48 protein-coding genes and 1 pseudogene (1 of these 49 running past the window's edge) are annotated in these 57281 nt (G+C 65.5%); 20 read left to right on the forward strand and 29 right to left on the reverse strand.

The window, feature by feature from the left end:
* Nucleotides 1-266 precede the first annotated feature (266 nt).
* Genes Q2M23_RS19005 through Q2M23_RS19015 form a run of 3 tightly spaced genes read right to left on the reverse strand, consistent with a single transcriptional unit; the run spans nt 267 to nt 2148 of the window.
* Nucleotides 267-713, reverse strand: coding sequence for a DUF1801 domain-containing protein (locus Q2M23_RS19005; RefSeq protein ID WP_057019512.1), 447 nt, complete (start codon nt 711-713; stop codon nt 267-269).
* A 35-nt stretch (nt 714-748) separates the two neighbouring features.
* Nucleotides 749-1531 carry a sulfite exporter TauE/SafE family protein gene (locus Q2M23_RS19010; RefSeq protein WP_316396519.1) on the reverse strand — a complete coding sequence of 261 codons (783 nt, stop codon included), beginning with the start codon at nt 1529-1531 and terminating at the stop codon, nt 749-751.
* A gap of 11 nt (nt 1532-1542) precedes the next feature.
* Complete coding sequence (locus Q2M23_RS19015; RefSeq protein ID WP_316396521.1) at nt 1543-2148, reverse strand: TetR/AcrR family transcriptional regulator; 606 nt, start codon at nt 2146-2148, stop codon at nt 1543-1545.
* A 108-nt stretch (nt 2149-2256) separates the two neighbouring features.
* Here Q2M23_RS19015 and Q2M23_RS19020 point away from each other — a divergent pair, with 108 nt between their 5' ends.
* A complete protein-coding gene (locus Q2M23_RS19020; RefSeq protein WP_316396523.1) occupies nt 2257-3162 on the forward strand; it encodes a sterol desaturase family protein in 906 nt (301 codons plus the stop codon).
* Between the two features lie 27 nt (nt 3163-3189).
* Here Q2M23_RS19020 and Q2M23_RS19025 read toward each other — a convergent pair whose 3' ends face one another.
* From Q2M23_RS19025 to lepA, 6 genes are all read right to left on the reverse strand, one after another.
* Nucleotides 3190-5157 carry a methyl-accepting chemotaxis protein gene (locus tag Q2M23_RS19025; RefSeq protein ID WP_253588679.1) on the reverse strand — a complete coding sequence of 656 codons (1968 nt, stop codon included), beginning with the start codon at nt 5155-5157 and terminating at the stop codon, nt 3190-3192.
* A gap of 179 nt (nt 5158-5336) precedes the next feature.
* Nucleotides 5337-6254, reverse strand: coding sequence for an NADP-dependent oxidoreductase (locus Q2M23_RS19030; RefSeq protein ID WP_316396526.1), 918 nt, complete (start codon nt 6252-6254; stop codon nt 5337-5339).
* A gap of 459 nt (nt 6255-6713) precedes the next feature.
* A complete protein-coding gene (locus tag Q2M23_RS19035; protein ID WP_316396528.1) occupies nt 6714-7886 on the reverse strand; it encodes an acyl-CoA dehydrogenase family protein in 1173 nt (390 codons plus the stop codon).
* A gap of 161 nt (nt 7887-8047) precedes the next feature.
* The gene (locus Q2M23_RS19040; protein ID WP_076831136.1) at nt 8048-9274 is read right to left on the reverse strand and encodes an MFS transporter; all 1227 of its coding nucleotides are present in this window, start codon (nt 9272-9274) and stop codon (nt 8048-8050) included.
* 252 nt (nt 9275-9526) lie between these two features.
* The gene (locus Q2M23_RS19045) at nt 9527-9856 is read right to left on the reverse strand and encodes a hypothetical protein (RefSeq protein WP_057019507.1); all 330 of its coding nucleotides are present in this window, start codon (nt 9854-9856) and stop codon (nt 9527-9529) included.
* A gap of 100 nt (nt 9857-9956) precedes the next feature.
* Nucleotides 9957-11768 (reverse strand): translation elongation factor 4, encoded by a 1812-nt coding sequence (lepA, locus tag Q2M23_RS19050; protein ID WP_057019506.1) that lies wholly within the window; start codon nt 11766-11768, stop codon nt 9957-9959.
* Nucleotides 11769-11944: 176 nt separating this feature from the next.
* On the opposite strand from lepA, the gene Q2M23_RS19055 reads away from it, so the two are divergent.
* The 3 genes from Q2M23_RS19055 to Q2M23_RS44030 all read left to right on the forward strand — a co-directional run bounded on the left by Q2M23_RS19055 (nt 11945) and on the right by Q2M23_RS44030 (nt 13957).
* On the forward strand, nt 11945-12220 hold the full coding sequence (locus Q2M23_RS19055) for a M15 family metallopeptidase (RefSeq protein WP_316396532.1): 276 nt from the start codon (nt 11945-11947) through the stop codon (nt 12218-12220).
* Between the two features lie 109 nt (nt 12221-12329).
* Nucleotides 12330-12983 (forward strand): glycosyltransferase family 39 protein, encoded by a 654-nt coding sequence (locus Q2M23_RS44025; RefSeq protein WP_410469739.1) that lies wholly within the window; start codon nt 12330-12332, stop codon nt 12981-12983.
* On the forward strand, nt 12959-13957 hold the full coding sequence (locus tag Q2M23_RS44030; RefSeq protein ID WP_410469740.1) for a hypothetical protein: 999 nt from the start codon (nt 12959-12961) through the stop codon (nt 13955-13957). The genes Q2M23_RS44025 and Q2M23_RS44030 overlap by 25 nt, the downstream gene beginning before the upstream one ends.
* Before the next feature lie 184 nt (nt 13958-14141).
* Here the strand turns inward: Q2M23_RS44030 and Q2M23_RS19065 are convergent, their stop codons facing one another.
* From Q2M23_RS19065 to Q2M23_RS19085, 5 genes are all read right to left on the reverse strand, one after another.
* Nucleotides 14142-14468, reverse strand: coding sequence for an HPr family phosphocarrier protein (locus tag Q2M23_RS19065; protein WP_028335869.1), 327 nt, complete (start codon nt 14466-14468; stop codon nt 14142-14144).
* Nucleotides 14465-14866: a PTS sugar transporter subunit IIA gene (locus tag Q2M23_RS19070; RefSeq protein WP_021076632.1), complete on the reverse strand. Its 402-nt coding sequence runs from the start codon at nt 14864-14866 to the stop codon at nt 14465-14467. The genes Q2M23_RS19065 and Q2M23_RS19070 overlap by 4 nt, the downstream gene beginning before the upstream one ends.
* Before the next feature lie 214 nt (nt 14867-15080).
* The gene (locus tag Q2M23_RS19075) at nt 15081-15521 is read right to left on the reverse strand and encodes an HPr kinase/phosphatase C-terminal domain-containing protein (protein ID WP_316396540.1); all 441 of its coding nucleotides are present in this window, start codon (nt 15519-15521) and stop codon (nt 15081-15083) included.
* Nucleotides 15518-17326 carry a sensor histidine kinase gene (locus tag Q2M23_RS19080; RefSeq protein WP_057019534.1) on the reverse strand — a complete coding sequence of 603 codons (1809 nt, stop codon included), beginning with the start codon at nt 17324-17326 and terminating at the stop codon, nt 15518-15520. The genes Q2M23_RS19075 and Q2M23_RS19080 overlap by 4 nt, the downstream gene beginning before the upstream one ends.
* A gap of 110 nt (nt 17327-17436) precedes the next feature.
* Nucleotides 17437-18138 carry a response regulator transcription factor gene (locus tag Q2M23_RS19085; RefSeq protein ID WP_016843287.1) on the reverse strand — a complete coding sequence of 234 codons (702 nt, stop codon included), beginning with the start codon at nt 18136-18138 and terminating at the stop codon, nt 17437-17439.
* A gap of 241 nt (nt 18139-18379) precedes the next feature.
* Here Q2M23_RS19085 and Q2M23_RS19090 point away from each other — a divergent pair, with 241 nt between their 5' ends.
* Complete coding sequence (locus Q2M23_RS19090) at nt 18380-19114, forward strand: HugZ family protein (protein WP_316396544.1); 735 nt, start codon at nt 18380-18382, stop codon at nt 19112-19114.
* Nucleotides 19115-20026: 912 nt separating this feature from the next.
* Entirely contained in the window at nt 20027-21643 is a 1617-nt protein-coding gene (locus tag Q2M23_RS19095) for a phosphoenolpyruvate carboxykinase (RefSeq protein ID WP_316396546.1), read from the forward strand.
* Nucleotides 21644-21912: 269 nt separating this feature from the next.
* On the opposite strand, the gene rocF is transcribed toward Q2M23_RS19095, so the two are convergent.
* The 3 genes and pseudogenes from rocF to Q2M23_RS19110 form a co-directional block, all read right to left on the reverse strand.
* Nucleotides 21913-22890 (reverse strand): arginase, encoded by a 978-nt coding sequence (gene rocF / locus Q2M23_RS19100; RefSeq protein WP_076831116.1) that lies wholly within the window; start codon nt 22888-22890, stop codon nt 21913-21915.
* Nucleotides 22891-22992: 102 nt separating this feature from the next.
* On the reverse strand, nt 22993-23814 hold the full coding sequence (locus tag Q2M23_RS19105; protein ID WP_316396549.1) for a thioesterase family protein: 822 nt from the start codon (nt 23812-23814) through the stop codon (nt 22993-22995).
* A gap of 134 nt (nt 23815-23948) precedes the next feature.
* A pseudogene (locus tag Q2M23_RS19110) lies at nt 23949-26451 on the reverse strand (glycogen/starch/alpha-glucan phosphorylase).
* A gap of 292 nt (nt 26452-26743) precedes the next feature.
* Here Q2M23_RS19110 and Q2M23_RS19115 point away from each other — a divergent pair.
* Nucleotides 26744-26977, forward strand: coding sequence for a hypothetical protein (locus tag Q2M23_RS19115; protein WP_057019498.1), 234 nt, complete (start codon nt 26744-26746; stop codon nt 26975-26977).
* Nucleotides 26978-27257: 280 nt separating this feature from the next.
* Here Q2M23_RS19115 and Q2M23_RS19120 read toward each other — a convergent pair whose 3' ends face one another.
* The gene (locus Q2M23_RS19120; protein ID WP_168858359.1) at nt 27258-27548 is read right to left on the reverse strand and encodes a GIY-YIG nuclease family protein; all 291 of its coding nucleotides are present in this window, start codon (nt 27546-27548) and stop codon (nt 27258-27260) included.
* 186 nt (nt 27549-27734) lie between these two features.
* Between Q2M23_RS19120 and Q2M23_RS19125 the strand changes: the two genes are divergently transcribed.
* Nucleotides 27735-28166, forward strand: a complete 432-nt coding sequence (locus tag Q2M23_RS19125) for a hypothetical protein (protein WP_016843277.1) — start codon at nt 27735-27737, stop codon at nt 28164-28166.
* A 107-nt stretch (nt 28167-28273) separates the two neighbouring features.
* Here the strand turns inward: Q2M23_RS19125 and Q2M23_RS19130 are convergent, their stop codons facing one another.
* Nucleotides 28274-29071, reverse strand: coding sequence for a DUF2865 domain-containing protein (locus Q2M23_RS19130; protein WP_316396552.1), 798 nt, complete (start codon nt 29069-29071; stop codon nt 28274-28276).
* Between the two features lie 196 nt (nt 29072-29267).
* Entirely contained in the window at nt 29268-29831 is a 564-nt protein-coding gene (gene pyrE, locus Q2M23_RS19135) for an orotate phosphoribosyltransferase (protein WP_057019495.1), read from the reverse strand.
* Between the two features lie 214 nt (nt 29832-30045).
* Between pyrE and Q2M23_RS19140 the strand changes: the two genes are divergently transcribed.
* A complete protein-coding gene (locus Q2M23_RS19140; protein ID WP_057019494.1) occupies nt 30046-30672 on the forward strand; it encodes a glutathione S-transferase family protein in 627 nt (208 codons plus the stop codon).
* 148 nt (nt 30673-30820) lie between these two features.
* Here the strand turns inward: Q2M23_RS19140 and Q2M23_RS19145 are convergent, their stop codons facing one another.
* The 6 genes from Q2M23_RS19145 to Q2M23_RS19170 all read right to left on the reverse strand — a co-directional run bounded on the left by Q2M23_RS19145 (nt 30821) and on the right by Q2M23_RS19170 (nt 40564).
* Entirely contained in the window at nt 30821-31456 is a 636-nt protein-coding gene (locus tag Q2M23_RS19145) for a LysE family translocator (protein WP_316396554.1), read from the reverse strand.
* Nucleotides 31457-31759: 303 nt separating this feature from the next.
* Nucleotides 31760-34798: a DNA polymerase I gene (polA, locus tag Q2M23_RS19150; protein ID WP_316396555.1), complete on the reverse strand. Its 3039-nt coding sequence runs from the start codon at nt 34796-34798 to the stop codon at nt 31760-31762.
* Between the two features lie 256 nt (nt 34799-35054).
* Entirely contained in the window at nt 35055-35792 is a 738-nt protein-coding gene (locus Q2M23_RS19155) for a response regulator (RefSeq protein ID WP_076831064.1), read from the reverse strand.
* A complete protein-coding gene (locus Q2M23_RS19160; protein ID WP_057019490.1) occupies nt 35789-37537 on the reverse strand; it encodes a DUF3369 domain-containing protein in 1749 nt (582 codons plus the stop codon). Before Q2M23_RS19160 ends, Q2M23_RS19155 begins: the two co-directional genes overlap by 4 nt.
* Nucleotides 37507-39573, reverse strand: coding sequence for a sensor histidine kinase (locus tag Q2M23_RS19165; protein WP_176936741.1), 2067 nt, complete (start codon nt 39571-39573; stop codon nt 37507-37509). The genes Q2M23_RS19160 and Q2M23_RS19165 overlap by 31 nt, the downstream gene beginning before the upstream one ends.
* 34 nt (nt 39574-39607) lie before the next feature.
* Nucleotides 39608-40564, reverse strand: a complete 957-nt coding sequence (locus Q2M23_RS19170) for a TRAP transporter substrate-binding protein (RefSeq protein ID WP_316396556.1) — start codon at nt 40562-40564, stop codon at nt 39608-39610.
* Nucleotides 40565-40780: 216 nt separating this feature from the next.
* Between Q2M23_RS19170 and ugpB the strand changes: the two genes are divergently transcribed.
* The 10 genes from ugpB (at nt 40781) to Q2M23_RS19220 (ending at nt 51941) form a co-directional block, all read left to right on the forward strand.
* The gene (gene ugpB, locus Q2M23_RS19175; RefSeq protein ID WP_316396557.1) at nt 40781-42100 is read left to right on the forward strand and encodes a sn-glycerol-3-phosphate ABC transporter substrate-binding protein UgpB; all 1320 of its coding nucleotides are present in this window, start codon (nt 40781-40783) and stop codon (nt 42098-42100) included.
* Between the two features lie 162 nt (nt 42101-42262).
* Nucleotides 42263-43213, forward strand: coding sequence for an aminoglycoside 3'-phosphotransferase/choline kinase family protein (locus Q2M23_RS19180; protein WP_316396558.1), 951 nt, complete (start codon nt 42263-42265; stop codon nt 43211-43213).
* 247 nt (nt 43214-43460) lie between these two features.
* The gene (locus Q2M23_RS19185) at nt 43461-45083 is read left to right on the forward strand and encodes an ABC transporter substrate-binding protein (RefSeq protein WP_316396560.1); all 1623 of its coding nucleotides are present in this window, start codon (nt 43461-43463) and stop codon (nt 45081-45083) included.
* A 7-nt stretch (nt 45084-45090) separates the two neighbouring features.
* A complete protein-coding gene (locus Q2M23_RS19190; RefSeq protein ID WP_316396562.1) occupies nt 45091-46104 on the forward strand; it encodes an ABC transporter permease in 1014 nt (337 codons plus the stop codon).
* Nucleotides 46105-46107: 3 nt separating this feature from the next.
* Nucleotides 46108-47007: an ABC transporter permease gene (locus Q2M23_RS19195; RefSeq protein ID WP_253588692.1), complete on the forward strand. Its 900-nt coding sequence runs from the start codon at nt 46108-46110 to the stop codon at nt 47005-47007.
* Between the two features lie 300 nt (nt 47008-47307).
* Nucleotides 47308-49134 carry an ABC transporter ATP-binding protein gene (locus Q2M23_RS19200; RefSeq protein ID WP_316396564.1) on the forward strand — a complete coding sequence of 609 codons (1827 nt, stop codon included), beginning with the start codon at nt 47308-47310 and terminating at the stop codon, nt 49132-49134.
* Between the two features lie 95 nt (nt 49135-49229).
* Nucleotides 49230-49409 carry a DUF4089 domain-containing protein gene (locus Q2M23_RS19205; protein WP_229189674.1) on the forward strand — a complete coding sequence of 60 codons (180 nt, stop codon included), beginning with the start codon at nt 49230-49232 and terminating at the stop codon, nt 49407-49409.
* A 7-nt stretch (nt 49410-49416) separates the two neighbouring features.
* Entirely contained in the window at nt 49417-50814 is a 1398-nt protein-coding gene (locus Q2M23_RS19210; protein ID WP_316396566.1) for an AtzE family amidohydrolase, read from the forward strand.
* Nucleotide 50815: 1 nt separating this feature from the next.
* A complete protein-coding gene (hpxZ, locus tag Q2M23_RS19215) occupies nt 50816-51208 on the forward strand; it encodes an oxalurate catabolism protein HpxZ (protein ID WP_168859043.1) in 393 nt (130 codons plus the stop codon).
* Between the two features lie 13 nt (nt 51209-51221).
* Complete coding sequence (locus tag Q2M23_RS19220) at nt 51222-51941, forward strand: GntR family transcriptional regulator (protein ID WP_057019483.1); 720 nt, start codon at nt 51222-51224, stop codon at nt 51939-51941.
* Between the two features lie 56 nt (nt 51942-51997).
* Here Q2M23_RS19220 and atzF read toward each other — a convergent pair whose 3' ends face one another.
* Both atzF and Q2M23_RS19230 read right to left on the reverse strand, forming a co-directional pair.
* Nucleotides 51998-53827 (reverse strand): allophanate hydrolase, encoded by a 1830-nt coding sequence (atzF, locus tag Q2M23_RS19225; protein WP_316396645.1) that lies wholly within the window; start codon nt 53825-53827, stop codon nt 51998-52000.
* 195 nt (nt 53828-54022) lie between these two features.
* On the reverse strand, nt 54023-54553 hold the full coding sequence (locus tag Q2M23_RS19230) for a MarR family winged helix-turn-helix transcriptional regulator (RefSeq protein WP_316396568.1): 531 nt from the start codon (nt 54551-54553) through the stop codon (nt 54023-54025).
* Nucleotides 54554-54708: 155 nt separating this feature from the next.
* Here Q2M23_RS19230 and Q2M23_RS19235 point away from each other — a divergent pair, with 155 nt between their 5' ends.
* On the forward strand, nt 54709-56574 hold the full coding sequence (locus Q2M23_RS19235) for a feruloyl-CoA synthase (protein ID WP_410469741.1): 1866 nt from the start codon (nt 54709-54711) through the stop codon (nt 56572-56574).
* 437 nt (nt 56575-57011) lie between these two features.
* Here Q2M23_RS19235 and Q2M23_RS19240 read toward each other — a convergent pair whose 3' ends face one another.
* Nucleotides 57012-57281 carry the 3' portion of a MarR family winged helix-turn-helix transcriptional regulator gene (locus Q2M23_RS19240; RefSeq protein ID WP_076831045.1) on the reverse strand. 255 nt of this gene lie beyond the right edge of the window, so only the last 270 of its 525 coding nucleotides appear in the window; the start codon falls outside the window, past its right edge — the gene reads right to left on this strand; its stop codon occupies nt 57012-57014.

Here is a 57281-nt window from a genome sequence, read left to right on the forward strand (position 1 = left end):
CGCTGCCATCGACAAACCTCCGCCCATCAACCCCAGCCGTCGGAAATCAACCATCTCACCTGACCAGATGGAGCTCCGCTATGCCTGAATTTCCCCGGACACCCCTGCGCGTGCGGGGAGAGGTCGGAACGCATCGTTAGATGCGTTCCGGGTGAGGGGATTCTCCGCGAACGCAGCTATTACCGAATGTGCGGAGACGGCCCCTCACCCCAACCCTCTCCCCGTAAGAACGGGGAGAGGGAGCGCACCGCCGTCGCCTTCACGCCCTACGATTCTTTCTTGTTGAGATGATAAGTCAGCGCCAGCGCCACGCAGTGGCGCAGCGCGGGCTCCGGCAGCTTGCCCGCGACATCGAGCAGGATGGCGCGGTTGCCGCTGTAGCTGAGCTCGGGATAGAGTTCGCGGAAGGTCTCGACCAGATTGGTCTGGCAGTGGAAGTAGACCGCGACCTGGTCGGCAGCCGGCTTCACCTGATCAATCCGGACCGTGCTGCCGCTGCCGGTCTCCGGCGTGAGGTAGCTCGGCTGGCCCCACTTCAATGTCTCTTCCAGCGCGCCGACGCCCTTGGTTGCCTTCGCGGTCTCGAAGATCAGCCGCCGCAGCGCCAGCAGCTTGGCTCTGACCGGGGCAGGGTACGTGTCGAACAGCGCAGCTGCCGGTTTGGCGTGCGGCCGTCGCGCCGCCTTGCTGGTCGATGCTGCCGGCTTGCGCATAATGGGCTCCGTGAGGAGGACGTACCTATATCTATCTACCACAGCGCCTTGAAGGTCATATAGACCGCCATCAGCGAGACGAAGACGATCATCGTGCTGCGTAACCGCGCGCGGTCGATGCGGTTGGCGGCGCGGGCGCCGAGATCGGTGCCGGCCAGCAGGCCGACGATCACGCCCGCCAGCACCGGCCAGGACGCCAGCGAGCCCTCGCTCCAATAGATCCAGGCCGAGGGGATCGTGGTCGGGATCAGCGACATCACGAGGCTTGCCATCTGCGCCTGATGCTGCGGCACCCCGAGCACGGCGCTTAAGCCCACCACGGTCGCCAGTCCGCCGCCGATGCCGAGAAAGCCCGACGACAGGCCTGCCAGCAGCCCGACAATGAGCAGCGCCGGGCAGGATATTTCGCGCGCGGTGACTTTGTCGTCGTGCTTCGCCTCGTCGCGTCCGCCGCGCAGGATCAGCATCGCGTCGAGCACGACGAGATAGGCCACATAGGTCCAGCGCAGCGCGGGCTCGGCGACATGGTTGGCGGCGAGTGCGCCGGCCGCGCCGCCGGCGACAAAGCCGACTGTCAGCAGCGCGATCCAGCGCAATGGGGTGCGGTTGCCGCTCTGCCAATAGCGCCGGATCCCCGTGAGGCTGGTCGGCGGCACCTGCGCGACCAGCGAGATGCCTTGCGCGACATGTTGGCCGGCGCCGAGCAGTAGCACCGAGAACACGACCAGTCCGCCGCCGGGGCTGACGCCGAGCAGCCCGGCGGTCAGACCGCCGGCGAGGCCCGTGCCGATGCCGGCGAGGAGGTCGTGGACGATCACCGCATCCCCCGTCAGCGTCTGGCGGCAAGGCCGGCAAGGAAGATGTCGAAGGCGTGCATCGCCTCCGCGGTCGTGACGGTTTCGCCCCACAGCCGTTGCAGCACGATGCCCTGGAACATCGCGACCATTGCCCGCGCCGCGCCGCGCGGCTGCACGCCGCGGTCGATCGCGCCGCTCTTCTGGCCGCGCCGCAGCAGGTCCACGATCAGGGCGATCGGCTGGCGGATTCCGCTCAGCACCTGGTCGCGGACCACGTCGTCGCGCAGCGCCTCCGCCCAGAGCTGCAACGCGACGCGGCGGGCACGCAGGCCTTCTTCCTTCTGCAGGTCGCCGAGAAAGCCGCGGGCGATCGACCGCAGGCTCTGCAACACATCGTCCGATGGATCCTTGAGCGCCAGCAGCGCGCTGTCGCGGCCATGGCGGCTTTCGCCGATCGCCTGGATCAGTTCCTCCTTGCCCGTGAAATGCCCGTAGATGCAGCCGGCGCTGAGCCCGGACTGCTTGATCACGTCCTGGATCGTAGTCTGGTGAAATCCCTGGCGGGCAAAGCAGATCTCCGCGGCCTGCAGAATCTCCTCGCGACGGATCGCGAGCGTCTCGGGTTTCACCTTCGGCATAGTCGGGTCCTTGTCAGGTCGCGGCCGGCCGATGCGGCGGGCTTGACGATCATTCGTTGCCATTATAAAGAACGAATATTCGTTTTGTAAAGAGGGGAGGCTGACGGCATGATCGGCTTTGCAAAGCTTCTGTGGCATCCGGGCGCGGCTGAGATGGCTCATGTCGAGCTGCCGTCGACCGGCGCGCGGATCGCGTTCCTGCTCGCGTCGTTCGCGATCGTGCTGCTGTTCGAGGCCGCGTTTCCGCTGTTCAGCTACGGCCGCAGCGACCGGATGCGCAATATCGGCCGCAACGCCGCCATCACCGTGATCTTCGTCGGCGTGAACCTGCTGCTCAGCCCACTGTCGCCGCTGGCCGCGCAATGGACGCTGGATGCGAAATTCGGCCTGTCGCACTGGCTCGGCCTGTCACCCCCGAACCAGCTCCTGCTCGGCATCATCGGGCTCGACCTGTTCGCCTATTTCGCCCACGTCTCCATGCACAAGCTCGGCTGGATGTGGCGCTTCCATCGCATGCACCACGCCGATCGCTTCGTCGACGTCACCACGACGTTCCGCGAGCATCCCGGCGAGACGCTGTGGCGGATCGGCTGGCACATCGCCGGCGTCTTCGTGTTCGGAACGCCGGCCTGGGTGCTGGTTACCTATCTGACGCTGTCGGCGCTGAACGCCCAATTCGAGCACGCCAATATCCGCCTGCCCGAGCGGCTCGACCGCTGGCTGCGGCTCGTCTTCGTGACGCCGAACATGCACAAGATGCATCATTCGCGTCATCAGCCGGAGACCGACAGCAATTATTCGAACCTGCTCTCGATCTGGGACCGGCTCGGCGGCACCTATAATCGTGGTCCACGCTTCGCGGAGCTGCGCTATGGCCTCGACGGCTTCGATGATCCCGAGAAGCAGTCGCTGCGCGGCCTGCTGCAGATGCCGTTCATGCGCGATTGGGGGCGGGTCGACGCTCGGCCGGACGACAAGTCCGACCGGTCCGCTCCGCCGCCCGTGCTGCCCTGACCATGACTTGAAGCCCGGCGCCGCCGCTCAGGCGGCGTTGCGCAGTCCGGCGAGGAAGGTGTCGACGCTGTGCGACAGCGCAGCGGCGTGATCGCCGAGCTGGCCGGACGTATCCAGCACATTGCCGGTGAGGGCGCGGGATTGGCTGGCGGCCTCGCTCGCGCCCGCGATATTGGCGGAGACCTCGACGGTCCCGGTGGACGCCTGCTGCACGCTGCGGGCGATCTCCCGCGTCGCCGAGTCCTGCTGCTCGACGGCGGCTGCGATCGCGGTGGCGATACCCGAGATCTCGCGGATGGTGCCGCTGATGTCGCCGATCGCGCTGACGCAGTTGCCGGTGGCGGACTGGATCGCGCCGACCTGGCCGGCGATCTCCTCGGTCGCCTTCGCGGTCTGGCTCGCCAGGTCCTTCACCTCGGCAGCGACCACGGCAAAGCCGCGGCCGGCCTCGCCGGCGCGTGCGGCCTCGATGGTGGCGTTGAGGGCCAGCAGATTGGTTTGGCTCGCGATCGCGCTGATCAGGCGCAGCACGTCGCCGATCTTCTCTGCCGATGCGGCGAGGCTCGTCACCATCTCGGTGGTCTCCATGGCCTTGGTCACGGCGCTGTCGGCGACACGGCTGGAATGGGTGACCTGGCGGCCGATCTCGGTGATCGACGACGCCAGCTCCTCGGTTGCGGCTGCGACCGCATTGACGCTGGCGGATGCTTCCTCGGACGCGGCGGCTGCCGCCGAGGTCCGTTCGGAGGCGCCGTTGACGCTGGCGGTGATCTCGCCCGCGACGCGCTGCATGTCGCCCGAGGACCGCGCGACGGCGGCGACCATGCCCTTGACGTCGGCTTCGAAACGATCGGCCATCTGCCGCTGCAAGGCCTGCTTGTCGGCCTCCGCCTTCACCTTGTCGGCCTCCTGCGCCTCGCGCAGCGAGGAGGTTTCGACCATGCTGCGGCGGAACACGTCGACCGCCTTCGCCATCGTGCCGAGCTCGTCGCGGCGCTCGCTGCCGGGTATCGTGACGCTGGTGTCGCCGCTGGACAGGCGGTTCATGACCGCGGTGATCGCGGTGAGCGGCCGCGACAGGCCGCGGCCGAGCAGGAACGCGAGCAGCACGGCGGCGGCCATGATCGCGACCACGCCAAGGATCAGATTGCGCTGCGCGCTTGCCGCGGCGGCTTCATAGTCGCTGGTGTCCTTGACGATCTCGAGCACGGCGACCGGCTCGCCGGCGTAGTTCTTGATCTGGCCGAGATAGAGCTCCACCGCATGGCCGTCGAGAACAGCGTCGCGCAGCAGGGCCGCACCGTTCATCACACGCTTGAGCTCGTCCTGGGTCGCGACCACGGTATCGCCGAAGGTCGAGGACAGCCGCTTGAAGCTCTGGCCGTCGAAGGAATGCACCGCAAGGTCGATGCCGAAGCGCTTTTTGGCGCGGTCGACGAATTCCTTGCCGAAGGCGGCGCCGACGTCGACATTGGCCAGCGTCTTGCCGTCGCGCATGATCGGGGTCATGCCGAAGATCGAAAGCGCTTCGCGGCCGGGCTCGACGCCGACGATCGGCTTGCCGGTCCTGTTCGATTCCACCACCGTGGTGCGCCGCGTCGAGGCGTCGTCGCCGAAAGTCTTCGGCGCATGGACCCGGTAGAAGCTGGTCGCCGGGGGCTGCCAGAACGAGATCAGCGGGATGCCCTGCGCCTTCATCGACGCCCAGGAGGCGCCGAGCAGCTTTCCGAGGCCGTCGCGGTCGCCCTTGGCGATGGCGTCCTCGACCGGCGGCAAGGCGGCGATGACCGCCGAGACCGCGAGCGCCGCGCGCCCCTCGTAGTCGATCGCTGCAATCACGCTGTCATATTGCAGCTTGAGCTGCTGATCGAGCGCGAGCCGCGTCAGCGCCCGCTGCTGGCTGATGGAGAAGCCGCCGAGGATGGCGCAGGCGACTGCGACAGTCAGCGAAATAGCCAGAATCAGGCGGGCGGCAATCGATCGAAGCGTGAACATGGGACCAGCGAAACTCCAGGCATTAGCGCCGTCCGCAAAGTCGCAGAAAAAGCTTAACAACCGGATGTTGCGCCGCCGGTATTCGTGCCGCGACCATGGCCGCCGGTGCTACTTTCGTACTGTTCAACGTCTGGCCTGACAGGGCCGGCCGGCTGCGCGCATCAATAGGCATGTGTCACTCAGGGGCGAACGCGGATGATCGTACTCCCTTTGCGTCGACCGGTCGGATTCAAGGCAGCGACGGCCTCGTCGAGAGTCGTGACGTTGCCGATGTTTGTCCGCAGGCGTCCGTCCCGCACCCGCCGGACGATCTCACTCAGTTGGGAACGATCGGACTCGACGACGAAGTCGACCGCCAGGCCGTCGGAAGGTCGCGCCTCGGCCGGCCCAACGACCGTCACCAGCGTTCCTCCGCCTCGAATCAGTTTTGCCGACCGCTTCTGGATTTCACCGCCAATGACGTCGAACACCAGATCGACTTTGCCGACGTCCTCAAGGGCGTCGTTGCCGAGATCGACGAACTCCTGCGCGCCGAAGTCGAGCACAGTCTGACGGTCGGCGGACCGCCCGGAGCCGATCACATACGCGCCGGCCTCTCGCGCGAGTTGCGTCACCATCGACCCGACCGCGCCGGCCGCGCCGTGTGCGAGGACACTCTGCCCCGCCTGGAGGCGGCCGTGCTGAAATAGTCCTTGCCATGCCGTCAGGCCCGAGACCGGAAGGCTTGCGCCCATTGTGAAGTCGACGTCGCCCGGTAGCGGCGCGAGGTTGCGCGCCTCGATCGCCACATACTCGGCCAGCGTGCCGTCGCGATACCAGTCCGCTAGACCGAACACCCGCTGTCCCACCGATAGCCCTGTAGTGCCATATCCGAGAGCGGTGACCACTCCGGCCAGCTCGTGCCCCGGGATCGACGGTGTTCGGTCACGATCGAGGCGATCGGTCCAGGTCGAGGGCCACGCCAGCTCAGTCGGGACAAATCTCGACGCATAAACCTGAACGACGACGTCGTTTATCGCTGCCTGCGGCTCGGGCCGGTCCACCAGCTTCATCCCGGCCGTTCCCGCGGCTTGGTCCGTTACAACGATGGCCTTCATGGGAATACTCCTTGTCTCTTGGTGGAACTGCTGCAGAGCGCGCGGACGCGCCGACTAACCAAGAACTGCCAAGGCAGTTCGGTTGCTTAGTACGAACAATAGATGCGCTGCGCTTGCTCATAAAACAGCACCAAGATTGCGAATTTTGGCTGTACCAAGCGCGACGGCTGCCCTCTGCGAGCTCAATGCGTTACCGCACCGCTGAAAAATCCGGGCAGTCGACAGAATCCATTTTGAGGGGACAGAATTCAGATTGCGAGGGCCGCCAGTCGTCATGCCCACTGTTGGGCCCAAAACCGACATGCCATGATTACCCGGCGATGTCGTGTTTTAGGGAGCAGAGCCGACACAGCGGACTTATGAGTCAACGCCCTGATGCAATCTGACTTGATCGCGCTTCAGTTCCTGTTCAAGTATGATCTTTTCGGAAAACCGCTTCGCACTTTTCCGGATCATGCTTTAGCGCGCGGTCGGCGGAGCGCCGAGATTGCCTGCCAAAATCGCCTTGCCGGCGTCCTCGTACTGGGTGTCGCGGGCCTGGATCTGCTGCGCGATTGCGTGCATGTCGCGAAACCGTCGCTCGAACGGATTCTTGGCGAACACCGCCGTTGCCCCCGACATGTGATAGGCGATGTCGACCACTGCGGCCGACTGGTGGATGGTCCAGGTCGAGGCGATGCGGATCGCGACGCGATGTGCCTCGGTGATCGGGTCGCCGCGGACGAGATCGTTCCAGACCTCGTGGGCCGTCGCGTACAGATAGGCGCGCGCGGCGCGCAGGCTGGCCTCGGTGCGCCCGATCTGGCCCTGCACGGCATTGTTGTCGCGCATCGCCTTGAGGCCTTGCGGGGTCTTGCCGCGGGCAAGCTCGGTCGCCGCGTCCAGCATGGCGCGCGCGACGCCGAGCGAGGTGGCGGCAAAGCCCATGCTGAACACCATGTTGGTGGAGAGCTTGTAGAGCGGCCCCGGCTCGCGGCACGCGGCGGGATCGTCGCGCAGCGCGGCGAACTGCTCCGGAATGAAGAGGTTGTCGACCGAGTAGGAATCGGTGCCGGTGCCTTTCAGACCGATCACGTCCCAGACGTCATACATTGTCGCTGACGACATCGGGAACAGGATGGTGCGGATCTCCGGCGAACCGTCGGCCTTCTTGCGCGGTGAGCCGTCGTCCTCGACGACGCGGACATGGGCGCCGAGCCAGCTCGCCTGCCGCGAGCCCGAGGCGAAATCCCAGCGCGCGCTGGCGCGATAGCCGCCGGGCTCGGCGCGCACCTCATGGGCGATAGCGCCCCAGGCGAGGATGCCGGGCGTGGTGTTGAAGATCTCGTTAGCTGCGTCGGGTTCGAGATAGGCCGCGGTCATGGCGCAGACGCTGCACTGGCCGAGGCACCAGGCGGTCGATGCATCGGCCTTGGCGATCTCCTCCTGCATCTGCATGAAGGCGTCCAGTGTCGCCTCGGCGCCGCCAAAACGCTTCGGCAGCAGCGCGCGATACAGCCCGTTCTCGACCAGTGCCGCGGTGACGGATGGCGTCAGTCGCCGTGTCCGTTCGATCTCGTTGGCTTCACTCGTGATCAGCGGCGCCAGCGCGCGCGCCCGCTCGACAAGGTCGAATCCCTGCGGCTTGTTCATGCGTGTCCTCGGCGCCTTCTGTCATTCTTGTTGGGCAGGCCGGGCGATGGTGGCTCATCCGGCAGGAGAGGGCAAGGGAAGGCAAGGCAGGACGGCGCCGATGCAGATCAGCTATCCATCCGCTGTGCCGGTGCGCGCGAGTGTGACGAATGCAGCCGCGCTCAGGCGGCGGCGCGGCCGAGATCGAGCGACGGCTGGCGCTTGGTCGAGAAACTCAGCGCCACGGCGACCGCGGCGAGGCCGATCGCAAAGGAACCGGCGTGCAGCCACGTATAGCCGTGGAACGTGTCGAACACGTAACCGCCGGCCCACGGCCCGAGCGCCATGCCGAGGCTCGCGAAGGCCGACACCGCGCCGAACACCGTGCCCATGATGCGCGCGCCGAAGAACTCGCGCACCAGCACGGCGTAGAGCGGCATCACTCCGCCATAGGCCAGCCCGAACACGACAGACAGCGCGTAGAACTCGCCGAGCTGCGCCACCGCGAGATAGGTCGCGATCGACAGCGCCTGCACCAGGAGGCCGCCGACCAGGACCGGCTTGGCGCCGAGCCGGTCGGCGAGCACGCCGAGCAGCAGCCGGCCGCCGAGCCCGGAGAAGCCGGCGAGGCTGTAGACTGTGACCGCGGTGAGCGGCGCGATGCCGCACACCATGGCGTAGGACACCATGTGGAAGATCGGTCCCGAATGCGCCGCGCAGCAGGCGAAATGCGCCAGTGCCAGCGTGATGAATTGCGGCGTGCGCAGCGCCTGCGCCGCGGTCCATTCAGTTTGCGGCACGTTCGCGGCGGTCGGGATTGCGACGTCCGTTCCCTGCGGCGCCGGGCGCACCAGGAACGATGCGGGGATCAGCAACGCCCATGCGGCGATGCCGATCACGAACATCGCAAAGCGCCAGTCATAGGCCGTGATCAGCCAGCTCGCGGACGGCGCGACGGTCAGCGGCGATACGCCCATGCCGGCCGACACCAGCGCGACCGCGAGGCTGCGATGCTTGTCGATCCAGGCGCTGGCGAGCGCCATCATCGGCGCATAGAAGCTGCCGGCGGCGATCCCGATCAGCACGCCGAAGCAGAGCTGGAATTGCCACAGGCTCTGCGCCTGGCTTGCCGTCACGAGGCCAAGCCCGAGCAACAGGCTGCCCGCCAGCACCACGATGCGGGTACCGAAGCGGTCGGACAGCGCGCCCCAGGCGAACGCCGCAAAACCCATGCAGAGGAAATCCAGCGTCGCCGCCGCCGAGACGCCGGCGCGCGACCAGCCCATCGCATCCGAGATCGGCTGCAGGAACACCGCGAGCGACAGCATGGTGCCGAAGCCGACGCAGGTCATCAGCGCGCCCGCGCCGACGACGACCCAGCCATAATCCAACCGAGCGGCCTTGCTCATGCGTTTCCCCGGCGCTGTTGTTTGTTGTGGTGCGCGCAGGGAGGATGCTGGCCTATCTGAGGTCCAGGGGCAACATGACGGGCAACATGCCTCTCATTCCGGGACCAGCGGATTGTGCGTTGCATGCGCAAGATGTCGCAGCGAGGTGCGGCTAGAGCCTTTTCCGTTCCGATAGAATCGGAACGGGGCTCTAGATTCTTGCTTTGACGCGTTTTCTTCACGCGAACCGGAGCCACTTCGCTCGAAAACGCTCTAGCCGCACTGCCAGGCGCGCCCGATCGGCGTCCAGGTCCAGCACGGGCCAAAACTGCCGCCATTGTAGCGGCCGCGGTAGAATCCGGGGCGGCCGAAATAGTACCAATCCCCGCCATACCAATATTGCGGCGAATAGTCCGGGTAGCCGCGGGCGGCGCCGCGCGGGCCGAACACCGGAATGGTTTGGTTCGGCGGCTGCCGGTAGCCGGGCAGGAAACCATAGCCGTGCCAGCGGGTGCCGTGCCGCTTCTTCGAGGAGGCGGCGGAGCTCAGGTCCGGCTGCATCAGTGCGAGGATGACGATAAGGAGGAACAGGATGCGCAACATGATCGCAGTCTAGTCGGAGCGCGATGCAGTGGCGATTCAAATCATGGTGCGTTTTGTTGCTGGGACAAGAATGGGCAACAGTCGCGCCGGTAGCGCCGCCTCAGCTGTCCACCTTGAGCGCGGCGATGAAGGCTTCCTGCGGGATGTCGACCTTGCCGAACTGCCGCATCTTCTTCTTGCCTTCCTTCTGCTTCTCCAGAAGCTTGCGCTTGCGCGTGATGTCGCCGCCGTAGCACTTCGCGGTGACGTCCTTGCGCAGCGCGCGGACGGTTTCGCGCGCGATCACCTTGCCGCCGATCGCCGCCTGGATCGGGATCTGGAACATGTGCGGTGGAATCAGCTCCTTCATCTTCTCGACCATGGCGCGGCCGCGGCCCTCGGCGCGGGTGCGATGCACCAGCATCGACAGCGCGTCGACCGGCTCGGCGTTGACCAGGATCTGCATCTTGACCAGATCGGCCGGCTTGTAGTCGGTCAGATGATAGTCGAACGAGGCGTAGCCCTTGGAGACCGACTTCAGGCGATCGTAGAAGTCGAACACCACTTCGTTGAGCGGCAGGTCGTATTTCACCATCGCGCGGGAGCCGACATAAGTGAGCTCCTTCTGCGAGCCGCGGCGGTCCTGGCACAGCTTCAAGACGCTGCCGAGATATTCGTCGGGCGTGAGGATCGTCGCCTCGATCCACGGCTCCTCGATCTCGGCGATCTTGACCACGTCGGGCATGTCGACCGGGTTGTGGATCTCGAGCTCGGTGCCGTCGGTCAGCTTCATCTTGTAGATCACGCTCGGCGCGGTCGCGATCAGATTGAGGTCGAATTCGCGCGACAGCCGCTCCTGGATGATTTCCAGATGCAGCAGGCCGAGAAAACCGCAGCGGAAGCCGAAGCCGAGCGCGGCGGAAGTTTCCATCTCGTAGGAGAAGCTTGCGTCGTTGAGCCGCAGCTTGCCCATCGCCGCGCGGAGCGTTTCGAAGTCGTTGGCGTCGACCGGAAACAAGCCGCAGAACACGACCGGAATCGCCGGCTTGAAGCCCGGCAGCATCTCGCTGATCGGCTTCTTGTCATCGGTGATGGTGTCGCCGACGCGGGTGTCGGCAACTTCCTTGATCGCCGCGGTGATGAAGCCGATCTCGCCGGGGCCGAGCTCCTCGACCTGCTCCATCTTCGGCGTGAAGAAGCCGACGCGTTCGATATCGTAGGCCGCGCCGGTGCCCATCATGCGGATGCGGCTCCCCTTCTTCATCACGCCGTCGACGACGCGGATCAAGACGACCACGCCGAGATAGACGTCGTACCAGCTGTCGACCAGCAACGCCTTCAGGGTCGCATCGCGGTCGCCCTTCGGCGGCGGCAGGCGGGTGACGATCGCTTCCAGCACGTCAGGCACGCCGACGCCGGTCTTGGCCGAGATCATCACGGCGTCGGACGCATCGATGCCGATCACGTCCTCGATCTGCTGCTTGACCTTCTCGGGCTCGGCCGCGGGCAGGTCGACCTTGTTCAGGACCGGCACGATCTCGTGATTGTTGTCGAGCGCCTGATAGACATTGGCGAGCGTCTGCGCCTCGACGCCCTGGCTGGCGTCAACCACGAGCAGGGAACCCTCGCAGGCCGCCAGCGACCGCGAGACCTCGTAGGCGAAGTCGACATGGCCGGGCGTGTCCATCAGGTTGAAGATGTAATCCTTGCCGTCCTTGGCGCGGTAGTTCAGCCGGACGGTCTGCGCCTTGATGGTGATGCCGCGCTCGCGCTCGATATCCATCGAATCGAGCACCTGCTCCTTGCCCGCCATTTCACGATCCGACAGGCCGCCCGTCATCTGGATCAGGCGGTCGGCAAGGGTCGATTTGCCATGGTCGATATGGGCGACGATGGAGAAGTTGCGGATGTTCGAAATCGGGGCAGTTGTCATGGGCGCGGGATAGCATCCGCACCCCCGCGCGGGCAACCAAATTGCGGTATTTTGCAGCGGTGTGACGACGAATCACGGCGCCGTTTCCGGCGGGGTTGCCGTGACCGATTCCCGGGCATGTTCCTGCCAGGTTCGGCGGCCCGAAAATCGTCTTTCGCGTCGCCGACACCGGGCGGATGAGCATGCACGGCTACGCCGCCGCCATCGACCTCAACCTGAAAGTTCGGGATGACCGGCTGTGGGCCGGCAAAGGCAAGACCATCCCCTGCAACAACTGGATGCCGCGCGAGATCGTCGACATCTTCGAGCGTCACGGCTTCATCTGGGGCGGCGAATGGTGTCACTACGATACCATGCATTTCGAGCACCGGCCGGACTTCCCCGAAAGTGAATCCGCTGGCTGGAGGCGTTCTCACGCCAAGCTGATTTCACTGGCCACAAAAACGCGCTAAAGCGCGCTGAAATGCGGATGAGCACTCATCGCGCTTCCGCTTCCATTCGGGCATGATCCTTCCGGGAAACCGCTTTCCACTTTTCCGGGGCATGCCTCAGGCACAGGCCATGTCGACCGCCTCCACGCTCCCCGCCGCCCGGCGCACCAAACGCAAGCTGACGATCCGGCGGATTGCCGCCTGGATCGCCTCGCGCGCCACCGATCCCAGGACCAGCCTGTGGTTCGTGATCGGCTTCGCGCTGGTTCATGCGGTGCTGTGGACGCTTATCCTGGTCAAGCTCAAGGCCGCACAGGACATCCATATGGATGTTGCGGAAGCCTATGCCTGGGGCCAGCGCTTCCTGCTCGGCTATGGCAAGCACCCGCCGCTGTCGGGCTGGATCGCCGGGGTCTGGTTCAGGATTTTTCCGGTCACCAACTGGTCGACCTATGCGCTTGCGATGACGACGGTCAGCTTCGCGCTGGTGGTGTGCTGGCTGATCGCGCTGCGTGTCGTCGATCGCCGCCGCGCGTTCTTCATGGTGGTGATGCTCGCGCTCTACCCGATCTTCAATTTCAAGGGCTTCAAATACAACGCCGATCTCGCGCAACTGGTGCCGTTGCCGCTGCTGGTGCTGGCCTATCTGAACGCATTCGAGAAGCGCAGCTTCAAGTCGGGTCTCTGGCTCGGAAGTCGGAGGCCAAGCGGTCTTAGGAAGACAACTATAACACTCAACTCCTTGGCTCACAGAACGACATGGCTACGATCCGACTTGCGCTGATCCATCCGCAACGGACGCAATTCCTGCGCTCGCCGGCGCCATGGGTTGCGATCGGCACGATGGCGGTGGCGATGATCCCGCACCTGGTGTGGCTGGAGGAGGTGGACTTCGTGCCGTTCACCTATGCCGGTGACGTCTACGCGCTGTCGAGCCGCGCACTCAATGTGCAGCTCGTCATCGGCTATGTCGTGCACAATGTCGGGCTGCTCGCGATTCCCGTCGTGCTGGGCCTGGTGGCGCTGCTGCTGGGCTCGGTGCCGTGGCGGCCGTCGGACGTGCTGGCGCGGGTCTGGTCGCGCGGACCCAATCCCGCCGTCAACCTTCCGCAGGCGCTCAACGTCTGGATCATCCAGCTGATCGTCGCGATCGGGCCGCCGCTCGGCGCGCTGGCGTTCACCGTCTATATCAAGACCGATTGGGGCATCCCGCTGTTCTTCCTGGTGCCGCTTGCGCTGGTCGCGATTCCCTCGCTTCGCTTCCCGCGCATGGCGCTGTTCTCGATCACCGCGATCTGGTTCGTGGCCACGATCGCCACGCTGATCGCCGCGCCCAGCATCGCCACGCAGGAGATCGCGTCCAACCATGTCGGCGGCTCGACCTACGCCGCGCGCTCCGAGCTCGCGCGCGAACTCACCCAGACCTGGCAGGACAGATTCCATTCGCGCTGGGCCGTGGTCGTCGCGCGGTCCGATATCGGCGAGCCGATGACGTTCTACAGTCCGGATCATCCGGCATCGCTGGTGCCGGGCGAAGCCTGGTCGTCGGGGCTGACGTCGCTCGACGAAGCCAAGCGTCTCGGCTTCATCGGCGTCTGCGACACCACCGATCCGGTGTTCCTGAAGCCCTGCGAGGCGTGGATGGCGGAGCACGCCAAGGACGCCGAGCCGCTGGTGATGACCACCATGCGCTTCTTCAACGGCCATCCCGGTCCGTCGACGGTCTGGAAGGTCTATCTGGTGCCGCCGGCGAAGTAGCTGTCGCTCCCTCGCCTCGCGCTTGCGGGGTCGAGACGAGCGAAGCTCGCTCTTAGAGGGTTGGGGTGAGGGGCTCTCGCCGCGATGGCGATCTATCGATAGACCTGTACCCCTCACCCGGATCGCATCGTTCGATGCGATCCGACCTCTCCCCGCAAGCGGGGCGAGGTAAGGGGTGACTGCCTTACGTGCCTTCCTCGTTGAACTTGCTGGCGACGAGTTCGGCGATGGCGTCGAGCGCCTGCTGCGCTTCGTCGCCCTTTGCTGAGACCACGACCGTGGTGCCGGGCCCGGCGGCGAGCATCATCAAGCCCATGATTGAGGTGCCGCCGACGGTCTCGGTGCCGCGGGTGACCCAGATCTCGGCGTTGAATCGCTCGACCAGCTGGACGAACTTGGCCGATGCCCGCGCATGCAGGCCGCGCTTGTTGACGATCAGGAGCTCACGGGAAATGGCGCCCGCTGGCACGCCCGGGCCGACCTGATTTCCGCCCGGGGCCTCGTCGCTCATTTGCCTGCGAGAACGCGGCTGGCGATGGTGACGTATTTGCGGCCGGCTTCCTGGGCCATCGCGATCGCGTCGGGCAGCGAACGCTCCTCGCGAACCTTGGCAAGCTTGACCAGCATGGGAAGGTTGATGCCTGCGAGCACTTCCACCTTCGGGCGGCTCATGCAGGAGATCGCAAGGTTTGACGGCGTGCCGCCGAACATGTCGGTGAGGATCGCAACGCCGTCGCCGCTATCGACGCGGTTCACCGCCTCGATGATGTCGCTTCGACAGAGATCGGAATCGTCCTCGGCCCCGATCGTGATCGCTTCAATTTGTTTCTGCGGACCCATGACGTGTTCGAGCGCCGCTCTGAACTCGTCGGCAAGGCGCCCATGGGTCACCAGCACTAGACCAATCATTGGAAACTCCTCGCGGGCGCCCTTTGGTGCACCGCACGAACGCGCCACTTTGACCATCCAGAGGCCCTACGCAAGAGGGCATCTTGGCTAGTCTCCCGGTTCCTGGCGGTAGAGAGGGGAGGCTGCGCCGGCAAAATCCGACGCGATAGTGGATGTGATATGGTTACCAATTCCCTTCCCACAATTGGCCGCAAGATTACGGGAACATGAACTTTCAGGTTGTCGTCAGCGCGGCGACAACCAGCGGCAGGGGTTGGAAGCCAACGCCGACGGGAATTCGCGGTACCAAAACACCATTAAGGCGAATCGTGAGCGCCTCCGGCGGCGGCAGTCGCTCGGCGTCGTCAGCGGCGAGGTCGACGATCAGCCCCACCACGGCTTCATCTGCGAACGGACAATGGCGGATTCCGAGGCCTCGGATCTCGATCAGACCAGCCAATTGCTGGACCGGACGAACCCACAATTGTTCGCCGGCTGTGTCGAGACGGACACGGTCATCCCCCACCAAAATGGCCGGCGGAAGCGCTCCGGTGCGCCCGGCGAGAATCAGGTCAAAGGCCAGACGCGACTTGCCGGCGCCCGACGGGCCGCGGATCAGCACCGCACGCTCGCCGACCAGAACGGCGGATGCGTGCACGCTTGAATTGTCGCTCATAGTGTCGGCAGCCTGACCACGAAGCGTGCGCCGGCGATGGTGGGCTTGCCGTCTGCGTCCGCAGGGCCAGCGCGGTTCTCGGCCCAGATGCGTCCGCCATGGGCTTCAATGATCTGCTTGGAGATCGCAAGCCCGAGGCCGGAGTTCTGGCCAAACCCTTGGTGCGGCCGGTCGGTGTAGAAGCGCTCGAAGATCCGCTCCAGCGCGTCCTCGCCGATGCCGGGCCCGTCATCGTCGACCACGATCTCGACCTCGCCGCGGTTGCGGCGGCAGACGATGCGCACCTTGTCGCCCGGCTTGGAGAATGATTGCGCGTTCGACAGCAGGTTCGAGATCACCTGGCCGAGCCGTGAATCATGGCCGGGCACAGAGAGCGTATCGGTCGGTCCGCGGCCCTCGAAGCGGGCTTCGACGGCGACGTCGTGGCCGAGCCTGGTCTCGTTGGCGACGCCGGTCAGCGTCGTCAGCAGCCGCCGCAGATCGACCGGCGCCATGTCCTGGCGCTGCAATTCGGCATCGAGCCGGCTGGCGTCGGAGATGTCGGAGATTAGGCGGTCGAGCCGCCTGACGTCATGCTCGATCACGGCGAGCAGCCGCGCGCGGCTGTTGTCGTTGCGCGCCAAAGGCAGCGTCTCGACCGCGGAGCGCAGCGAGGTCAGCGGATTCTTCAGCTCATGGGCGACGTCGGCGGCGAACATCTCGATCGCCTCGATGCGGCTGTACAGCGCGTTGGTCATGTCGCGCAGCGCGCCGGAGAGATGGCCGATCTCGTCGCGGCGCCCGGTGAAGTCGGGAATCTCGACGCGGGTCTGGATGCGGTGGCGGACGCGCTCGGCGCCGTCGGCGAGCCGTCGCACCGGGCCAGCGATCGTGCTCGCCAATAGCAGCGACAGCATGATCATGACGGCGGAGGCGACGCCGCCGATCTTGAGGATGGCGAGGCGCTCGGACATCACCAGCTGGTCGATGTCGTCGCCCTGCGTGGTCAGCATCAATGCACCGCGCACGGCGCGGAAATGCTGCACCGGGACGGCGACCGACACGATGATCGCGCCGCGCTCGGTGACGCGCACGGCGCTGCCCTTCATGCCCTCGAGCGATTGCGCGACTTCGGAATAACCCTTGCCGCCTTCGGGACCGAGTTCGCGATAGATCGGCAGGTCGCCGCGGTTGAGCCAGGTCTTGATGGTGGCCTTGGTCCTTTCATAGAGCGACGGCTTCTCCGACGGCGGCGGCAGCTCCATGCGCAGCACGTCGCCGCGCGCGAACAGATTGCGGCTGTCGAGGATCAGGCCGCCATCGCGGTCGAAGATGCGGGCCCGCGTCTTGGTCGGCGCGATCAGGCGGCGCAGGACCGGCGCGACCCGCTCGGGATTGATCGGGAAATCCGCCGATTCATCCGGCTGGCCATAACTTTCGCCGGGCTTGAGGTCGAGCAGGCGATCGGGGTCGATCGTGACGGTGTTGCCTTCGACGGTGGCCGAGGCCGCGATCGCCTCCGAGATGATCTCGGCATAGACTTGGAGGCTCTGCGTGCGCGCCTCGATCAGGCCAGCGCGGAATTGCGAGAGATAGAGGATGCTGGCGACCAGCGCGACGAGGCCGGCGAGGTTGAGCGAGACGATACGGCGCGTCAGGCTCGAGAACGACAGCGCGAAGAAGAACTGACCGGCGCGGCGCAGCCAGCCGAGCGGACGGCGCCAGCCCTTGTCCTGCGCCACGTCTTCGGCAACGGCGTCCTGATCGAGGAGCTGTGACGCGTCCTCGGTGTTCAGGCCTTGCTCGAGCTGCGTTCGATCAAGCACTGGCAAAGCTGCCGGTTGGTATGGATGTCGTCCCGCGAAGCAATCGTTCGCCCGAGCTTACCCCAGCCGTGCGGAGCCTGTCAGTTAACAAGCCGCCCGGGAAGCGCAGATCAGGCTTCCTTGAAGCGATAGCCGACGCCGTACAGCGTCTCGATCATCTCGAAGTCGTCGTCGACCACCTTGAACTTCTTGCGCAGCCGCTTGATGTGGCTGTCGATGGTGCGGTCGTCGACATAGACCTGGTCGTCATAGGCCGCGTCCATCAGCGCATTGCGGCTCTTCACGACGCCGGGGCGGGTGGCGAGCGCCTGCAGGATCAGGAATTCGGTCACGGTGAGGGTCACCGGCTCGTTCTTCCAGGTGCAGGTGTGGCGCTCCGGATCCATCCGCAGCAGGCCGCGGTCCAGCGCGCGGGCGTCCGGCTCCTTCGGCGCGGCGGTCGGATCCTTCGGCTGACCGCGGCGGAGTACGGCCTTGACCCGTTCGACCAGCAGGCGCTGCGAGAACGGCTTGCGGATGAAATCGTCGGCGCCCATTTTCAGGCCGAACAATTCGTCGATCTCCTCATCCTTCGAGGTGAGGAAGATCACCGGCAGGTCGGACTTCTGGCGCAGCCGGCGCAGCGTTTCCATGCCGTCCATGCGCGGCATCTTGATATCGAGGATCGCAAGGTCGGGCGGCGACGTGCGAAACCCATCCAGCGCCGACGCACCGTCCGTGTAGGTCATGATGCGATAGCCTTCGGCTTCGAGCGCGATCGAAACCGAAGTGAGAATGTTGCGGTCGTCGTCGACCAGGGCGATTGTGGGCATGTGCTGCTTTCACAATGAGAGTGGCTTAGACGGCGGGCACTCTGGCGACGCGCCGTAGAATTGGGCTTCGAACGCGGTCAACGAGCAATGCAAGCTGGGCTGAAGTGTGACCGAGTTCCGCAAAAATCCGCTTCTGCGACCCACGCGATGGGTCCCCATATAGCACCCTTAGACCATGAGAAAAGGCCCTTTTTTCATAGGGAACCCACCCGATTCGCCCATAAAATGACCCGATAGGCCCATGCAACCGACCGCCGCCTTCGATCCAGCCCACCTTGCCCGCTCGCTGCTCCGCCGCAGTCGCCAGGGCGCCCTCGCCACGTTGATGGCCGGCACCGGCGATCCCTATTGCTCGCTGGTCAATCTGGCCAGCCATCCCGACGGCTCGCCGATCCTGCTGATTTCCCGGCTGGCGCTGCATACCAAGAACATCCTGGCCGACAGCCGGGTGTCGCTGATGCTGGACGAGCGCGCCGAGGGCGATCCGCTGGAGGGCGCCCGGATCATGCTGGCGGGCAAGGCGGAAGAGGTCGGGGAGGCCGGGCGGGAGCTCGTCCGAAGGCGCTATCTCGCTGCCCATCCGTCAGCGGAAGCCTTTGTGGAATTTAAGGATTTCTCGTTCTTCCGGATCAAGCCAAGCGGTGCCCATCTGGTCGCCGGGTTCGGCCGCATCGTGGACCTCAAACCCGCGCAATTCCTGACCGATCTCGGCGGAGCCGAGGCGCTGCTCGAAGCCGAGCCCGGCGCGGTGGCGCATATGAACGAGGATCACCGCGAGGCCATGAACCTTTACGCGACGCGGCTGCTCGGCGCGGAAAGTGCCGAATGGCTCTGCACAGGCTGTGATCCGGATGGCATGGACATGCAGGCCGGCCGCGACACGCTGCGGCTGGATTTCCCTGAGCGCGTCACCACCGGCACCGAGCTGCGCAAGGTGCTGGTGCGGCTCGCCGGCGAGGCGCGCGCCAAGGGATAGCAAGGATAGGAGAAAGACCTGTCCGCACGGCGGCGCTGCGGCCGTGGCGAGGCATGGTGTCGCATGGCTGCGGCGGCGCGATTGCGCGATCGCCGAGGTGAAGTGTCCTTCAGCCGCGCGTCGCTTCCTGCTTGCGTAAGGTTTGACAGCGCGATCATTTCGCGCCGGCGTGTCTCGTCATCGCCTTGTTGGCTCGATCCGCGTGCAAGAATATCTGGCGCTGCTGCATCGGAAAATCATCCGGATCGCGATGTCGACCGATGACGCGCGCGCGTGCGACGCGCTGATTGCGTTATCATCGATCGCCAGGGTCAGCGATCGCCTCGCCGCCGTTGCGGAACGTTCACCGCAGTTGAGCGTTGTATCAATCGGGCTTCGACGAAGGTGTGTTGAGCGCAGTCGAAACTGCTCATCAGCAGCTTCTCACTTGCAGCTCAATGCCGATCAGGTGGTGCCGCGTGCAACACGATGGTCATGCTCGGCTCTGCAGCGCTGCGTCAACGCGCGGCGGCTCATCTCAACGATACATCCTCAGCGCGAAATGCATACCCGGCATTCTCCGCGCCGTCCGCCTCGATCGGCGAACGCGCCGCCCGCCGGCTGGCACTTTTTGTGCATCGCAAAGCTCCGTGCGCGATGGGAAAGGCGATGAAACGTCGCCCGACTGCCGGCAAAACAACGAGAAAACGAAAGCAAGACGAAAGGGTTTCGCGCTGCGGTACTTGCGCCAGATGATGGGCCTGCCTTGGAATCAGCCAAAAGCCGTTCGATTGGCTTGGCAAGCTTGGCGATCCCCACTATTAGGTCGCCGGACCGAAGCCGAGAGGCTATATTCTGATCACGGTCACCGCGGCGGGGCGCGATTGGCGACATTCGCGCGAACAAGGATACGCGGGTTCGAGGAGGTTCTTCGTGCAAGAGACGGGCGTACATAACGGTGCCTTCGGCGCCGACAAATTCGGCTTAAAAAATCTCAAGGGCGTGCATTGGAATTATGGCGCACCCCAGCTTTACGAGCATTCGCTGCGTAGCGGCGAAGCGGTGCTGTCGGCCGATGGCGCGCTTTGCGCGGACACCGGTGTGTTCACCGGGCGCAGTCCGAAGGACAAGTTCACGGTCCGCGACGATCTCACCGACAAGAACATGTGGTGGGCCGGCAACCAGTCGATCACCTCGGAGCAGTTCGCCATGCTCCATGCCGACTTCCTCAAGCATGCCGAAGGCATGACGCTGTTCGCGCAAGATCTCTATGGCGGCGCCGATCCGAAGCATCGCATCAAGACCCGCGTCTTCACCGAGCTTGCCTGGCACTCGCTGTTCATCCGCACGCTGCTCATTCGTCCCGAGGCGTCGGAGCTCGCGAGCTTCGTGCCCGAACTGACGATCATCGACCTGCCGAGCTTCCGCGCCGATCCGAAGCGTCACGGCTGCAAGTCGGAGAACGTCGTCGCGATCGATTTCGCCCGCAAGATCGTCCTGATCGGCGGCTCGCAATATGCCGGCGAGATGAAGAAGAGCGTGTTCACCACGCTGAACTATTACCTGCCCGAGAAGGGCGTGATGCCGATGCACTGCTCGGCCAATGTCGGCTCCGACGGCGACACCGCGATCTTCTTCGGCCTGTCCGGCACCGGCAAGACCACGCTCTCGGCCGATCCCAAGCGCACGCTGATCGGCGATGACGAGCATGGCTGGAGCGAGGACGGCGTCTTCAATTTCGAAGGCGGCTGCTACGCCAAGTGCATCAAGCTGTCCGGCGAAGCCGAGCCGGAAATCTACGCCGCCAGCAAGCGCTTCGGCGCGGTGCTGGAAAACGTCGTGCTCGGCGCCAATGATCGCGTGCCCGATTTCGACGACGGCTCGAAGACCGAGAACACCCGCTCGGCCTATCCGCTCGATTTCATCCCGAACGCTTCGCGCACCGGCTGCGCACCGCATCCGAAGAACGTCGTGATGCTCGCCGCCGACGCCTTCGGCGTGATGCCGCCGATCGCCAAGCTGACGCCGGCGCAGGCGATGTATCACTTCCTGTCCGGCTACACCGCGAAGGTCGCCGGCACCGAGCGCGGCCTCGGCAACGAGCCGCAGCCGGAATTCTCCACCTGCTTCGGTTCGCCGTTCCTGCCGCGCGATCCGTCGGTCTACGGCAACATGCTGCGCGAGCTGATCGCCAAGCACAGTGTCGATTGCTGGCTGGTCAACACCGGCTGGACCGGCGGCAAGTACGGCACTGGCCGCCGCATGCCGATCAAGGTGACCCGCGCGCTGCTCACCGCGGCGCTGAACGGCTCGCTCCGCAACGCCGACTTCCGCACCGACAAGTATTTCGGCTTCGCGGTGCCGACCTCGCTGCCGGGCGTCGAGCCGCACATCCTCGATCCGATCAAGACCTGGGCCGACAAGGTAGAGTTCGACAAGACCGCGCGTGCGCTGGTCGGCATGTTCCAGAAGAACTTCGCCAAGTTCGAAGCGCAGGTCGACGCCGAAGTCCGCGCCGCCGCGCCGGAAGTGAAGCTGGCGGCGGAGTAGTTCGCGCAAGCGATACGCGATTTGAAAAGGCGGCCCTCGTGGCCGCCTTTTTGATTTTTACGCAGTCAACGAAGCGCGCACCTTCTCGATCCGGCAAGCTGAGCAGCCAACGGCGCCACATACTCCAGTGTCGTCCCGGCGAAGGCCGGGATCCATACTCCGCAGCGGATGTTGTGGTTGGGACTCGTCATTCCACCGATGCGCAACAATGACCATCGGTGGTTATGGGTCCCGGCTTTCGCCGGGACGACATCGCGCGTGTTGCTCCACTACTCCCCCATCTCCGGCAGCACCGCGTTGCTCGGCGTCTGCCGGTCGGTGATCTGCAGGCCGAACAGGCTGCCGATCAATTCGACCGCGACACGCGCGGTGCGGCCGCGCTCGTCGAGGAAGGGATTGAGCTCAACGATGTCGAGCGAGCGCACCAGCCCGGAATCGTGCAGCAGCTCCATGATGAGATGGGCTTCCCGATAGGTCGCGCCGCCGGGCACCGTGGTGCCGACGCCGGGCGCCACCGCCGGATCGAGGAAGTCGACATCGAACGAGACATGCAGCACGCCGTTCTTCGCCCTGACGCGTTCGATGACGCGGCGCGTGAGCACGGCGACGCCGAACTCGTCGATCTGGCGCATGTCCGCGATCGACACATTACGCTGCCGCAGCAGCTTGCGCTCCAGCGGATCGACCGAGCGCGTGCCGATCAGGTCGAGCTGATCAGGCGGGATCGAGGCGCGCGGCAGTCCGCCGAGCAGATCGTCGAGACCGGGCTCGCCGCATAGGAACGCGGCCGACATGCCGTGCATGTTGCCGGTGATGGTGGTGGCCGGCGTGTTGTAGTCAGCATGCGCGTCGACCCACAACGCAAACAGCGGCCGGCCCTTTTCCTGCCAGTAGCGCGCGACGCCGTTGATCGACCCCATCGACAATGAATGATCGCCGCCCATAAAGATCGGGATCGCGCCGGAATGCGCCAGCCAATAGGCGCGCTCGGAGAGCGCGCGGGTCCAGGTCTTCACCTCGTCATAGAACCTGGTGTTGGCCGGCACCGGGCCGTCGGCGACCACGGCGGGGATCGCAAGGTTGCCGTGATCATCGACCTGGAAGTCGAGCTGCTCGAGCAGGCGCGCGATGCCCGCGGTGCGCAGCGCGTCCGGTCCCATCAGCGGGCCGGCCTGCGATGCGCCGATCTCGATGGGAACGCCAAGCAGGGCGATGCGCGAGGGCTTTGACGTGTCGGCTTCGGACATGCAGCAGTGCTCCCAAAGGTGTGGAACAGAAGCGACGTGCCAATGTTCCCTCAACCCTTGAAATAGGCAATGCGGTCGTAACAGACCAATGTGGATATTTGGCTACGCCTTGAAATAAGCGATCTGCGTCGTGGTCGCGAGCAGCCGGCCGGACGGCGACCACAATTCGCCCTGCTGGTCGCCGTAGCTCTTGTGGAAGCTCTTGGCGTCGGCGGTGGCGAGCACGCGGGTGGTATCCTCCGCGTCCAGGTCGGCCGCGTCGGCGTGGAAATAGGTGGTCAGCGACACGGTGCCGAACGGCACCAGTTCGTGCCTTGCGTGGAAGACGCGGCCGAAGAACGCGTCCGACATCGACATCAGCGACAGCGCATCGAGCTTGCGCGGCACACGGTCGGCGATCCAGAGCTTTGAATACGGGCTCGACGGCTGTTTCGCGCCGCCGCCCCGGGCGAACTTCGGCTCGCCCTCGGCGAAGCGGAAATCGTACTGGTTGGCCCAGGTCATCTTGAGCTTTGGAAAGGACCGCAGATGTTCGAACGGCACGGCGCCCGGAAACCCGGCCGGTTGGTGCGACCAGGACGGGCGGCGCTCGGCGAACACGGCGGTCGCCAGTGTCGCGACCTCGCCGCCGCCCTGCGTCATGTCGACCGACCAGTGCTGGCTCGAGCGGTTGGCCTTGACCAGGCGGACATCGAGATCGAACGCGCCCTCGGCGACCGGCGCGCAGTAGTTGACCGTCAGCGCCAGCGGATCACCCGCGCGCTGCGGATGCTGCATCAGCGCGCGCAGGATGGTCGCGGCCGTGCAGCCGCCGAACGGGCCGACGAACGCCCAGTAATCGGGACTGGTCCGTCCCTGCCAGCGGCTGTCGCCGGCGGTCACGGCGGTGGCTTCATCGAAAAGGTGCGGGGTCTTGGTGAGCATGCAGGTCTTTCAATATCGACTGGCGCTTCCGTATCGCCATACGCAATGACGAGCAATGACGTTCGTCATGCAATATCGCGAGCATTGCGCTGATTTCAATGACGTCGGGCGTAATCGATTTCCGCGTCCCGGGATTATCCCTTCGCCTCGCGCTGGTTGCCGAGCTGCGGCGAGGCACCCGGATGCATCGGCACGTGCCAGATGTCCTCGGCATATTCGCGGATGGTGCGGTCGGAGGAGAACCAGGCCATGCGCGCCACATTGAGGATCGAGGCGCGGGTCCATGCCGGCGCTACCATCCAGCGGGCGTCGATGCCGCGCTGCGCGTCGTAGTAGGAATCGAAATCGGCCGAGACCATGTAGTGGTCGAGGTAGCGCAGCGCGTGCCCGATCGAGGCGAAGCGTGCGGGATCGCCGGGCGAGAACTCGCCGCTCTCGATGGCGCGGATCGCGCGCTCCAGCCGTGGCGATTTGCGGATCGCATCGCTGGCGTCCAATCCCTGCTTGCGGCGGACCATGACGTCGCCGGCCTCGAGGCCGAAGATCGCGATGTTCTCCTCGCCGACATTGTCGCGAATCTCGATATTGGCGCCGTCGAGCGTGCCGATCGTCAGTGCACCGTTCAGTGCGAGCTTCATGTTGCCGGTGCCGGACGCCTCCATGCCGGCGGTCGAGATCTGCTCGGAGAGATCGGCGGCCGGAATGATCACCTCGGCGAGGCTGACATTGTAGTCGGCGAGAAAGGCGACCTTCAGCCTGCCGCCGAGCGAAGCGTCGTTGTTGACGACCTCGGCGACGTCGTTGATCAGCTTGATGATCAGCTTGGCGTAGCGGTAGCTCGCCGCCGCCTTGCCGGCGAAGATTTTCACGCGCGGCACCCAGTCGCGCCGCGGATCGTCCTTCATCGCGTGATACAGCGCGATCGTCTCCAGGATGTTGAGCAGTTGCCGCTTGTATTCGTGGATGCGCTTGATCTGCACGTCGAACAGCGCCGACGGGTCGACCTTGATGTGGTTGCGCTCGCCGATCAGCCTTGCCAGCGCCAGCTTGTTGTGATGCTTGACGTCGCGGAAGCGCTTCTGGAACTCCAGGTCGCTCGAATGGGTCTCGAGCCGCTCGAGCAGCGAGAAGTCGTCGAGCACGGCCTCGCCGCAGGCTTCGCGCAGCAGCGCGGTCAGCCGCGGATTGGCCAGCATCAGCCAGCGGCGGAACGTGATGCCGTTGGTCTTGTTGGTGATGCGCGACGGATAGAGATGATGCAGGTCGTGGAACACGGTCTCCTTCATCAGGTCGGAATGCATCGCGGAGACGCCGTTGATGCGGTGCGAGCCGACGAAGGCGAGCTGGCCCATCCGCACGCGGCGGCCGCTGCGCTCGTCGATCAGCGAGACCGAGGCGCGATACTCGATGTCGCCGGGGAAACGCTCCTCGGCGAGCGCGAGATGGGCCACATTGATGCGGTAGATGATCTCGAGATGCCGCGGCAGCAGCCGCTCGAACAGTTCGACCGGCCAGGTCTCGAGCGCCTCGGGCAGCAGCGTGTGGTTGGTGTAGGACAGGGTCGCGACCGTAATCTTCCAGGCCTCGTCCCAGCGGAAATTGTGCAGGTCGACCAGGATGCGCATCAGCTCGGTGACCGCAAGGCTCGGATGGGTATCGTTGAGCTGCACGGCCGCCTTCTGCGCAAGATTGCGCAGGCCGCCGTCGGAGGCGAGATGCCGCTTGACGAGATCCTGCAATGAGGCCGAGACGAAGAAGTATTCCTGGCGCAGCCGGAGCTCGCGGCCCGCCGCGCTCTCGTCGTTCGGATAGAGGAATTTGCAGATCGCTTCCGCGCGCGCCTGCTCGGCGCTGGCCGAGACGTAGTCGCCGGTGTTGAAGACGTCGAGCTCGAGCGGATCGGGTGCATGCGCCGACCACAGGCGGAGCGCGTTGACGTGCTGGCCGCGCCAGCCGACGATCGGCGTGTCATAGGCCATGGCCTCGACGGTTTCCGCCGGATGCCAGGTGGCGCGGTCGCGGCCGCGCTCGTCGACATGCTCGACATTGCCGCCGAAGTGAACGTTGTAGACCACCTCCGGCCGCTGGAATTCCCAGGGATTGCCGAAGGCGAGCCATTCATCGGGATATTCCTGCTGCCAGCCATGGTTCATGATCTGGCGGAACAGGCCGAAATCGTAGCGGATGCCGTAGCCGGTCGCGGGGATCGCCAGCGTCGCCATGCTCTCCATGAAGCAGGCCGCAAGAAGTCGGATCGTAGCCATGTCGTTCTGTGAGCCAAGGAGTTGAGTGTTATAGTTGTCTTCCTAAGACCGCTTGGCCTCCGACTTGCAGTCCCATATTGTTCAGCGCGTCGGTGAACAGGCGGCCGATCAGGAACTCGAGCGAGAGATAATAGACGCGCTTGGCGCCGGCGTCGTAGCTCTGCTTCTCGGCCGTCAGCCAGTGGTGCACGATGCGGTCGCGCAGCGTCAGTGCCGCGGCCTTGTACCAGTCGCGTCTGGTCGCAACGGTGGCGTCCTTGCCGATCGCAAGCCGGAGCTTGGCCAGGATCGCGCTCTTGATCTCGGTCAGCGCCAGCTCGTCGATCGGCTGGTTCAATGCCGGGTAGTTTGTCTGTTCCTGCAACGCGCCCAATCCCTGCCGTTCAACCGGAACATGATGCGGTGATGCGCATCATGACCCCATCTCATTGGTGGAGCATGGTTCCCCGGAAATCCCGGTTCCGCGGCCTTCCGATTACGCTCCAGCGCAATGATACCCGCCTTGCATGGCAATCGAAACCGTCAGGGACGGTGCCATACACAGCGCTGCCGTGATTTTATGCAAGGACCGGGCCGCTTCGGGAACCTTCCGGACCAGCCGTCATGGGTGCTACGATGGCGCTGCAGAAGCCGGGATTTCGCGACAATTGACCGGAGGATGCGTGATGAGACTCTTGATCGAAATCGCGGCCGCGGCGTTGCTCGTGGTGTGCATCACGGCGACCAGCGCAGCCGATGCCGCGGGCAGACCGGGCCGCAGCGCCGACGGCCTGAATTGCGGCTTCAGCGTGGCGCAGAACGCATCGCCCGCCGCGCGCTGTGCCGCCATCAAGCGGCAATGCGGCGGCAAGTTCTACGCAAATGCCTGCGGCGACAAGCTGCTCTCGGCGATGAATTGAGCGGCCGCGCAACGCGCTTTCACGCTCAATCGGGACACCGTGGTGATACGGATTTCCAAGCCTTAACGGAGCCTTTACAAACACAGCTGTCGCTCGTGGGGCGGGCACATTTTTCAGCTCCGACGCATTTCATTCCGAAGCCATTTTCAACGGGCCGCTGACCTGGTCAGCGGCCCGAATTGCTTTTTGGGGCCTTTCATGGCCACCGTTTTTTCATGAGGCGAAGACAGTCACCGCAATGCGTCGCCCCGGCGAAGGCCGGGGCCCATAACCACAGCCGTCAGAGAAGATGGGACAGGTCGCCCCACTCCGGATTGTCTTTCTCGATCAGGCGAATCTTCCAGTCGCGGCGCCATTCCTTCAGCGCTTTTTCCCGTGCGATCGCTTCCTGCGGTGTGACGTAGACCTCCACGTAAACCAGTCGCGTGACGCCGTATTTCTTGACGAACTGTGAGCCGTGTCCAGAGCGGTGAAGCGTAAGCCGATTGCAAAGATCGTTGCTGACGCCGACGTAGAGTGTCCCATGGCGGCGGCTCGCGAGAATGTAGACGTAATAGACTGCGGTATTCATTTCGGGGCACCGATCACGTGAGATGTCCGATAGCGGTGGTTATGGGTCCCGGCCTTCACCGGGGCGACGTCTACTGATAGCATCAGAACGAATTAAGAACACTTTAGCAAGTCTTTGATATATCATTGTGATTCGGCGGCTGCGCCGACACAATATCTATGGTCTTTCAGTCTCTGCGAGGACTACATGTCCACCATCGCCTTCGATCAATTCGCCCTGACCCGGATTGCCGATTTCGCGCGGTCGCTGTCGCGGCTGCACCAGGCCTCGCGCCGCCAGCCGATCGACGACGACCAGCTCGATCGCGAGTTCAACGCGGTCTGCATGTCGATCTGGGGCTACACCACGGATGATTTCAGCGACGAACTGTTCTCGGACGAGGATCACGCCTGGCTCGACTCGCTCGATGAAGCGCATGCGCGGATCTTCGCCGGCGAGCAGGGTTATGATCTCGTCGACGACCACGGCATGCTGACGGACTGGTGGGGCTATTGCTGGATGATCCTCGCCGAGAAGCGCGGCATCCTCAATCCGGAGAACCGCGCGGCCGCGCGGGCCGCGATCGAGGAGAAATACATGGCCGCGCCGAACGTGATCGGCGTGATCGTGGCGCGCTGATAGTTGTCGCGATGTCATTCCGGGGCGATGGGAAGCATCGAACCCGGAATCTCGAGATCCCGGGTCTGGCGCTTACGCACCATCCCGGAATGACGGGCTGACGCCCGTCAGTTCACTTCGGCGCGCCTTGCCGGCTTCGCGGCGTTGCCCTTCGGCGCAACAGACGACGGCGGCGACGGCGCGACATCGCTTCTGGTTTCCGGCAGCGGCGCGTCGCCGGCGATCTCGGCGCTGACGGGGGCGACCTTCATTTCGCCGAGCCGCGCGCGGACCGCCGAAGTCAGTCCGGGATAGGAGGCAACCGGCGTGAAGTCGAACGACTGCTCGTTGCCGACACGGATGCCGGTATAGGCGACGAGGCCGTCGGTGGTCGCGATCACGTCGCCGGCGCGCAGCGAGGCATCGAGCGCGAGGTCGACCGGCGCAAGCCCTGCCGGGTCGCGGCCATTGCAGGTGCAGTCGGCGCGCAACGCCTTGCGATAGGCGAAGGCGTTCTCGCTGTCCGCGTAGCGCTCGCCCGTGCTCGACGCGGAGCTGTCGATATGGCTGCCGTAATAGACCTTGGTCGCGCTCGCCGGACAGAACGCTTGGCAAAGCTGCGCCGGCGTGGCGTTGCCGCGCATCGTCAGCGGAAAATACTTGCCGTCGCAGCTGCGCACGCAATACGCCGGTCCGGAACCGGCCACGCGCGGCGCCGAGATGGGGGCGGACGGCTGCCGTTCAGCCTGCTGATTGAGGCCGAACGGATCGGCGAAGAAATTGGCCTGCGGCGGCGCCTGCCGACCCTGTTGCTTCTGGGAACCGCCGAAGAAGAAGTCGAACAGCCCTTCGGCCGATACAGGCGCGGGCACCACCAGGACGGAACCCGCAAAGGCTGCGGCGCCCAGCATCACGCGGCGCCGCATGCGCCGATCACTCAACTCTGTACGCAACGCCAACTCCACCCGACGCGCCACGGCGACAAGCTGCCCCGGCGGCTTCACCCTAGTGCGCGATGGTAAACGAGCGATTGATTTGGGGTGACGGCGTCACACGAAGGCGAGGTCGCGCGAACCGCCCCTTCCACCTCGCCCCGCTTGCGGGAAGAGGGAGGGAATAAACTCAGTCCTTCAGGAACTCGCCGGCCTTGTACAGCGCGCGGAATTGGAGCCCGGCTTCGGCGAACGTCTCGGTGGCGCCTTCCTCGCGGTCGACCATGGTGAAGACCAGGGCGATCTCGCCGCCGGCCTCGCGCACGGCTTCCACCGCCTTCAGCGCCGAGCCGCCTGTCGTGGTGACGTCCTCGACGATCACGATCCGCTTGCCCGCAAGGCTCTCGCCCTTCGCCAGCCCTTCGACGGACAGCTTCGCGCCGTGCTCCTTCGGCTTCTTGCGCACGAAGAACGCCGCGATCGGGTGGCCCTTCAGCCAGGACAGTTGCGCGATGGCGCCGGCGAGCGGCACCGCGCCCATCTCGAGCCCGCCGACGAAATCGAGCTTGTCATCCTTCAGCGCTTCATAGGTGAGCTCGGCGAGCAGCGCCGCGCCCTCGGGATCGAGCATCGTCGGCTTCAGGTTGAAATAGAAGTCGCTCTTGCGGCCCGACGCCAGCGTGATCTCGCCGCGGCCGAACGAGCGCTTGCGGATGATCTCGGCGAGGCGGGCGCGGGAGGCTGATTTGGACAAAGACTTTTTCCCTTGAGGGTTTGAGGCGGGCGGCAATCTATCCACGCTTACCGGCACATTCCAGCGTGGAAATCGGGCCGTCAACAGTGCCCAAGCCGCGATTTCCGCGGGCGTGCTTTCCGCAAAGCGCGGTTGTGCGGCCGTTCCGTTCCCCGTAAGCAGGCGCCAAACACTCGGCCGAACACTTGCCCAAACACTTGCACGGGAAGCGGAAATGACCATCGAGCTGCACACCTGGAACACCCCCAACGGCCGCAAGATCTCGGTGGCGCTGGAGGAAATGGGGCTGCCCTACAAGGTGATCCCGGTCAACATCAGCAAGGGCGAGCAGATGGCGCCCGCCTTCCTCGCGATCAGTCCGAACAACAAGATCCCGGCGATCGTCGATCCGGATGGGCCGGGCGGCAAGCCGGTTAGCATTTTCGAGTCCGGCGCGATCCTGCTCTATCTCGGCGAGAAGACCGGCAAGTTCCTGCCGAAGCCGCTGGCGGAGCGGATCCCGGTCTATGAGTGGCTGATGTGGCAGATGGGCGGCTTCGGCCCGATGCCGGGCCAGGTGCACCATTTCATCGCGCTGGAGAACGAGCAGGACCGCGCCTACGGCCTGAAGCGCTACATGGCCGAGACGCGGCGGCTCTACGGCGTGCTCGACCGCCGGCTTCAGGAGCGCGAATTCGTCGCCGGCGATCTCTCGGTCGCCGATTTCGCCATCCTCGGCTGGGCCTGGCGCCATCCGCGCCACAAGGTCGAGCTATCAGACTTCCCCAACGTCAAGCGCTGGTACGAGACGCTGATGGCTCGCCCGGCGACGAAGCGGGGCATGGAGGCGAAGCTGGATTGATCTTCTCCCTCGCCCCGCCCTTGCGGGGAGAGGGGTGGGGTGAGGGGCTATCTCCCCGATAACGGTGGGAATTGAATTTGCGGATGCGCCCCTCACCCGGCGCTACGCGCCGACCTCTCCCCGCAAGAGCGGGGCGAGGTGAAGAAAGCTAGGCCTGCCGCGCTTCGAGCGCCATCTTCATCGCCAGCCCTGCGAGCACCGTGCCCATCAGCCAGCGCTGCACCAGGAGCCAGGTCGGGCGAGTGCCGAGAAACACCGCGATCGAACCGGCGGCGAGCGCGATCATCGCGTTGACGCTGACGCTGATCACGATCTGGATCGAGCCGAGCGCGAGCGACTGCGTCAGCACGCTGCCGCCGGTGGGATCGATGAACTGCGGCAGCAGCGCCAGATAAAGCATCGCGATCTTCGGGTTCAGCAGATTGGTGACGAAGCCCATCGCGAACAGCTTGCGCGGGCCGTCGACCTTCAGCGCCTTGACCTGGAACGGCGAGCGGCCGCCGGGCCTCACGGCCTGCCATGCGAGCCACAGCAAATAGCCCGCGCCGGCAAAGCGCAGCGCGTCATAGGCGTAGGGAATCGCAAACAGCAATGCGGTGATGCCGAACGCCGCGCACATCATGTAGAACACGAAGCCGAGCGCCACGCCGCCGAGCGAGACGATGCCCGCCGCGGGCCCCTGCGTGATCGAGCGCGAGATCAGGTAGATCATGTTCGGCCCCGGCGTCAGCACCATGCCAAGGCAGATGAGCGCAAAGCCGAGCAAAGCGGAGGTGTGGGGCATGACGGGTCTCGCGAGGGATGCGCACGCTTCTAGCGTGCCGTCCGCCGCGCGGCCATCGCGGAATTGCTCTCGGAGCAATGTGGCGGGGCGGTGGTGCGCTCCCTCGCCCCGCTCTCTTGTCCGCCGAAGCCCGCCTTCGGGCGAAGGCGGATGCGGGGTCGAGACGAGCGAAGCTCGCTCTGAGAGGGTTGGGGGTGAGGGGTTCTCTCAACGTGCAAGGACCGAGGTGAGACCTGTACCCCCTCACCCGGATCACAAGAGCGATCCGACCTCTCCCCGCAAGCGGGGCGAGGTGAGGAAGCGCTAATGCGCCTCGTCCCAATTGTTCGCGGCGCGGGCGTCGACCTGCAGCGGTAGCGACAGGATCACCGCCGGGAAGGGTGCGTCCTGCATCACCTTCTGCACCACCGGCAGCGTCGCCGCGACCTCGTCGTCGGGCACCTCGAAGATCAGTTCGTCATGCACCTGCAAAAGCATCTGCGCCGAGAGCTTTTTCTCGGTGAGCGCGTCCTCGACGCGGATCATGGCGCGGCGGATGATGTCAGCCGCGGTGCCCTGCAGCCGCGCATTGATGGCGGCGCGTTCGTTGAAGGCGCGCACCGAGGCGTTGGACGCCTTGATGTCGGGGTAGTAGCACTTGCGCCCGAACAACGTCGTCACATAGCCGTTGCGGCGGCAGAAGTCCTTGGTCTCGTCCATATAGGCGCGGATGCCCGGGAAGCGCTCGAAGTATTTCTTGATGTAGGCCGAGGCCTCCTCGCGGGCGATGCCGAGCTGGTTGGCGAGGCCGAACGCCGAGATGCCGTAGATGATGCCGAAGTTGATCGCCTTGGCGCGGCGGCGCACCTCGCTCGGCATGTCCTTGATCGGCACGCCGAACATTTCGGATGCGGTCATGGCGTGAATGTCGAGCCCGTCGCGGAAGGCCTGGCGCAGCACCGGCACGTCGGCGATCTCGGCGAGCAGCCGCAACTCGATCTGGGAATAGTCGGCCGACACCAGCTTGTGGCCCGGCGTCGCGATGAACGCGCGGCGGATCTTGCGGCCGTCCTCGGTACGAACAGGGATGTTCTGCAGGTTCGGCTCGTTCGACGACAGCCGGCCCGTGGTGGTCGCGGCCAGCGCGTAGGTGGTGTGGACGCGATGGGTCTGCGGATTGACATAGGTCGGCAGCGCGTCGGTGTAGGTCGATTTCAGCTTCGAGACCTGGCGCCACTCCAGGATCTTCTTCGGGAATTCGTGGCCTTGCTCGGCGAGCTCGTCGAGCACCTGCGCGGTGGTCGACCACGCGCCGGTCTTGGTCTTGCTGCCGCCGGGCAATCCCATCTTGCCGAAGATGATGTCGCCGATTTGCTTCGGGCTGCCGACATTGACCCGCTCGCCGGCGATCTCCTGGATCTCGGCCTCGACGCGCGCAGCGGTCTGGGCGAAATCGCCCGACAGCCGCGACAGCACCTGGCGATCGATCGAGATGCCGCGCCGTTCCATCCGCGCCAGCACCGAGACCAGCGGCCGCTCCAGCGTCTCATACACCGTCGTCATCCGCTCGGCGACGAGACGCGGCTTCAGCACCCGCCACAGCCGCAGAATCACGTCGGCACTTTCGGCCGCATATTCGCTGGCCTTGTCGATCGTGACCTGATCGAAGGTCAGCTTGCCCTTGCCGCTGCCGACGAGGCCGCCGTAATTGACGACGGCGTGGCCGAACCAGCGCTCGGCGAGCGCCTCCAGCGCATGCGAGCCGCGGCCGGCATCGAGCGCGTAGCTCATGAGCTGCGCATCGTCGATGTTGCGCAGGGTGATTCCGTGCTGCGCCAGCATCACCGAGGTGAACTTGACGTCAAAGCCGACCTTCTGGATTCCAACGGACTCCAGCAGCGGCCTCAGCGCCGCCAGCGCCTCGGCGGTCTTGATCTGGCCCGGTGCGAGGCCGGCATCGAACAGGCCCGCGCCGCCGCCGGCCTGCCGGTGGCTGAGCGGGACGTAACACGCATCGTTTGGCGCCAGCGCCAGCGCAAGGCCTGCGAGCTCGCCCTGCATCGGGTCGATCGATTCCGACATCGCCTCGATCGCGACATAGCCGGTGTCGGGCACGCGGGCGATGAAGGCGTTGAGCTGATCGAGACTGCCGATCGCCTGATACGCCTTGCGGTCGAAGCCAATTTTCCGGATCGCCTCGCCGCGGGCCTCGGCCAGCGTTGCCGGCGTGCCCTTCAGGTTCGAATTCTTGTCGTCGCGCGCGCCGGTCGGCTTGGCTTTCGGCAGTGGCGCCGCGGCCGATGCCGGAGCGTCTCCGGGCGCCGGCGTCACATCCGACGGCGGCAACGGCGAGAACACGCTCGCGCCGCTCTTGTTGCCGGGATCGGCATCGACATTGGCCGGGTCGATCTGCGCGTAGTCGGCGACGCGGCGGGTGAGGGTGGTGAACTCCATCGCCTTGAGGAAGGCGATCAGCCGGCGCGAGTCGGGCTCGTTCACGGCGAGGTCGTCGAGCGGCACTTCGAGGTCGACCTTGTCGTCAAGCAGCACCAGCTGGCGCGAGATGCGCGCCTTCTCGGCGTTCTCGAGCAGCGCCTCGCGCCGCTTCGGCTGCTTGATTTCGCCGGCGCGGAACAGCAGCTGATCGAGATCGCCATATTCGATGATCAGCTGCGCGGCGGTCTTGATGCCGATGCCGGGCACGCCGGGCACGTTGTCGGTGGAGTCGCCGGCCAGGGCCTGCACCTCGACCACCTTCTCCGGCGGCACGCCGAACTTCTCGATCACCTCGTCGCGGCCGATGCGGCGATCCTTCATCGTGTCGTACATCACGACCTTGTCGTTGACGAGCTGCATCAGATCCTTGTCCGATGACACGATCGTCGTGGTCGCGCCGCGCTCGCTGGCGAGCCGCGCATAGGTCGCGATCAGATCGTCGGCCTCGAAGCCGACCTGCTCGAGGCAGGGCAGTTCGAAGGCGCGCACCGCCTCGCGGATCAGCGCGAATTGCGGGATCAGATCGTCGGGCGCCGGCGGCCGGTGCGCCTTGTAGTCGGGGTAGAGCTTGTTGCGGAACGTGATCTCCGACTTGTCGAACACGATCGCCAGATGCGTCGGCCGGTTGTCCTCGGGCATGTCGCGGAGCAGCTTCCACAGCATGTTGCAGAAGCCGAGCACGGCGTTGACCTGCAGCCCGTCGGATTTGCGGTTCAGCGGCGGCAGCGCGTGGTAGGCGCGGAAGATGTAGGACGAGCCGTCGACCAGGAAGACATGGTCGCCCTTCGCCGTGGCCTTGGCGGCAACGGGCTTGGCGGCGGTCTTCGATGCGGGCTTGGCGGGGGCTTTGGAGGCTGTTTTCGGCATGGCCGAAACTTAGGGATTTTTGCGCGGATTGACAGCCTTTGCTGTGTGGATTCTGGGTGTGTCGCACAGCCAAATCGATAAATTCGAGGATGATGCAGGGCGTAGTCCCGTCATCCTGAGGTGCGAGCGCAGCGAGCCTCGAAGGATCGACGGCCACCAGCCGGGGCCGTGCATCCTTCGAGACGCCGCTGCGCGGCTCCTCCAGCGACAAAGGCGAAGCCTTTGCGCGGGGATGACGGGGACGGCACCGGAATGACTACGCCTTGTCGCCGGTCGGCGAGAACAGATAGCCGCCGCCGCGGATGGTGCGGATCACGGACGGCTTGGTCGGGTCGAATTCGATCTTGCGGCGGATGCGCATGATGCGCAGGTCGACGGCGCGGTCGAAGGCCTCCGCGTCGCGCGCATTGGCGAGTTCCAAGAGCCGCTCGCGCGACAGCACCCGCTTCGGGTTGGCCGCGAACACCTTCAGCAGGCCGAATTCGGAGGCCGTCAGCGGATGCTCGTTGCCCTCGTCGTCGCGTAGCGCCTGGGCCTCGAGATCGAGCCATTTGGTGCCGAACCGAACCAGCTGCTCCTTTTCGGCCTTCGCGTTCGCCGGTTCCGGCGCCGCCGCTTTCGCCGGCCCGCTCCGCCGCAGCACCGAGCGGATGCGTGCCATCAGCTCGCGCAATTCGCAGGGCTTGGCCACGTAATCGTCGGCGCCGAGCTCCAGCCCGACCACCCGGTCGATCGGGCTGGCAGTAGCTGTCAGCATGATGACGGGGACGTTGATCTTGCTCTTGAGGTCGCGAATGATCGACAGCCCGTCTTCCTCGGGCATGTTGAGGTCCAGCACCACGAGATCGGGCGTGCAGCCCTCGATCTCCTTGCGCAGGCTCTTGCCGCCGTCGCACAGCGTCACGCCGAAGCCGTGCATCTTGAGGTAATCGCCGACCATTTCTCGGGCCGGCGCCTCATCGTCCACGATGAAGATATGCGGGTTCTGGCTCATGATGTCTCTGTCGCCGGCAGTGTAACCGTAAAGGTCGACCCCTGTCCGGGGCCCGGGCTCTGCGCGGTCACATGGCCGCCATGCATGTCGATGATGCGCTTGACGATGGAAAGGCCGAGCCCGGTCGAGCTTTCGCCCGCGGTCGGCTTGGCCGACAGCCGCTGGAACCGGCCGAACAGCCGGCCGAGATCCTCGGGGCTGAGGCCGGGTCCCTGGTCGGCGATCCGGATCACGGTGTCGTCGCCCTCATGGCTGACCGTGACCGTGATCTTGCCGCCGATCGGCGAGTACTTGATGGCGTTGCTGACGAGGTTGTCGATCGCCTCGCGAATCCGGTCGGCGTCGCACATCGTGACGAATTGCTGCGGCCCCGAGACCGAGATGCTCTGCTGCTTGTTGACCGCCGAGGGCAGATTGGCCTCGGTGACCTCGTTGACCAGGGCCGCGACGTCGACCGGCTCGCGGCGGATGGTGATGTCGAAGGCGTCGGCCATCGCGTCCGAGATCAGATGGTCGACCATCGAGGTCAGCCGCTTGGTCGCGTCCCTTATGTGCTCGACCTGCGATGTGACGTTTTCCTTCGGCGAGCCGGCGCCGATCAGTTCGGTCAGCATCTCGGTGCGGCCGAGGATGACGCCGAGCGGGTTCTTCAGGTCGTGAGCGACGGTGCCGAGGATTTCGTTCTTGAAGCCGTTGGCGCGCTGCAGCCGCAGCCACTGCGCCGAGAGCCGCCGGTTGGCCTGCATCAGCGCGCGGGTGCGCTGCGCGACGCGGTCCTCGAGCTGGGTGTTGGCCTCGTGCAGCTGCTGGTAGAGGATCACATTGTCGAACGCGATCGACAGCCGGCTCGAGAATATCTCGACCAGCGCACGGTCGGTGTCGGAGAGCTGGCGCTCGGCCTGCAGCAGCACCACGACCTCGCGGCCGCTGCCGGTGCGCGAATAGAGCACGCTGCGGTGGTCGGCGAACTCGTTCTTGCGGCGCTGGAATGCTTCCTCCACCATGTGCCGCAGGTCCGGATCGAGCGCCTTCGACGAGGTGGTGCCGATGAAGCGGCTGTAGCAGCCCGAGCAGGCCAGCACCGAGAAATCGGCCGCCGCCGAATTGCCGTCGTCGCGCAGCACCAGAATGCCGGCGCAGTCGACGTTGAGCAGCGAGGCGAGCTGGGTCAGCACGCCCTCGGCCAGCCGCTGCATCGATTTGAAATCGTACAGCGTCGAGGCCGCGTCGATGATGATCTCGAGCCCGCGCCGCGTCTGCACCATGCGCTCGAGCTGCTGGTAGCTGCGCAGCGCGGCGGTCAGCGACGTGAACAGCTTGTCGGCGGTGAGCTCGGTCTTCGCCTTGTAGTCGTTGATGTCGTATTGCACGATGACGCGCCGCTCCGGCGCCTGGCCGGGTTGGCCGGTGCGCAGGATGATGCGCACGGTCTCGTTCTTGATCTCGTTGCGGATGAACTCGACGAGCTCGAGGCCGGCGACGTCGGTCTCCATGATGACGTCGAGCAGCACGGCCGCGATGTCGGGGTTGTCCCGCATCAGCGTGCGGCCTTCGGCCGCAGAGTAGGCCGAGAGGATCTCCAGCGTCGAACCGTTCAGGTTGTAATCGCTCAGCGCGAAACGGGTGCCTTCATGGACGGCGTGATCGTCGTCGATGACGGCGATCTTCCATTTGCGGGCCGACGAGTCCTCCGGGGGGCTCTCGGTATCGTCGATCAGTTGGAGGACATCGTCCTGTTCGGCCATTGACTGGTTCCGTCGGCTGCTGCGTCAGCGATCGTGGGCTCGCCCTTGGCAGCCCCCTTGGCGATCCTGGGCATGATAATGCGAAAAGTGGTGCCTTGTCCTACCCTTGACTCCAGCATCATGCGTCCACCGAGCTGCTGGGTGACGAGGTTATAGACGATGTGGAGGCCAAGGCCCGTACCACCTTCGTTGCGGCGCGTCGTAAAGAACGGGTCGAACGCCTGCCGCTGCACGTCCGGCGTCATGCCCGCCCCGTCGTCTGCGAAGATGATCTCCACATCGTCGGCGCCGCGCCCGCGCGCCGAGATGGTGATGGTGCCGGAGCGGCCATCGGCAAAGGCATGATTGACGGCGTTGAGGAAAAGATTGGTTAAGATCTGCCCATAGGCGCCGGGATAGCCGTCGATCAAGAGCCCCTCGGGCACATCGACCGACAGCGCGATCGCGGCCTTCTTGAGCACCGGCCGCAGGCTCGCCACGATCTGGTCGGTGGATTCGCTCAAGGCAAACTGGCGGCGTTCGGCATGCGATCGGTCGACGGCGACCTGCTTGAACGACTGGATCAGCTCGCCGGCGCGCGTCAGGTTCGAGACCAGTTGCTGCGATGCGTCACGCGAGGCGCGGACGAACTCGTCGAGCCTGGAGCGGCGCAGCGGCTCGGTCTTCAAATCGTTCTCGAACATCTCGCTGCGGCGGGCAAAGCTCGAGGCCACCGTCAGGCTGATGCCGATCGGGTTGTTGACCTCGTGGGCGACGCCGGCAACGAGGCCGCCGAGCGCGGCGAGACGTTCGGCATCGATCAGGTTCTGCTGCGCGGTATTGAGCTCGAGCAGCGCGCTTTCGGCCTCCTCCTTGGCGGTGCGCAGCTCGTCCTCGGTCTTGCGCTTGGCGATCGCGTTTTCGCGGAACACTTCGACCGCGCGCGCCATGGCGCCGACCTCGTCCTTGGCCGACGTGCCCTGCACCGGCCGGTCGAGGTCACCCGAGGTGATGGTGCGCATCGCGGCCATGATCTGCGCCAGCGGCAGCCGGATCGACAGCGCGATCATGACGCCGGCCGACATGATGACGCCGAGGAAGATCACGGCAATCGACAGCACCCGGCGCGAGATCGAGGTCAGCGTCTTGTCGAACGTCTCCTGCGCCTTCTGCTCGCGCTGGCGCATCTTCACCGAGAGATCGTCGATCGCGCCGATCGCATCGGCCTGGCTGGCGTCGATCGAGTTGCGCAGCAGATCGGTGCGGTTGGTGAGCTGCTCGCTGAGCTTGCCGAGCCCGTCGCGCAGCTCGGCGGTCTTGACCTTGAGCCGCGCCAGCGCCATGCGCTGCAGATCGTTCTCGGCCAGATCGGTCATGACGGGAATCGTCCGCTCGATCGTATCGATGTTGCGGCGGGCCTCCTCGGCCGACGAGGAGGCAAGCGAGAGGTAGTAGGCGTTGGCGGCGACCAGCAGCGAGGTGAACGCTTCGCGCGACTTGCCGAGCGCGGGCCAGATCAGTGCATCGCGATGGCCGGTCGCGCCCTCGATGATCGAATAGAGCCCGGCCATGTCCTTGGTCGGCGACAGCACCTGCTCGTCATAGGTCTTGGCGATCCTGGTCTGCACGGTGCGCAGTTCGCCGAAGCCGTCGAGGAAACGGCTGGTGACGCGCTCCAGCTGCTCGACCGAGCCTGACAGCATCGGGTCGGTCGAGGCCCGGTTGGTCAGCGTGCCGAGCACGGCCTCGCGGAGCAGCAGGATTTCAGCGAACAGGTCCGGGCTCGGCTGATTGATGTAGCGATGGATCAGGTTCTGCAGACGGCTGGTCTCGCTTTCGAGCTTGGCCAGGATCTTGTCGGATTCCCGCACCTGGCGGACATCCTCCCAGGCCGAGCCGAGCACCTTCGAGCCGTTCCAGATCAGCACCGCCAGCACGATCACGACCGCGGAGTTGAGCAGGGCGATCGAAAGGATGCGCCAGCGGATCGGGACCGCACGCAGCAACTGGACGATGCGGAAACGGCCCTGCGGCCCGAAGGCCGCCCGCCGTCGCACAGTCCCGTCCTGCTCTGGTGCGTCCAAGATCCGGTTACTCCATGTTGCGGATGCGTTCGATCAGCGCTGATATCGCAGGATCGCGCTCGGCCCCGGCGTAGATGCCGGCCATCGCGGCTTCGAACGGCTTGCGGTCGATGTCGGTCACGATCTTGACGCCGGCCAGCTCCGCCTGCTGGCGCGAGCGCTCCTCGAGGTCCCGCCATCTCTCGCGCATGTAGGCGCTGGAGCGTTGCGCGGCCTCGCGGAAGATCGCCTGCTCCTCCGCCGAGAGGCTGGCCCAGGCCTTTTGCGACATCAGCAGCACGTCCGGACTGAAAGTGTGCCGGGTCAGCGTGTAGTAGCCGGCATATTTGTAGTGACCGGTGGTGACGAAGGACGCCCAGTTGTTCTCGGCGCCGTCGATCAGCCCGGTGGCGAATCCGGTCAGCACCTGGCCGTAGGGCATCTGGACCGGCTGGGCGCCGAGCGCGCGCACCATGTCCGACATCCGTTCGGATTGCTGCACGCGCACCCGCAGTCCCTTGAGGTCGTCGAGCGAACGCACCGGGCGCACGCTGTTATAGATCGAGCGGGCGCCGGAATCGTAGAAGGCCAGCCCGACGAAGCCGTGATCCCCGAGACTGTTCAGGATATCGCTGCCGATCGGTCCATCCAGCACGGTTTGCAGGTGTTCGGGCGATCGAAACAGGAACGGCATTGCCAGCACGTTGACCGACGGCACCATTGTCCCGATCAGCGCGACATTGGTCCGGTTCAAGTCGATGGCGCCGGCCCGGGTCTGCTCCAGCGTCTCCTTCTCCTCACCGAGCTGGCGGGAATGGAAGACCACGATGCGGTGCCGGCCGGCGGTGCGTTCGGCGATCAGACGGTCCATGTAATTCAGCGCTTGGACGGTCGGATAGTCCTCATTCTGGGTATCGGCGGTCCGGAATTCGCGCGCAAAAACGCTCGCCGGGACCGCTGCCCATGACAGCGCGACGGCAAGCATCGTTATCCGCGAAAGGCCGGCGCGGCGGTACACAGGCTACTATTCCCCTTGTGAATTGTGTCCTGGGCGGGAAGAAAAGGTTCAACGCATTTTTAGCAGAATGGCGCTGGTTCGCCATCGGCCAAACGTTAAATCCGCGGTGCAACCTGCGGTGTCGGTTGAATCTGCGGTTGTAGCGCCTTATGAGGGCATGTTGGCATCCGGGAACGGCTCGTCGTGAAGTTCGCTTTGAAGCCCCTGTACCTCGTCGTCGCGGCTCTTCTGCTTGTGTCGCCGGCGCGGGCGGCCACCGAGATCATGTGGTGGCACGCGATGTCGGGCGAGCTCGGCAAGCAGCTCGAGAAGCTTGCCGCCGATTTCAACGCCTCGCAATCCGACTACCGGATCGTGCCCGCCTACAAGGGCAACTATACCGAGACCGTCACCGCGGCGATCTTCGCCTTCCGATCGCGCAGCCAGCCGGCGATCGTTCAGGTCAACGAGATCGCGACCGCAACCATGATGGCGGCCCGCGGCGCGATCTATCCGGTGTTCGAGCTGATGCGCGATCAGTCCGAGGCATTCGCGCCGTCGGCCTATCTGCCCGCGGTGGCCGGCTACTATGCCGATGTCGACGGCAACATGCTGTCGTTCCCCTTCAATGCCTCGACGCCGATCCTCTACTACAACAAGGATATGTTCCGGTCCGCCGGGCTCGATCCGAGTGTGCCGCCCAGGACCTGGCCGGAGCTCGGCGTCGTGGCCAAGCGGCTGCGCGCGGCGGGCGCGATGTGCGGCGTGACCACGTCGTGGCCGTCCTGGATCAATGTCGAGAACTTCTCCGCCTTCCAGAATCTGCCGATCGCGACCAAGGCCAACGGGTTTTCCGGGCTGGACGCCCAACTGATCTTCAACAATCCGCTGGTGGTGCGCCACATCGCGCAGCTCGCGCAGTGGCAGGCCGACAAGACCTTCGACTATAGCGGCCGCGGGCAGGCGGCCGAGCCGCGCTTCCAGAAAGGGGAGTGCGGCATCTTCATCGGCTCGTCGGGCACGCGCGCCGACATCAAGGCCAATTCCAAATTCGAGGTCGGCTACGGCATGATGCCGTACGAACCCGACGTGCAGGGCGCGCCGCAGAACTCGATCATCGGCGGCGCGACGCTGTGGGTGCTGCGCGACCGGCCGCGCGCCGAATATGCCGGCGTGGCGAAGTTCTTCGCCTATCTGTCGCGGCCGGAGGTGCAGGCCACCTGGCACCAGAACACGGGCTACCTGCCGATCACCCGCGCCGCATTCGATCTGACCCGCGCGCAGGGTTTCTACGATCGCAATCCCGGCGCCTCGATCTCGATCGAGGAGGTGACGCTGAAGCCGCCGACCGACCATTCGAAGGGCATCCGCCTCGGCTCGTTCGTCCTGATCCGCGACGTGATCGAGGAGGAGCTCGAGCAGGTGTTCGCCGGCAAGCGTTCGGCGCAAGCCGCGATGGACAACGCCGTCGAGCGCGGCAACCGCCTCTTGCGCCAGTTCGAGCGCGCCAATCCGGATAGGTGAGGGGCATCAAGACTGCTCAACTGTTTCTCCGTCATCCTGAGGAGCCGCGAAGCGGCGTCTCGAGGGATCGACGGCCACCAGTCGGGCCGATTCATCCTTCGAGGCTCGCTCCGCTCGCACCTCAGGATGACGGGGATGGATTGGGCGACGAGATTCCTTGAAATGATATCCCTTCCTTCCCTCACCAACTACGATTCCTACCGCGCCTGGCGCAGCGGCACGTCGCGCTGGTTGCCGGTCGCGCGCGATATTGCTGATGGCCACGGGCTGTCGTGCGTCGCGCCGCATGTGTTCTCGACCGGCACCAATCTGGTTGTCGGGCTGGACGATAACCTGATCCTCAAACTCTTCCCGCCGTTTCTGCGCCCGCAATTCGTGTCCGAGCGCGGCGCGCTTGCCGAGTTGCGCGGACGGCTCGGCATTCCGATTCCCGATCTTGTCGCGGAGGGCGAACGCGACGGCTGGCCGTATCTCGTCATCACTCGCCTGTCCGGCACCGTCGGCTCGGAGGTCTGGCCATCCCTGTCGGAAGCCGAGCGCGAGCGCGTGCTCGCCGAGATCGGGGCCGTGATTGCCGAGGTGCAGCGCGTGCCGCCCGGCAGCCTGCGCGCGATCGAGCCGCGCTGGGAGGCCTTCATGCGCGGGCAGATCGCGCAGTGCCGGGCGCGCCATGAGCGGCTCGGCCTGCCCAAAAAATTCCTCACCTCGCTCGACGATCTCCTGCGTGACGCCGCTGAGTTGATCCCGATGAACGCGCCGCCGGTGATCCTGACCGGCGAGTACATTCCGGAGAACTTTCTGCTCGGGCGCCGGGCCGACGGCTGGCACGTCGCCGGCCTGTTCGACTTCGGCGACGTCCGGGCCGGCTGGGGCGAGTACGACCTGCTCGGTCCCGGCGCCTTCATGGCCGCCGGGCATCCGCGCCGGGTGCGCAGCCTGTTCGACGGCTTCGGCATCTCGCGCACTGATGTGACGTTCACGCTGAAGCGGCGGCTGATGGCGCTCTTGATGCTGCACTCTGCCAGCGATCCGCTCCGGCACATCTGCATCGACGGCTGGCCGGACCGGGTCGACGACTTCGTGCAATTGCAGGAGCTGATCTGGCCGGATTAGCGCGCTTCAGCGCGCGGCCTCTATTGCCGGCCACAAAGCAAGCAGAAGCCGTTTCATGCTCATCTATTGAGCATATAGCCTGTCTTTGTATGCAATTGGCGATCTGAGATTTTGCCCGACCGGGATACCGGCCGACGTTTTACCTCGCTCCGGCAAGGCATTAGCAGGACATAAGATTTCGTTAAGGGTTGGCACAATCCTTGCGATCTGAGTTCCAAGGCCGTTTCCCAGGGCGTTGGAGCATCACATGAAGCGTCGCGATTTCCTCAAATCGGTGTCCGGGCTGGCCGCGGGGGCGCTGGCGCCGACCGCGCCCGCGATCTGGTCGCCGGCCAAGGCCGACGCGCGCTCCGAGACGCTGCTCATCGTCTCCGAAGGCGGTCCCAACAATCTCGATATCCACGGCGTCGGCACCAACGTGCCGGGCTACGAGGTGTCGTGGAATTGCTACGACCGCCTGATCAGTCACGAGATGAAGAGCGGTCCGGGCGGCGTGCCCTATTACGACCGCGACAAGTTCAAGCCTGAGCTCGCCGAGGACATCAACATCGGCGACATGTCGGTCACCTTCAAGCTGCGCAAGAACGCCAAATTCCATGACGGCACGCCTGTCACGGCGAAGGACGTCAAATGGTCGCTCGACCGTGCCGTCTCTGTCGGCGGCTTTCCGACCTTCCAGATGAGCGCGGGCTCGTTGACCAAGCCCGAGCAGTTCGTGGTCGTCGATGATTATACGGTGCGCGTCGACTTCCTCAGGAAGGACAAGCTGACGATCCCCGACCTCGCTGTCATCGTGCCCTGCGTCGTCAACTCCGAACTCGTGAAGAAGAACGCCAGCGAGAAGGATCCGTGGGGCCTCGAATTCACCAAGCAGCAGACCGCGGGCTCCGGCGCCTACAAGGTGACCAAATGGACCGCCGGCACCGAAGTCGTCATGGAACGCAACGACGAGTGGGTCTGCGGCCCGTTGCCGAAGATCAAGCGCGTGATCTGGCGCATGGTGCCGCAGGCCGGCAACCGCCGAGCGCTGCTCGAGCGCGGCGATGCCGACATCTCCTATGAGCTGCCGTTCAAGGACTTCCAGGAGATGAAGGCGAGCGGCAAGCTCAACGTGGTCTCGCTGCCGTTCTCCAACGGCATCCAGTATATCGGCATGAACGTGACCAAGCCGCCGTTCGACAATCCCAAGGTACGGCAGGCGATGGCCTACGCGATGCCGTATCAGAAGATCATGGATGCGGTGCTGTTCGGTCTCGCCAACCCGATGTTCGGCGCGGCCAAGGACAAGCCGACCGAGGTCGCCTGGCCGCAGCCGACCAAGTATTTTACCGACATGGAGAAGGCCAAGGCGCTGCTCGCGGAGGCCGGCTACGCCAACGGTTTCGAGACCACGATCTCGTTCGACCTGAATTTCGCAGGTGTCAACGAGCCGCTTTGCGTGCTGGTGCAGGAGAGTCTGGCGCAGCTCGGCATCAAGACCACCATCAACAAGGTGCCCGGCGCCAATTGGCGCACCGAGCTCACCAAGAAGGAAATGCCGCTGTTCACCAACGTGTTCTCGGGCTGGCTCGATTACCCCGAGTACTTCTTCTACTGGTGCTATCACGGCAACAATTCGATCTTCAACACGATGAGCTACAAATCGCCCGAGATGGACAAGCTCATCGACGGCGCACGCATTGCCGCCGCGAATGGTGACACCGCGGCCTACGACGCCGACGTCAAGGGTTTCGTCGATCTCGCCTTCGCCGACATCCCGCGCATCCCGCTCTATCAGCCCTTCGTCAACGTCGCGATGCAGAAGAACGTGACGGGCTACCAATACTGGTTCCACCGCCGCCTCGATTATCGCGCGATGGCGAAGGGGTGAGGCGCTCATGCTTGCGATGATCGGCAAGCGGCTGCTGTTCGCGATCCCGTCGCTGATCGGGGTCGTGATCGTGACGTTCCTTTTGACGCGTGCGCTGCCGGGCGATCCCGCGGCGTATTTTGCTGGCCCCGCGGCCACCAAGGAGGCGGTCGACCAGATCCGGAAGAAGCTCGGCTTCGACAAGCCGCTGATCGAGCAGTTCGTCCGCTACACCAACGATCTCGCCCATGGCGATCTCGGCACATCGCTCACCACCGGCCAGCCGGTGGCGGCCGAGCTGCGCAACCGCCTGCCGGCGTCGGCCGAGCTCACTCTGCTCGGCCTCGTCGTCTCCATCGTGATCGCGATCCCGCTCGGCGTGCTGGCGGCGACGCGGCCGGGCTCCTGGATCGACCATCTCTGCCGCGTCACCACCACGGCCGGCGTGTCGCTGCCGGTGTTCTTCACCGGGCTCGTGCTGGTCTATCTGTTCTACTTCCGGCTCGGCTGGTCGCCGGCGCCGCTCGGCCGGCTCGACGTGTTCGCTAGCGCACCGCCGACCGTCACCGGCTTCTATCTCGTCGACACGCTGATCGCGCGAGACTTCGAGGCGTTTCGTTCCGCGCTCAGCCAATTGATCCTGCCGGCGGTGACGCTCGCGATCTTCTCGCTGGCGCCGATCGCGCGGATGACGCGGGCCTCGATGCTGGCGGTGCTGGCGTCCGACTTCGTCCGCACCGCGCGTGCCAGCGGCCTGTCGCCCGGCAAGGTGATCGTCACCTACGCCTTCCGCAACGCGATGCTGCCGGTCATCACCACGCTCAGCATGGTGTTCTCGTTCCTGCTTGGCGCCAATGTGCTGGTGGAAAAGGTGTTCGCCTGGCCCGGCATCGGCTCCTACGCGGTCGAGGCGCTGATCGCATCCGACTTCGCGCCGGTGCAGGGCTTCGTGCTGACCATGGCGGTCATGTACGTGCTGCTCAATCTGGTGATCGACATCCTCTACGGCGTGATCGATCCCCGCGTCAGGCTGGAGGGCTAGAGCATGAGCACCGTAGCTCCAACCGTCGAACCCGCAGGACCCGCCCGCACGTCGGGGCTTGCCGCTGCTTTTGAGCAGACCCGCTACGTCTTGAGCGAAAACAAGGTCACCGGCTTTGCCTTCGCGCTGCTGGTCCTGATCCTGTTTGCCGCGCTGTTCGGGCCCTACGTGGTGCCGTACGACCCGCTCGCCTCCGACACCGCGGCTGCATTGAAGCCGCCGTCCGCCGCGCACTGGTTCGGCACCGATCAGCTCGGCCGCGACATCTTCAGCCGCGTCATCGTCGCGACGCGGCTCGACACCTTCATCGCGGTCGCCTCCGTCGTGCTGGTGTTCCTGATGGGCGGGCTGGCCGGCATCGCCGCCGGCTATTTCGGCGGCTGGACCGACCGCATCGTCGGCCGCATCGCCGACACCATCATGGCGTTTCCGCTGTTCGTGCTGGCGATGGGCATCGTCGCGGCGCTCGGCAACACCGTGCAGAACATCATCATCGCGACCGCGATCGTGAACTTCCCGCTCTATGCCCGCGTCGCACGCGCAGAAGCAAACGTCCGCCGCAATGCCGGCTTCGTGCAGGCGGCGCGGCTGTCCGGCAACGGCGAGTACCGCATTCTGCTCGGGCACATCCTGCCCAACATCATGCCGATCATGATCGTGCAGATGTCGCTGACCATGGGCTATGCGATCCTCAACGCCGCGGGCCTGTCCTTCATCGGGCTCGGCGTCCGGCCGCCGACCGCGGAGTGGGGCATCATGGTCGCCGAGGGCGCAGGCTTCATGGTGTCGGGCGAGTGGTGGATCGCGCTGTTCCCGGGCCTGGCGCTGATGATCGCGGTGTTCTGCTTCAACCTGCTCGGCGACGGTCTGCGCGACATCGTCGACCCGCAGCGGAGGACGTGATGATGTGGACCTGGCTAACGCATGCGCGCTTTCTTCGCCTCTCCCCGCGTGCGGGGAGAGGCCGGGCCGCGTTAGCGGACCGGGTGAGGGGGGCGCTCCGCGCACTCCTCAGCCAGTTGTACGTGCCGATAGATGCCCCTCACCCCAACCCTCTCCCCGCAAGAGCGGGGCGAGGGGGCGCACTGGACAGGCGGAGAACATGATGCCTGTCCCGGTCCGGTGCCGTGCTACCGCTCCGCTCCTTTGCATGGGGTTGTTTTGCGGATTTTTGGATGACGCACCGCATGAGGGGAGGTGCGCATGACCGCCCAGCCGCTGCTCGACGTCAGCGACCTCACGGTCGAGTTCACCACCCGCCGCGGCATCGTCAAGGCGGTGCAGCACGTCGACATATCGGTCGGCAAGGGCGAGACCGTCGGCATCGTCGGCGAGTCCGGCTCCGGCAAGTCGGTAACCTCCTATGCCGTGATGCGCATCCTCGATCGCGCCGGCCGGATCGCCGAGGGCTCGGTGATGTTCTCCGGCATCGACGTCAAGTCGGCCTCGGAGAGCCAGATGCGCGATCTGCGCGGCCGCGAAGTCTCGATGATCTTCCAGAATCCGCGCGCCGCGCTCAATCCGATCCGCAAGGTCGGTCACCAGATCGAGGACGTGCTGCGCCAGCATGTGCAGCAGGCGCAGGTCACCGATCGCGGCGAGACGGCGATCGAGGCGCTGGAGCGGGTCAAGATCGCGCGCGCACGCGAGCGCTACCACGCCTATCCGTTCGAGCTGTCCGGCGGCATGTGCCAGCGCGTCGTCATCGCGCTGGCGCTGGCCTGCAATCCGCAGCTTCTGATCGCCGACGAGCCGACCACCGGCCTCGACGTCACCACCCAGAAGGCGGTGATGGACCTGATCGTCGAGCTGACCCGGCGCCGGGCGATGTCGACGATCCTGATCACGCATGATCTCGGCCTCGCCGCCGCCTATTGCGACCGCGTCGTGGTGATGGAGAAGGGCCGCGTGGTCGAGACCGCCGTCTCGGCCGACATCTTCGCCGCGCCCCGGCATGCCTACACCCGGAAGCTGATGCGCGCGACGCCGCGGCTCGGGGTGTCGCTCCGGGATCTGTTGCCGGAGGAGGATTCGCTTGCCTCTCCCCGCGTGCGGGGAGAGGCCGACACGCTCGGCAGCGCACTCGCGCGCAAGAGCGTGGCGGGTGAGGGGGACCCTCCACGGGCCGTGCCTGCGGATGCGGCCCCTCACCCCAACCCTCTCCCCGTAAAGAGCGGGGAGAGGGGGCGGATGGAGCCTCTCCTATCAGTCGAAAAGCTCGTCAAGGAATACCCGCGCCAGGGCGCGGGCGGGATGCTGGCAAAGTTGTTCGGGCGCAAGCCGCCGGTCGAGGAAGAGACCTTCCGTGCGGTCGACGGTATCAGCTTCTCGATCGATCATGGCGAGAGTGTCGGGCTGGTCGGCGAATCCGGCTGCGGCAAGTCGACGACGTCGATGATGGTGATGCGGCTGCTGGACCAGACCTCCGGCCGCATCATGTTCGACGGCGAGGACATCGGCGGCATCACGCCGCAGTCGTTCGCGCGGCTGCCGCGGCGCAGCCAGATCCAGATGGTGTTTCAGGATCCGACCGACAGCCTCAATCCGCGCTTCACCGCGGCGCGCGCCATCGCGGATCCGATCATGCAGCTGGGTGACATCAGCGGGCGCGACGCGCTCCGCGCCCGCTGTGAGGAGCTCGCGCGGCTGGTCGGCCTGCCGGTCAATCTGTTGGACCGCTTCCCGCACCAGCTCTCCGGCGGCCAGAAGGCCCGCGTCGGCATCGCACGCGCCATCGCGCTGCACCCGAAGCTCGTCATCCTCGACGAGCCGACCGCGGCACTTGATGTCTCGGTGCAGGCGGTGGTGCTCAATTTGCTGCAGGACCTCAAGCATTCGATGGGCATGAGCTATTTGTTCGTGTCGCACGACCTCAACGTCGTACGTCTGCTGTGTGATCGCGTCATCGTGATGCGCGCCGGTCGCATCGTGGAGCAGGGCACATCCGAACACGTCTTGGGCAATCCGCAGGATGCCTATACAAGGGAGCTGCTGACGGCGATCCCGCATCCGCCGCTGCCGGTGTCTTGACGCATGATCCGGAAAAGTGGGGACCGGTTTTCCTCGCGACAAACGCGGAATGCGTTTGCGCGGAGATCATGCGCAAAATCGTTATTGGGAGCGAAATGACCGATCATCTCGACGACTATATGAACGCCGTCGCCGGCGCGATGGCGTTGCCGCTGGAGGACGCGTGGCGTCCGGCGGTGCGCGCCAATCTCGACGTCTCGCTGCGACTGGCGCGGCTGGTCGATGATTTCCCGCTGCCGGACGACGTCGTGTCGGCCGCCGTCTATTCGACCTGAGACCCCGATGTCCGAAACTCCCGCTTCCATGTCGGCCGCCGAGATCGCGCAGGCCGTATCGAGCCGCAAGATCACGGCTCTTGCCGCGACCGAGGCTGCGCTGGCGCGCATCGCCGCGCATGACAAGGTCCTCAATGCCTTCACCGACGTCACCGCCGATCGCGCGCGCGCCAGGGCCAGCGCGGTCGATGCCGCGATCGCCGCCGGTCAACCGGTCGGCCCGCTCGCCGGCGTGCCGTTCGCGGTCAAGAACCTGTTCGATGTGCAGGGCCTTCCGACCAGCGCCGGCTCGAAGATCAACCGCGATCTGCCGCCGTCGCCGCGCGATGCGACGCTGATCGAGCGGATGGAAGCGGCCGGTGCGGTGCTGGTCGGCGCGCTCAACATGGGCGAATACGCCTACGACTTCACCGGCGAGAATGTGCATGACGGCCCGTCGCGCAATCCGCATGATCCGGCGCGGATGACCGGCGGCTCCTCCGGCGGCTCGGGCAGCGCCGTCGGCGGCGCGCTGGTGCCGATCGCGCTCGGCTCCGATACCAACGGCTCGATCCGCGTGCCGTCGTCATTCTGCGGCACGTTCGGTTTGAAGCCGACCTACGGCCGGCTGTCGCGCGCGCGGTCCTATCCGTTCGTCGCCAGCCTCGATCATCTCGGCCCGCTGGCGCGCAGCGTGAAGGACCTCGCGCTCGCCTACGACGCCATGCAGGGGCCTGATGCCGATGATCCGGCCTGCATTGTGCAGTCGGTCGAGCCGACCGTGCCGTTGCTTGCCAACGATATTGGCGGGTTGCGGGTTGCGATCGCCGGCGGCTATTTCCAGCAAAATCTGTTTCCGGAGGCGGCAGAGGCGGTCGCGCGTGTCGCGAAGGCGCTCGGTGCCGCGCGGATCGTGGAGCTTCCCGAAGCTGCGCGCGCTCGCGCCGCGGCCTACATCATCACCACGACCGAGGGTGCTGCGCTGCATCTCGATCGCCTGCGCAAGCGTCCCAACGATTTCGATCCGGCGGTGCGCGACCGTCTCATTGCGGGCGCGATGGTCCCGGCGGTCTATGTCGACAAGGCGCAGAAATTCCGCCGCTGGTATCGCGCGAAGGTGCTGGAGCTGTTCCAGTCGGTCGACGTGATCCTGGCGCCGGCGACGCCGTGCACCGCGCCGAAGATCGGTCAGGCCAGTTTCACGCTCGACGGCGTCGAGCTTCCGGTGCGCGCCAATATCGGCATCCACACCCAGCCGATCTCCTTCATCGGTCTGCCGGTGGTCGCCGTGCCGGTGCCGCTTGAGCCGCTGCCGATCGGCGTGCAGATCATCGCGGCGCCCTGGCGCGAGGACGTCGCGCTGCGGGTCGCCTATGCGCTGGAACAGATGGGCGTTGCGGCCGCGCCGGCGCCGAGAGGACTCTGATATGGAAATCGATATTCCCGACGTCGTCGCCGAGGTCACCGCGCAGTTCCAGCGATATGAGAGAGCGCTGGTCTCGAACGATGTTGCGGTGCTCGACGAGCTGTTCCGCGACGACCGCCGCACGCTGCGTTACGGCATTGGCGAGAACCTCTATGGCTATGCCGAGATCATGGCGTTTCGCGCCGGGCGCTCGCCGGTCGGGCTGATGCGCAAGATCGAGCGGACCGTGATCACGACCTATGGCCGCGACACCGCGATCGCCTCGACGCTGTTCTACCGGGACAGCGCGCCGGGTAGAGTGGGGCGGCAGATGCAGACGTGGATTCGCTTCCCCGAGGGCTGGAGAATCGTCGCCGCCCATGTCAGCGTCATCGACGAACCCAAAGGTGCTTGAAGGGCGCTTGAGGATGAGCCTGGAAGATCTGCCGCAGGGCGCAGAATCCGAGATGACGGTGCGCCGCATCGATCGGCCGTCGTCGCTGGTCGACAAGGTTACCCGTGCCGAAGAGCTGCGGCTGCAACTCGCCGACGAGATCGTGCGTGGCACGCTGCCGCCGGGGGCCGGGCTCGATGAAACCGACCTTGCGCGGCGCTTCAACGTCTCGCGCACCCCGGTGCGCGAAGCGCTGCGGCAGCTTGCCGCCAGCGGCCTGATCGATGCCCGAGCGCATCGCGGCGCCGTGGTGGCGCGGCCCTCGCTTGAACGGCTCACCGGCATGTTCGAGGCGATGGCCGAGCTGGAGGCGATCTGTGCCGGCCTCGCCGCCGAGCGGATGACGGCGGCGGAGCGCCACGCGCTGGAAGCGATCCACGAGGAGTTGCGGGTGCTGAGCTACACCGGCAATCCCGAGCGCTTCCATGAGGTCAATGAGCGCTTCCACAACGCGATCTATGCCGGGTCGCAGAACGCCTACATCGCCGAGATCACCTTGGCGACGCGGGTGCGCGTGCAGCCGTTCCGCCGCGCCCAGTTCCGCAACCTCGGCCGTCTGGCAAAATCCCACGCCGAGCACGACCGCGTCGTCGTCGCCATCATGCGCGGCGACAAGACAGGCGCCGCCGCGGCGATGCGCGCCCATATCGAGCAGGTGCGCGGGGAGTACGAGACCTACGCGGTGTCGGTGTAGCTTCTCCTTAGCTCTCCCCCGAGAGAGCGGGGCGAGGGAGTGCGCCGCCGGAGCGGCTAGGCTTTCGCCCTCTCCGCCATGAATGCGCGCCAGCCGCCATAGGCGGAAATGTCCTTCGCGCCCTGGATCGCGGCGGGCTCGACGATGAAGCCCTTGGCCTGCCGTCCGTCGGCGAGCCTGATCGTGCCGATCGACAGCGGCGGCGGGATCGCGGCGACAAATTTTCCGAATGCTGCCGGTGACATCGCCCACAGTTCGAGCTTGATCGCTGCGCCGGCACCGGCCTCGATGCGCAGCATGCCGGGCTTCGGCGGCGTGGTGTCGAGCGCGTAGAGCCTGTAGTCCGGTGCGGTGACCGCCTCTTCCAGCAGGCGCGCATCGAGCGTCGTCAGCTCGTGGTTCAGCGCCATGCCGGAGAGATGCGCACCGACCACCGCGATGGTGATGTCGTCGGAGCCGGCCTGCGTCGGCGCGACGGTGAGCGGCGGCTGCGGAAGTGAATTGGCGCCGAGTGTAAGTCCGGTGTCGGCGTGAAACACGCGGCCGATGCCGGCAAGCTCGGCGTCGCGGCCGGCGCGCGCGAGCAGCGTGATGCCGAACGGCGCGCCGTCGGGCCGCATCGCTGCCGGCAGCGCCAGGCCGCACATATCGAGCAGGTTGACGAAATTGGTGTAGGTGCCGAGCCGCGAGTTCAGCTCGATCGGATTGGCGAGCACGTCAGCGGTAGAATACACGGTCGGGGCGGTCGGCAGCACGATCGCATCGAGTTGCGCAAGGCTGCGCTCGGCGATGCGGCGCAGCGCCTCGAGGCGGTACAGCGCCGAGAAGGTGTCCGCAGCGGTGGGGCGCGATCCGCCGACGGTGATCTCGCGCGTCACCGGATGGACCGCCTCGGGCGACGACGCGAGCAGGTCGCGGATCACGAGATACCGTTCCGCCACCCACGGGCCCTCATAGAGCAGCCGCGCGGTCTCGTAGAACGGCGCGAGGTCGAACTCGACGAGGTTGGCGCCGAGCGCCTGCCAGCGCTTGCACGCCTCGCCATAGGCCTCCTCGGCCTCGCGATCGCCGAAGAATTTCAACTGGCCGGTTTGGGGAATGCCGAGCTTCAGCTTGGCCGGAAAGCTCGCCAGCGGGGCCAGCGCCCGGTCGCGCGAATACGGATCGGACTGATCGGGCCCGGACATGACGGCGAGCGCGGCCAGCGCGTCGTCGGCGGTGAGCGAGAAGATCGAGACGCAGTCGAGCGTCCGGCACGCCGGCACGACTCCGGTGGTCGAGATCAGCCCAAGGCTCGGCTTGAGCCCGACGATGTTGTTGAGCATCGCCGGCACGCGGCCGCTGCCCGCGGTGTCGGTGCCGAGCGACAGCGGCACCAGGCCCGCGGAGACCGCGACCGCGGAGCCCGAGCTCGACCCGCCCGGCACCAGATCGCCGCGCACCGGGTTCCTGGGAATGCCGTAGGGCGAGCGCACGCCGACCAGGCCGGTGGCGAACTGGTCGAGATTGGTCTTGCCGATGATGATGGCGCCGGCCGCGCGCAGTTTGGCGACCGCGGTGGAATCCCGCGCGGGCAGATAGGAGAACGCCGGGCAGGCGGCGGTGGTCGGCAGGCCCGCGACATCGATATTGTCCTTCACCGCGACCGGCACGCTATAGAGCGGCAACGTCGGATCGGCGAGCCGCCCGGCCTCGGCAAGCGCATCCTTCTCGTCGCGCAGGCTGATGAAGATGGCGGGGTCGTTGTGCTCGCGGATGCGCTGGTAGCTGCGCGCCACGGTTTGGGCCGGCGTCATGGTCCCGGCGCGGTGCGCGGCGACGATCGCGGCGACAGTTTCAGTCACGTGCTTGGCCTCATCTCGTGAGCGGGAGGCGTCGGATGCCATCCGCAAGGGAATTGCAGCCTGGTCGAAGCAAGCAATGTGCCATTGTGTACAATTCACCCGCGTCCGTCGCGCGGCGGATTATTGCACAATATCAGTTGCTTGAAATGCTCGTCGGGAACGGACGTAGGCCGGTATGAGAGAGTATCTGCCCAATTTAAAGGCAAATCCGGTCAAGCCGAAATCTCGGTCGAAAGGTCAGGTGAAGGAGGCGAGGATGCGCAACAAATGCTCGCGGTTTTCCTTGCCGATCTTCTCGGCCACATGCCGCTCATGCTCGGCGGCGAGCCGCTTGAACTGCGCCAGCGCGGTCTTGCCGCGCGCCGTCAGATGCAGCGCATGGGAGCGGCGGTCGGTCGCGGAGGGGACGCGGCTGACGAAGTCGCGGTCTTCCAGGCTGTCGAGCAGATGCACCAGCCGCGCGCGCTCGATCCCGAGCCGCTTTGCCACCGCCATCTGGCTGAGGCCCGGATTGGTCCCGATCACGGTCATCACCGAATACTGGGTTGGACGGATATCGACCGTCGCCAGCGTCTTGATGAAGTCCTGAAAGATCCAGAGCTGGAAGCGCCGCACCGCATAGCCGGCGTGACCGACCAGCGCGTCGAGGCCGATGTCGTCGCCGGCCTCGCCGCCGGGCGCCCCGCCATTTGCTCCATGCGATCGGGGGCGGCGGATTGCTGCTACCGTTCCTGCCGCCTTGCGCGATGTCTTTTGCTGGCTCGCCATGAGCTCAGGCTAGCGCGCCCAAGGCGAGAGGGAAAGATTGTTGTTGACGACAACAATTGATGTCCGCAACATTATCACCAAAGAACCCGGCCAGGACCGCGGCGCCGCACCATGTTGCGGCGCAATCCCGCAAAGACACGGGCGAGGAGGAAACCATGACGATGGCCGCCGCCGGCGGAGACAATCCGAGCAGCCTGTTTGCGACGCCCGCGATCGTTGCGGATCGCCGCGACGACGGCAGCATCCTGGTTCGCTCCACCACGCCGCTGAGGCAAGGCGCCCGCTGCGTCGGCGACTGGCTGGAGCATTGGGCGCGGCAGGCGCCGGATCGCATCTTTCTCGGCGAGCGCGCCAATGCCGATGCGCCCTGGAGCACCGTCAGCTATCGCGACGCGCTCGGCATCGTGCGGCGGGCCGCATCGTGGGTGCTGGCGCAAGGGCTGAGCACGGAACGTCCACTCGTCATCCTCTCCGACAACGGCATCGATCACGCGTTGTTCGCGCTCGCCGCGCAGCATGTCGGCGTGCCCTCGGCCGCGATCTCGCCGGCCTATTCCTTGATGTCGAAAGACTTCGACAAGCTGAAGAGCATGATCGAGCTGCTCGACCCCGGCGCGATCTACGTCGCAAGCACAAGGCCGTTCGCGGCGGCGCTTGCCGCAATCAAGTCGCTGCATCGCGCAACCATCGTCAGCGGCAATCCGGACGACGCCGACGCATTGTCGTTCCGTACCGTCGCTGCCACGCCGGAAGCGCCCGGGGTCGCCAAGGCGTTCGCGGCGGTGACGGCGGACACGATCGCAAAATTCCTGTTCACCTCGGGCTCGACGGGCACGCCGAAGGCCGTGATCAACACCCAGCGCATGCTGACCTCGAGCCAGCAAGCCAAGGCGCAGACCTGGACGTTCCTGGAGCAAGCGGGCGAGGAACTGGTGATCCTGGACTGGCTGCCGTGGAGCCACACCTTCGGCGCCAACCACAACTTCAACCTGGTGCTGCGCAACGGCGGCACGCTCTATATCGACGGCGGCAAGCCGGCGCCCGGGCTGTTCGCGACCTCGCTGGCCAACCTGCGCAGCGTGGTGCCGACGGTCTATTTCAACGTGCCGCGCGGCTTCGACATGCTGATCGCGGCGCTGCGCACCGACGACGAACTGCGCAGAAAATTCTTCGAGGGCACCAAATTCGCCTTCTATGCCGGCGCGGCGCTGCCGCAGAATCTGTGGGACGCGCTGGAGGACTTGTCGTTGCGGACGGTCGGCCGCCGGCTGCCGATGGTGTCGGCCTGGGGTTCGACCGAGACCTCGCCGCTCGCGACCGATTGCCACTTCCTGGCCAAGCGCTCCGGCAATATCGGCGTGCCGATCCCCGGCACCGAGCTCAAGCTGGTGCCGTCGGGCGACAAGCTCGAGGTGCGCGTGCGCGGGCCCAACGTCACGCCGGGCTACTGGAAGGCGCCCGAGCTGACCGCTGAGGCCTTCGATGCCGAGGGTTTTTACAAGATCGGCGACGCCGTCACCTTCGCCGATCCCGCACGGCCCGATCTCGGCCTGTTCTTCGACGGCCGCGTGGCGGAGGATTTCAAGCTCAATTCCGGCACCTGGGTCAGCGTCGGCACCTTGCGCGTCGCCGGCATCACGGCGCTGGCGCCGCTCGCGCAAGACATCGTCGTCACCGGCCATGGCCGCGACGAGGTGCGCTTCCTGGTGTTCCCGAACCTCGCCGCCTGCCGTTCGCTGGCAGGGCTGCCCGAGGGCGCCGATCCGCGGGAGGTGATCGGCCATCCGGCGGTTCGTGCTGCGGTTGGGCGGGGGCTGGCGACGCTGAAGGCGCAAGGCGGCCATTCCTCCGGCCATGCCACGCGCGCGTTGCTGCTGGCCGAGCCTGCCTCGGTCGACGGCGGGGAGATCACCGACAAGGGCTACATCAACCAGCGCGCCGTGCTGACGCGCCGCGCCGCAGCAGTGGCGGTATTGGAGGACGACGGGTCGGGTGAGGCGATCGCCTGCGCGGGCGTGTGAGGCGATTTGTGCATCTGACGCGCCAGCAGCGAGCCGCGTACACTGCCGTCGTCCCTGCGGAAGCAGGCACCCATACTCCGCGGCCGTAATTGTGAACAAAGTTCGTCGTTCCGCCGACATGCGATAATCAGCATTTGTGGTTATGGGTCACGGCTCGGAGGCCGGGACGACACCGCGTTTGTGGCACGGATCATCCAAGTTTCAGCTGTCCAACCCGCCAGGTCCCCGCTGCTTCCACTTGCCGCGCTGCACGCGGCTGCGTTTTTAGTTGCCATAGCAACTAAGCTGTGCGAGTTTCCGCACCCATAGGGATAGGGCCGGTCAACGGCCACGCGTTTGGGAGGAGAATGTTGCGCAGCACGGCGCGAACGGCACGCATGGAAGATCGGGCGAATACCGTGGGGGCGCAGCGCGCCGCCCGTGGCCTGGCTTCGCCTTCAGGTCGTGCTTTGCCCGGTCACGGCGCCGAGATTCTCGTGCAGCCGGCGCAGCAGCTCGATCAGCACCTCGCGCTCGTCCTTCTTCAGGCAGGCCAGCAGCCGCCGCTCGCGCTCCAGCGCCGCGACGATGACCTTGTCGTGGACGGCGCGGCCGCGCGCGGTCAGCGTGATCGAATGGGTGCGGCCGTCGTCCGGCGCGGTACGGATGGTCAGCAGGCCGCGCTTCTGCAATGCCGCGAGGTTGCGGCTGACCGGCCCCTTGTCGAA

The organism is Bradyrhizobium sp. 33ap4 (assembly GCF_032654765.1).
Lineage (GTDB): Bacteria > Pseudomonadota > Alphaproteobacteria > Rhizobiales > Xanthobacteraceae > Bradyrhizobium > Bradyrhizobium australafricanum.

Coding starts and splice junctions, on each gene's coding strand:
- Q2M23_RS19025 (WP_253588679.1), bottom strand. CDS start 5,157: ATGTTCACGCTTCGATCGATTGCCGCCCGCCTGATTCTGGCTATTTCG.
- Q2M23_RS19180 (WP_316396558.1), top strand. CDS start 42,263: ATGATATCCCTTCCTTCCCTCACCAACTACGATTCCTACCGCGCCTGG.
- Q2M23_RS19210 (WP_316396566.1), top strand. CDS start 49,417: ATGTCCGAAACTCCCGCTTCCATGTCGGCCGCCGAGATCGCGCAGGCC.
- Q2M23_RS19190 (WP_316396562.1), top strand. CDS start 45,091: ATGCTTGCGATGATCGGCAAGCGGCTGCTGTTCGCGATCCCGTCGCTG.
- Q2M23_RS19220 (WP_057019483.1), top strand. CDS start 51,222: ATGAGCCTGGAAGATCTGCCGCAGGGCGCAGAATCCGAGATGACGGTG.
- Q2M23_RS19075 (WP_316396540.1), bottom strand. CDS start 15,521: ATGAGCGACAATTCAAGCGTGCACGCATCCGCCGTTCTGGTCGGCGAG.
- Q2M23_RS19005 (WP_057019512.1), bottom strand. CDS start 713: ATGCGCAAGCCGGCAGCATCGACCAGCAAGGCGGCGCGACGGCCGCAC.
- Q2M23_RS19065 (WP_028335869.1), bottom strand. CDS start 14,468: ATGAGCGACGAGGCCCCGGGCGGAAATCAGGTCGGCCCGGGCGTGCCA.
- Q2M23_RS44025 (WP_410469739.1), top strand. CDS start 12,330: ATGTCGACCGCCTCCACGCTCCCCGCCGCCCGGCGCACCAAACGCAAG.
- Q2M23_RS19160 (WP_057019490.1), bottom strand. CDS start 37,537: ATGGCCGAACAGGACGATGTCCTCCAACTGATCGACGATACCGAGAGC.
- hpxZ (WP_168859043.1), top strand. CDS start 50,816: ATGGAAATCGATATTCCCGACGTCGTCGCCGAGGTCACCGCGCAGTTC.
- Q2M23_RS44030 (WP_410469740.1), top strand. CDS start 12,959: ATGGCTACGATCCGACTTGCGCTGATCCATCCGCAACGGACGCAATTC.
- Q2M23_RS19205 (WP_229189674.1), top strand. CDS start 49,230: ATGACCGATCATCTCGACGACTATATGAACGCCGTCGCCGGCGCGATG.
- Q2M23_RS19085 (WP_016843287.1), bottom strand. CDS start 18,138: ATGCCCACAATCGCCCTGGTCGACGACGACCGCAACATTCTCACTTCG.
- rocF (WP_076831116.1), bottom strand. CDS start 22,890: ATGTCCGAAGCCGACACGTCAAAGCCCTCGCGCATCGCCCTGCTTGGC.
- Q2M23_RS19185 (WP_316396560.1), top strand. CDS start 43,461: ATGAAGCGTCGCGATTTCCTCAAATCGGTGTCCGGGCTGGCCGCGGGG.
- Q2M23_RS19070 (WP_021076632.1), bottom strand. CDS start 14,866: ATGATTGGTCTAGTGCTGGTGACCCATGGGCGCCTTGCCGACGAGTTC.
- Q2M23_RS19105 (WP_316396549.1), bottom strand. CDS start 23,814: ATGCTCACCAAGACCCCGCACCTTTTCGATGAAGCCACCGCCGTGACC.
- Q2M23_RS19170 (WP_316396556.1), bottom strand. CDS start 40,564: ATGCTTGCCGTCGCGCTGTCATGGGCAGCGGTCCCGGCGAGCGTTTTT.
- Q2M23_RS19030 (WP_316396526.1), bottom strand. CDS start 6,254: ATGAAGGCCATCGTTGTAACGGACCAAGCCGCGGGAACGGCCGGGATG.
- Q2M23_RS19140 (WP_057019494.1), top strand. CDS start 30,046: ATGACCATCGAGCTGCACACCTGGAACACCCCCAACGGCCGCAAGATC.
- atzF (WP_316396645.1), bottom strand. CDS start 53,827: ATGGCATCCGACGCCTCCCGCTCACGAGATGAGGCCAAGCACGTGACT.
- Q2M23_RS19035 (WP_316396528.1), bottom strand. CDS start 7,886: ATGAACAAGCCGCAGGGATTCGACCTTGTCGAGCGGGCGCGCGCGCTG.
- Q2M23_RS19130 (WP_316396552.1), bottom strand. CDS start 29,071: ATGCGGCGCCGCGTGATGCTGGGCGCCGCAGCCTTTGCGGGTTCCGTC.
- Q2M23_RS19090 (WP_316396544.1), top strand. CDS start 18,380: ATGCAACCGACCGCCGCCTTCGATCCAGCCCACCTTGCCCGCTCGCTG.
- Q2M23_RS19055 (WP_316396532.1), top strand. CDS start 11,945: ATGAGCATGCACGGCTACGCCGCCGCCATCGACCTCAACCTGAAAGTT.
- Q2M23_RS19125 (WP_016843277.1), top strand. CDS start 27,735: ATGTCCACCATCGCCTTCGATCAATTCGCCCTGACCCGGATTGCCGAT.
- Q2M23_RS19155 (WP_076831064.1), bottom strand. CDS start 35,792: ATGAGCCAGAACCCGCATATCTTCATCGTGGACGATGAGGCGCCGGCC.
- Q2M23_RS19015 (WP_316396521.1), bottom strand. CDS start 2,148: ATGCCGAAGGTGAAACCCGAGACGCTCGCGATCCGTCGCGAGGAGATT.
- lepA (WP_057019506.1), bottom strand. CDS start 11,768: ATGACAACTGCCCCGATTTCGAACATCCGCAACTTCTCCATCGTCGCC.
- Q2M23_RS19020 (WP_316396523.1), top strand. CDS start 2,257: ATGATCGGCTTTGCAAAGCTTCTGTGGCATCCGGGCGCGGCTGAGATG.
- Q2M23_RS19235 (WP_410469741.1), top strand. CDS start 54,709: ATGACGATGGCCGCCGCCGGCGGAGACAATCCGAGCAGCCTGTTTGCG.
- Q2M23_RS19045 (WP_057019507.1), bottom strand. CDS start 9,856: ATGTTGCGCATCCTGTTCCTCCTTATCGTCATCCTCGCACTGATGCAG.
- Q2M23_RS19120 (WP_168858359.1), bottom strand. CDS start 27,548: ATGAATACCGCAGTCTATTACGTCTACATTCTCGCGAGCCGCCGCCAT.
- Q2M23_RS19230 (WP_316396568.1), bottom strand. CDS start 54,553: ATGGCGAGCCAGCAAAAGACATCGCGCAAGGCGGCAGGAACGGTAGCA.
- polA (WP_316396555.1), bottom strand. CDS start 34,798: ATGCCGAAAACAGCCTCCAAAGCCCCCGCCAAGCCCGCATCGAAGACC.
- Q2M23_RS19040 (WP_076831136.1), bottom strand. CDS start 9,274: ATGAGCAAGGCCGCTCGGTTGGATTATGGCTGGGTCGTCGTCGGCGCG.
- Q2M23_RS19145 (WP_316396554.1), bottom strand. CDS start 31,456: ATGCCCCACACCTCCGCTTTGCTCGGCTTTGCGCTCATCTGCCTTGGC.
- Q2M23_RS19115 (WP_057019498.1), top strand. CDS start 26,744: ATGAGACTCTTGATCGAAATCGCGGCCGCGGCGTTGCTCGTGGTGTGC.
- Q2M23_RS19195 (WP_253588692.1), top strand. CDS start 46,108: ATGAGCACCGTAGCTCCAACCGTCGAACCCGCAGGACCCGCCCGCACG.
- Q2M23_RS19200 (WP_316396564.1), top strand. CDS start 47,308: ATGACCGCCCAGCCGCTGCTCGACGTCAGCGACCTCACGGTCGAGTTC.